Here is a 48,095-nt window from a genome sequence, read left to right as displayed (position 1 = left end):
CGCCGCATGATCGAGATCCGCAAGCAGAATCCTGCCTTCGGACTGGGGTCCTACAGCGAACTGCAGTCCTCCAACCCGGCGGTCCTCGCCTTCCTCCGCGAGTACGAGGACGACCTGGTTCTCTGCGTGCACAACTTCTCCCGCTTCGCGCAGCCCACCGAGCTCGATCTGCGGGCCTACGACGGCCGGCACCCGGTCGAGCTGATCGGCGGGGTGCGGTTCCCCGCCATCGGTGAACTGCCGTACCTGCTCACCCTCGCGGGGCACGGCTTCTACTGGTTCCGGCTCTCCCGAGTCGCCTCCCGCATCGGCCGTCGGCGCTGAGCGTGCGGAGCCGAGGAAAGGACGCGTCAACGATGACGAAGACCGTTGAGCTGCCCCGGAGCACGGCGGCCGGACTCGACCGGCCACTGGTCTCGCTGGGCGGGCTGCTGCGCGACTGGCTGCCGCGGCAGCGCTGGTTCGCGGGCAAGGACCGGCCCGTCACCGAGCTGTCCGTGCTGTCCATGACCGAACTCTTCCCCGGCTGCCTGCACCTGCTGGTCCACGCCGACCACTCCTCCCACGGCGGCACCACCCCGTCCGGTGACTGCTACCAGCTCCTGCTGGGCGTCCGCGAACACCGCGCGCCCGGACTGGAGCGGGCCTACATAGGCCGGGCCGAGGAGGGTCCGCTGGCCGGACTCGCGGTCTACGACGCCCTGCACGACCCGCGCGCGGCCGAACTGCTCCTGGAACGGCTGCGCATACCCGGCACGGCCGGCCCGCTGCGTTTCGAGACCGCCCCTCGGGCCCGGATACCCGGCGGACTCGCGCCGCGGCTGCTGGACGCCGAGCAGTCCAACTCCTCCCTGGTGTACGGCGACTCCTACATCCTCAAGGTGTTCCGGCGGATACAGCCCGGCGTCAACCCGGACCTGGAGGTCCCCGGCGCGCTGGCCGCGCAGGGCTGTGCGCGGGTGCCGGCGCCGGTCGCCTGGTTCCGCACCACCGAGCCGAGCCCGGCGACCCTCGGGGTGCTGCAGCCCTTCCTGCCGGGCGCGGCCGACGGCTGGACCCTGGCCCTGCGCGCGCTCGCGGCCGGGGACGAGTTCACCACCGAGGCGCACGAGCTGGGGCGGGCCACCGCGGACGTGCACCTCGCGCTCGCCGCCGCCTTCCCGGCCGCCGTCCACGACGAACACAGCCACACGGCCGAGGCGATGTCGGCGCGGCTGGCCGAGGCCGCGGACGCGGTGCCGGTCCTGCGGCCCTTCGTCCCCGGGCTGCGCGGCGCCTTCGAGGCGCTCACCACCTGTGACACCGGGCCGCTCGTCCAGCGGATCCACGGCGATCTCCATCTGGGGCAGGTGCTGCGGGCGGACCACGAATGGTTCGTCATCGACTTCGAGGGCGAGCCGTCCCGGCCGCTCGCCGAGCGGCGCAGCACCCAGTCTCCGGTACGGGACGTCGCCGGGATGCTGCGCTCCTTCGACTACGCTGCCCGCCAGCGCCGTCCCTGGCGCCCGGAGTGGGCCCGCCGCTGCCGGGAGGCCTACTGCGCGGGTTACGCTGCCCGGGCCGGCTGGGACCCGCGCAAGAAGCACGCCCTGCTGCGCGCCCACGAGACGGACCGCGCGGTGTACGAGGTGGTGTACGAAGCCCGGCACCGGCCGGCCTGGCTTCCGGTTCCGATGGCCGCGATCGAGCGGCTCGCCCGCTGGAGAGGCTGACGTCATGGCACTGCGCGATTCCTCGCTCCCGGAGCCCTCCGGCCCCTCCCTTCCGACGGCCCCGGCCCTGGACGCCGCGGACCGCGGGCGCCTGCTCGCGGGCGCCCACCACGATCCGCACGCCCTGCTCGGCGCCCACCCGGTGGAGGGCGGCACCCTCTTCCGCGCGCTGCGCCCGCACGCCCGTTCCGTGAGCGTGCTCGTCGACGGGGTGCGCAGCCCCCTGGCATCGGAGGAGGACGGGCTCTTCGCGGCCGTGCTGCCCTACGCCGAGGTCCCGCCGTACACCCTGCTCGTCGAGTACGAGGACGGGGAGCACGAGGTCCACGACCCGTACCGGTTCCTGCCCGCGCTCGGTGAGTTCGACCTGCATCTGATCCGGGAGGGGCGGCACGAGCAGCTGTGGAAGGCGCTCGGGGCCGAGCCGATGACCCATGACGGGGTGGCCGGCACCCGGTTCACGGTGTGGGCGCCCAACGCCCAGGGGGTCCGGGTGGCCGGGGACTTCACGTGCTGGGACGGCACGCAGTTCCCGATGCGTTCGCTGGGCGCGGCCGGGGTGTGGGAGCTGTTCCTGCCGGAGGTGGGCGAGGGCGCCAGGTACAAGTTCGAGATCACCTCCCGGTACGGCGGCCGCTTCCTCAAGGCGGACCCGATGGCCCGGCGGACGGAGGTGCCCCCCGCGACCGCGTCGATCGTGACGGTGTCCCGGCACGAGTGGACCGACGCCGAGTGGATGGCGCACCGGGGCGACGTCCCGGTGCACGAGGCGCCGTTCTCGGTGTACGAGGTGCACCTGCCGTCCTGGCGGCCGGGCCTGAGCTACCGTCAGCTGGCCGAGGAACTACCCGCGTACGTCAGCGACCTGGGCTTCACGCACGTCGAGTTCATGCCGGTCGCCGAGCACCCCTTCGGCGGCTCCTGGGGCTACCAGGTCACGGGCTTCTACGCGCCGACCTCCCGGCTCGGCACCCCCGACGACTTCAGGTACCTGGTCGACGCGCTGCACCGGGCCGGCATCGGCGTGATCATGGACTGGGTGCCGGCCCACTTCCCGAAGGACGACTGGGCGCTGGCCCGCTTCGACGGGGACCCGCTGTACGAGCCCGGGGACGAGCGGCGGGCCGAGCATCCGGACTGGGGGACCTACGAGTTCGATCTCGGCCGGGTGGAGGTGCGCAACTTCCTGGTCGCCAACGCCGTGTACTGGTGCGAGGAGTTCCACGTCGACGGGCTGCGGGTGGACGCGGTCGCCTCGATGCTCTACCTCGACTACTCGCGGGACTCCGGGCAGTGGACGCCGAACGTCTTCGGCGGGCGCGAGGACCTGGACGCGGTGGCGTTCCTCCAGGAGATGAACGCCACCGTCTACCGGCGGGCGCCCGGGGTGGTGACCATCGCCGAGGAGTCCACCGCGTGGGACGGGGTGACCCGGCCGACCGACAGCGGCGGGCTGGGCTTCGGGCTGAAGTGGAACATGGGCTGGATGCACGACTCGCTGGAGTACATCAAGCACGAGCCGGTGCACCGCAAGTACCACCACGACGAGATGACCTTCTCGATGGTCTACGCGTACAGCGAGAACTACGTCCTGCCCATCTCCCACGACGAGGTCGTCCACGGGAAGCGGTCCCTGGTGTCCAAGATGCCCGGCGACTGGTGGCAGCAGCGTGCCAACCACCGCGCGTATCTGGCCTTCATGTGGGCCCATCCGGGCAAGCAACTGCTCTTCATGGGGCAGGAGTTCGCCCAGGGCGGCGAGTGGTCCCACGCCGACGGCCCCGACTGGTGGCTGCTCGATGCGCAGTACGGGGCCGAGGCCGATCACCGGGGTGTCCGGGATCTGGTCCGCGATCTCAACTCCGGGTACCGCGCGCACCCCGCGCTGTGGCAGCGGGACACCGATCCGGCGGGTTTCCAGTGGGTCGTGGGGGACGCGGCCGAGGACAACGTCTTCGCCTTCCTGAGGTTCGATGCCGAGGCCCGGCCGCTGCTGGCGGTCTCCAACCTCTCCCCCGTCGTCCGTCCCGGCTACCGGCTGGGCGTGCCCAAGGGGGCCCCGGTCTGGCAGGAGATCCTCAACACGGACAGTGCCCGGTACGGCGGCGGGGACGTCGTCAGCCGGGGCCCGCTGCTCGCCGACGACGGGGTTCTGCGGCTCACACTGCCCCCGCTCGGCACGGTGTGGCTGGAGCCTGTCGCCCCGTAGCCCGCCGGGGGCCGCGTCACGTGTTTCCGCGGCCGGGTCCGGGCAGTCCGGGATGAAAGACCCCGCCGCGCCCGGTCGCGGCCCGGCCGGAGGGCGGTTGCTCGTGCTGCGTACCGTCGGAGTGGAGGAAGAACTTCTGCTGGTCCACCCGGACAGCGGGGAGCCGGTGCCGCGGTCGGCCGCCGTCGTCGGCCGGGCCGCCCTGGAGGATCCCGGGCAGGCCGTGTTCCAGACCGAACTGTTCGGGCAGATGCTGGAGCTCGCGACCAGTCCGCACCGGGACATGGCGGAGCTCGGCGCCGAGATCGTCGGCTGCCGCAAGGAGGCGGGCCGGCTGGCCGGTGAGTTCGGCTGCGCGGTCGCGGCGCTCGCCACCTGCCCGCTGCCGGTCGACCCGGCGCTCACCCGGCACGAGCGCTACCACTGGATGGCCGGGCGGTACGGCGCCGCCCTGGTGGACTGGTTCGTCTGCGGCTGCCACGTGCACGTGTCGGTGGAGTCCGACGAGGAGGGCGTCGCCGTCCTCGACCGGATCCGGCCCTGGCTCCCGGTGCTGCGCGCGCTCAGCGTCAACTCGCCGTTCTGGCAGGGCCGGGACTCCGGTTACGCCAGCTTCCGCAGCCGGCTGTGGGCGCGCGGCCCGTCGGCGGGGCCGACCGAACTGTTCGGCTCGCCCGAGGGGTACCGGCGGCGGGTCGCGGCCATGGTGGCCAGCGGAGTCATCCTCGACACGGGGATGGTGTACTTCGACGCCCGCTTGTCCACGCGCTACCCGACGGTGGAGATCCGGGTGGCCGACGTGTGCCTGCGGGCGGACACCACCGTCCTCGTCGCCACGCTGATCCGCGCGCTGGTGGAGACGGCCGCGCGCGAGTGGCGGGCCGGGCGGCCGCCGCTCGACCCCAGTGTGAGCATGCTGCGGCTGGCCTCCTGGCAGGCCGCGCGCCTCGGCCTGGAACAGGAGCTCCTCGACCCGGTGGCCATGCGGCCGCGGCCCGCCGTGGAGGTGGTGCGCGCGCTGCTCGCGCACACCGCGGAGGCGCTCGCCGACAGCGGTGACACGGTGGGTGCCGAGGAGGCCGTCGCACAGTTGCTGCGCAGGGGTACCGGCGCCCGCGAGCAGCGGTCGTTCCTGGAGCGCACCGGGAGTCTGCGGGACGTCGTCGTGGAGTGCGTGCGCCGCACCCAGGCCTGACCTCAGGGCTGGGCTTTGTCACCTGGTGGAAACGAGTTGACCGTTCCCGACCCGAGCCGCACTCCCCTGGGCTAGATTCGACCCGCGTCGACAACAGTACCGATCGGGAGGGTAACCCTCCGTACATCCAGGAGCAGCGCATGCGCGACTACGCCCTCGCTCCGACGACCGCTTCGACCCTGACCGGCGGGCTCGCCGACAGCGTCTTCGAGACGGCGGACCGGAACCCCACCCTGCCGGTGCTGGCGCGCCGGCCCGAGGGCGCCGCCGCGGGCTGGCAGGAGGTCACCGCGGTCGAACTGCGGGACGAGGTGGTCGACCTGGCCAAGGGGCTGATCGCGTCGGGGATCTCGCCCGGGCAGCGGGTGGCGGTGATGGCGCGGACGCGCTACGAGTGGACGGTGTTCGGCCTCGCGCTGTGGTCGGTGGGGGCGGAGGTCGTCCCGATCCACCCGACGTCCTCCCGTGACCAGGTCGAGTGGATCCTGCGGGACGCCCGCTGCGTGGCCGTGGTGGTCGAGGACGAGCAGGCGGTGATGACCGTCGGCACCGTGTGCGAGGGGCTGCCGGGGCTCAAGCACGTGTGGCAGCTGGACGCGGGGGCGCTGCCCGAACTGGTGCAGAAGGGCACGTTCGTCCCGCTGACCACGGTGGAGTCGCTGCGCCGGATCGTGATGCCCGACTCGACGGCGGCCATCACCTACACCTCGGGCACCTCGGGCCGTCCGCTGGGCTGCGCGCTGAGCCATCGCGGGCTCGCCTACCCGTGCGACACCCTGCTGGCGGGCTGGGGGCACACCGCGGCACGCCCCGGCGAGCAGGTCTCCGTCCTGGCCTTCCTGCCGTTCTCGCACGTGTACGGCCTGATGATCATGGTGATCTGTCTGCGTGGCGGGATCCTGATGGGCCACGAGCCGGAGATGACCGAGGCCGCGCTGGCCGAGGCGCTGGCCACGTTCCGGCCGACCTATCTGTACGCCGTGCCGTCGGTGCTGGAGAAGCTGTACAAGACTTTCCTGCGCACCTCCCAGCAGCACGGCCGGGGTGCCCTGTTCGAGCGGGCCGCGGAGACCGCACGGGACTTCGCCGCGGCCACGGAGCGGCAGCGGCTGGGCACCGGGGCGGGCCCGGGCTTCGACCTGCGGCTGCAGCACGCCCTGTACGAGCGGACGGTGTACCGCAAGCTGCGCGGCGCACTCGGCGGGCGGGTGGTGCGGGCCACGTCCGGCGGCTCCTCGCTCAGCCGTGAACTCACCCTCTTCTACGAGGGCATCGGCATGTACGTCCATGACGGGTACGGCCTCACCGAGTCCAGCGGCGGGATCACCATGCAGCCGCTGGGCCGGGAGAAGTCGGGCACGGTCGGCCAGGCCCTGCCGGGCACCCAGATCCAGGTGGCCGAGGACGGCGAGATCCTGGTGCGCGGCCCGTCGGTGTTCCAGGGGTACGTCGGCGACGACTACGCGACCCGGGCCGCGCTGCGCGGCGGCTGGCTGGCCACCGGGGACATCGGCCGGCTGGACCCGGAGGGCTATCTGACCATCACGGGCCGCAAGAAGGACATCATCATCACGAGCAGCGGCAAGAGCGTGGCCCCGGCCCCGCTGGAGCAGCGGCTGCGGATGCACCCGCTGGTGCACCAGGCGGTGGTCGTGGGGGACGACCGGCCCTGTGTGGGCGCGCTGATCACCCTGGACCCGGACTTCCTCGCGCACTGGCGGGGGGCGCTGGCGGTGCCGGGCGACTCGCCCGGGCGGGAGGCGCGCGAGGAGAACGCCCTGCGCGAGGAGATCGCCCGCGCCATCGCGTCCGCCAACAGCGTGGTCTCCCGCGCCGAGTCGATCCGGGTCTACCGGGTGCTCCAGGAACCGTTCGCCCCGGGCAACGGCATGCTCACACCGTCGATGAAGCTGCGCCGGGACGCGATAGCACGCCACTACGCGGCCGAGATCGACGCCATGTACCAGGCCCGCTCGCAGGCGGTACGCCGGCCGGGCCGCCCGGGCCAGCCGGAACCGGCCGACTGGGACGATTCGGACAACGTGTTCCGGTGAACGGAACACGCTTATCAGGTGCCATGGTGGGAACTCGCCGCGCAGAAGAAGAGGCCAGCGCGACGAGGGCACCCTTTCGGGACTGAGAGAGACGAGATGGGGACCGGACCACGGCGGGACGACGGACGATCCGCGCAGGAGACCGACGGATACACGGTCCCCTTCCCGGGTCGGCTGAGCGATGTGACCGGTGCGCGGCTCGCCGCCGACGGCTACCTGGCCGGTCTCGCCCGCACCTCGCCGCCCACGCATCCGGACTGCTGGAACGACATCCTGCTGGTCGTGACGGAGCTGGCCGCCAACGTCGTCCAGTACGCGCCGGGCCCCTTCGAGCTGCGGATGCGCCGCACGTACGACGGGGTCCACGTCACGATGCACGACTCCAGCCAGGTCCGGCCCGAGCCGCGGCCCTTCCACCCGGACGGGGGCGGGGGCGGCGTCGGCTGGCACCTGCTGCACACGCTGTGCGACCAGGTCAGCGTGGTCGTCACCGCGGACGGCAAGGACGTCCACGCCTTCCTGCCCTGGTGAGGACGGCCCGGTGCGGGCGGGTGCGGTCACCCGGGCCGGTGCGCTACCACCCCGAACATCGTCACCGACATGTGCACCGCGCCCCGCTCGGCCGCCTCGGCGAGATCGGCGTACAGGGTGTCCCGCTGCTCCACGGTGACGGCGCCGGTGCGCACGGCGGCCTCGGCGAGCATGCGGATCAGCGGCCAGGCGACCGAGTCGTGGTCCTGGAGCAGGGCCTGCGACCCGCGGTCGTCCACCACGAACCCGGCCGCGCTCAGCTGGCCGACCAGACGGCGCCCGGAGTAGGGGTTGGCGCCGTTGAGTGCGGCCCCGGTCAGGGCGCGTACCACCGCCGGTTCGCCGGGGTGCAGGAGGGTGGTCCCCCAGTCGGTGTCGAGCAGGGCCACCCGGCCGCCGGGGCGCAGCACCCTGGCCATCTCGGCGATCGCCCGGTCGGGCTCGTGGAGGTGCTGGAGGACCCGCTCGCACCACACGACGTCCATCGACCCGTCCGGCACGGGCAGCGCCTCCGCCTCGCCCTGCAGGAAGCGGGCCCTGCTGTCGACGGACCGCTCCTCGGCGACCGCGCGCAGACTCGGGTTGACCTCCACGCCGACGGCGACGCCGTCCGGGCCGAGGGCTGCGGCCAGGGCCCGCGTCTGCGAGCCGGTGCCGGATCCGACGTCGAGGAGCCGTTCGCCGGGCCGCACCGCCAGTGCCTCCTCGGCCCACACACGGAGCCGCCGTACCCCCGGGTTGGCGTCCTGGGAGTCCAGGGCGGCCACCAGCGGGGCGACGCGATCGGGGTCGATGTGCCGCTTCTGGAAGCCCGTTCCGGGCTGGGTCTGCGCCATGGCGGGCACTCTACTGGCGTATCTGATCGCCGCGGGACGGCCTTTGACCGGACGGAAGTCCGGCGCATATCTGTGCGACAGCCGGTTTCTCCCTGCGATCCAGGGGCATGCTGGAGCCCACGCGTTCGTCTGCCTGCTCCGCCCGGCTGGCGGAACGGCGTCGGGCACGGTGGGATCGATGTGGTGCGAAGCAAGCGTTCCTGGGCACGCGGACGGCGTCGAGCCGTACGGCCTGGAGCAGCGGAAAGGGAAACACCGTGACACGACCCAGGATCCTGGTGGTGGGCGCAGGCTTCGCCGGAGTGGGGTGCGTGCGCCGCCTGGAGCGGAAACTGTCCCCCGACGAGGCCGACATCACCCTCGTCTCGCCGACCTCCTACCAGCTCTATCTCCCCCTGCTGCCACAGGTCGCCTCGGGGGTGCTGACGCCCCAGTCGATCGCCGTCTCGCTGCGCCGCAGCAAGCGGTACCGCACCCGGATCATCCCGGGCGGCGCCATCGGGGTGGACCTGAAGTCCAAGGTGTGCGTCGTCCGCACCATAACCGACCAGCTCGTCAACGAGCGGTACGACTACATCGTGCTGGCCCCGGGCAGCGTCACCCGCACCTTCGACATCCCCGGCCTGACCGACCACGCGTTCGGGATGAAGACCCTCGCCGAGGCCGCCTACATCCGCGACCACGTCATCGCCCAGCTCGATCTCGCCGACGCCAGCGACGACCCGGCCGAACGCGCCGCGCGGCTGCAGTTCGTGGTGGTCGGCGGCGGCTACGCGGGCACCGAGACCGCGGCCTGTCTGCAGAAGCTCACGCACGCGGCCCTGAACCGCTACCCGAACCTGGACCCGAAGCTGATCAAGTGGCACCTGATCGACATCGCGCCGAAGCTGATGCCGGAGCTCGGCGACAAGCTCGGCCGCAGCGCCCAGGAGGTGCTGCGCCGCCGCGGCGTGGACGTCTCCCTCGGGGTGTCGATCGAGAAGGCCGGTGCCGAGGAGGTCACCTTCACCGACGGGCGGGTGGTGCCCACCCACACGCTGATCTGGACGGCCGGGGTGGTCGCCAGCCCGCTGATCGCCACCATGGGCGCGCAGACGGTACGGGGGCGGCTCGCGGTCACCGCAGAGATGACCCTGCCCGGCCACGACGGGGTGTTCGCGCTCGGCGACGCGGCGGCCGTACCGGACAAGGCGAAGGACGAGCCGGGCGCGGTCTGCCCGCCGACCGCGCAGCACGCCATGCGGCAGGGCAAGGTGGTCGCCGACAACGTCATCGCGGCGCTGCGCGGCCAGGCGCTCCGCCCGTACGTGCACAAGGACCTGGGACTTGTGGTGGACCTCGGCGGCAAGGACGCGGTCTCCAAGCCGCTCGGCATCGAGCTGCGCGGTCTGCCCGCCCAGGCGGTGGCCCGCGGCTACCACTGGTCGGCGCTGCGCACCAACGTGGCCAAGACCCGGGTGGCCACCAACTGGCTGCTGAACGCGCTGGCCGGCGACGATTTCGTGCGCACGGGCTTCCAGTCCCGCAAGCCGGCCCGGCTCAAGGACTTCGAGTACACGGACACCTATCTGACGCCCGAGCAGGTGCGGGCGCGCGCCGAGGGACTCGAGGACCCCGGCAGTTCGCCGGCGTGACGCAGAGCGCGGCGGAGTGAGCACGGCGGGGCGGTCGGCGTGGGCGGAGTTCCGGGGGCGGCTGTCGGCGGCCGACCCCGGCCTGCTCCGGTTCACCGCCGGTCTGCGCACGGTCACGTCGATCGCGCTCACGCTCGCCGTGCTGGCGGCGCTGCGGACCGGCGTGACCCATCTGGTCGCCGGGGCCATCACGGCGATGGTGGCCACCTTCGCGATCCGGGAGAAGGGGCGGCCGGGGCAGGCCGTCACGCTCGCGCTCGGCCTGCCGGTGGCGCTCGCCTCGATGTCGCTGGGCGCGCTGCTCAACGCGCGGGTGGTGGCGGGCGACCTGTTCTTCGTGGCGCTCATCTTCTGCGCGGTCTACAGCCGCCGCTTCGGTGACCGGGGCACGGCGCTGGGACTGATCGGCTTCCAGATCTACTTCGCCTCGCTGTTCGTGCACGCGACCGAGGCCGCGCTGCCCGGCCTGTACCTCACGATCACGGTGGCGTTCGGCTGTGCCGCCGTGGCGCGTTTCGTGCTGGTCCGGGAGACCGCCGCGGGCATTCTGGACCGGCTGCGGCGGGCTTTCCGGGCCCGGCTGGCCCAGCTGGTTTCCGCACAGGCCGAGCTGCTCGACGCCGGACCGGACGAGCTGGACAAGGCGGTGGAGGAGGTCCGGGTCAGGACCGCCCGGCTGCACGAGACGGCGCTGCTGATCCAGGGGCGGCTCACGGACGGCACCTCCGACGAGGCGGTGGCGAGGCTGGTGCAGCGCCGGATCGCGGACGCGGAGATCGCCGCCGAGCGGCTCGGGCTGCTGCTGCTCACCGCGCGCGGCACCGAGCGGGCGGACACGCTCACCCTCCATCTGCCCGGTGCTCCGCTGTCGTCGGCCCTCGGGGAGCCGGTGCGGGACGAGGCGATGGAGCGGCTGCGGCTGGATCTGGAGGCGTTGCGGCTGCTGGTGCTGCGGCCGGGCGGCCCCGGGAGGGGGACCGCGCTGGCCGCGCTCCGCAACCGGCTGCTCGGCTACCGCGAGGGGGAGAACCTGCCGGCCGCCCCTCCCGCCGTCCAGGACGTCTTCCGGGGCATCGGCGAGGCCGGGCGGGCGGTGCTGGGCCTGCGGATCGCCCTGGACGGGCCACAGGACGAGTCGGACGACACCCCGGCCACCTCCCGGTCCCGGGAGGAACTGGACGCCGAGGACGCGGCCATCGAGGGCGTCGGGGAGGCCGACGGGGAGACCGTGGAGGCGACCGGGCTGCGCCGGCCCACCACGCGGGCGGCGGTGCAGGTGGCGGTCGGCTCGTCGCTGGCCGTCGTGGGCGGCGAGTTCCTGTCCGCGCAGCGCTGGTACTGGGCGGTGCTGACCTGCTGGATCGTGTTCCTCAACACCGCGTCCACGGGCGAGATCCTGGTCAAGGGCTACCGCCGGCTGCTCGGCACGGTGCTCGGCGTGGTGGCGGGCATCCTGCTCGCGGGACTGGTCGGGCACCACACCTGGACGGCGTTCGGGCTGGTGCTGCTCTTCATCTTCGCGATGTTCTACTCGGCGCCGGTGTCGTACACCCTCATGTCGTTCTTCGTGACGGCGATGCTGGGTCTGCTGTACACGCTGCTCAACACCTACAGCCTGGACGTCCTGGTGCTGCGGGTGGCGGAGACGGCGCTCGGTGCGGTGTGCGGCGTGATCGCGGCCGCGGTGGTGCTGCCGGTGCACACCGACCGCCGTACCGACGACCTGCTCGTGACGACGCTGGACCGGCTGGCCGACGTGACCCGGGCCGCCGCCGACCAGCTGGCCGGGGCGCCGCCGGTCGACCTGGTGGAGAAGGCCCGTGCCCTGGACCAGGCGCTGGCCGATCTGGCCGGGGCCGTTCAGCCGCTGACCCATCCGATCACCCCGCTGCGCTCCCGCCGGGACACCGCCCGCTATGTGGTGGCGCTCCTGGAGACCTGCGCCTACCACGCCCGGTCGCTGGCGGCCACGGCGGAGCTGCTGCCCACCCATCCGGCCATCGCGGCGGATCCACGGCTGCGCGGGGCGGGACGGCGGATCGTGCGCAACATCGAGGCGATCGCCGCCCATGTCGCCGACGCCGGGTCGGACGCACGCATCGAGACCGGCCCCAGCATCGCCTCGACGCTGGAACCGGGCACGCTCCGCGCCCCGCGCTACGGCAGGGTGACCGACCGCGTGCTGCGCCACCTCCAGCGCCTGGACGAGTCGGTGACGGGCCTGGCCCGTCCCCTGGGTGTCCCCGTCCGGCAGCCCGGCCCCTGACGCGGGGTCACTCCGCCACCGCGAGGGGGACGGACGCGCGGTCGCGCGCGTCCCTCACGACCTCCGCGGCCGGCACCGCGGCAGTGGGCGCGGCGGGGATGGTGACGGGTGGCAGGCCGGCCGTCGCGTCGGCGGCCAGGAGGTGGCGGGCCTTGGCCAGAGCCGCTGCGATGTCGCGGGTTCCGGTGATCACGCAGAGCGTGTAGGCCAGGTCGCCCGCTTCGGGGCCCGGTGCCGTCTCCGCGGTGCGTGCACGCTCGTAGTCGTCCACGAGCCGGCGCAGTGTGGCGGGGTGGGGCGTCAGCACGGCTTCACTCCTCGGTCGGTCGGAAGTGGTTCCACGGCGGCCATGGGGATCGTGGGGGTCATTCGGCGTTCCGGCCCAGCGCCTCGGCGCGGACGCGGGCGCAGCTGCGGCTGATGAGCCGGGAGACGTGCATCTGGGAGATGCCGAGCTTGTCGGCGATCCGGCTCTGGGTCATGTCCTCGAAGAAGCGCATGTAGAGGATGGCCCGCTCCCGTTCGGGCAGCCGGCGCAGTCCTTCCTTGGCCGCCTCGCGGTCCACGACGACGTCGTAGGAGCCGTCGGCCTCGCCGAGGGTGTCGGCGAGGCTGTAGCCGTCCTCGCCGGCGGAGAGTTCGGCGTCCAGCGACAGGGTGCTGAAGCTCTCCAGAGCCTCCATCCCGGCGCTGACCTCGTCCTCGGTCAGCCCGGTGTGGGCGGCGAGTTCGGCGACCGTGGGCTCGGCGGAGCCCGGGTTCTGGGTGAGTTCGCGGCGGGCCACCCGTACCCGGTTGCGCAGTTCCTGCACCCGGCGCGGGACGCGCAGCGCCCACATCCGGTCGCGGAAGTGCCGCTTGACCTCGCCGGTGATGGTGGGCACCGCGTAGCTCTCGAACGCGCCGCGCGAGGGGTCGTAGCGGTCGACGGCCTTGACCAGGCCCAGGGCCGCGACCTGGCGCAGGTCCTCGACGGACTCGCCGCGGTCGCGGAAACGGCCGGCGATACGGTGCGCCATCGGCAGCCAGGCGGCGACCAGCTCGTCGCGCAGGACGTCCCGCTCGGGGCCGTCGTCCAGCAGGGCGAGGCGGGCGAAGAGGGCCGCCGTGTCGGGGGCGTCGTCGTGGGTCCGGCGGGGCGCCGTGCGGGTGGTCTCGGGCGTGCGGGAAGGGCTGGTCGGCAAGTCGGTGGGCATGCGGATTCGCTCCTGAACTGTGGGTTTCAGGGCGTCGCCGGAACGTGGTTCCGGGACTGGGCCCGAACTGCGATGTCAGGGTTGCCGCGGAAGCACCACCGGACCGCTCCACGGGCCCGGGGGCTGTCGTAGGACTGCTCCCGCTGGCGCGCGCCTCCGGTCCGAAGCACGACACTCCGCCTGCCCCTTCGATCCGGACCCAAACAGGGTTGCCGGAACCGGTTCGTCCACGGGGTCAGCTCAGGGGCACGACCGCGGTGATCCGCTTGCCTCCGCAGGGCAGTCCGGCGACCTCGACGTCCCGGGCCAGCCGGCACACGATGGGCCAGCCCCGGCCGCCGGCCCGCCACCGGTGCCGTTCGTCGACGGCCCGTTCGGCCACCGGTACATCGTCGCTGCGGTCGCTGACGGACACCCGTAGCGCGCACCCCTCGACGTCGACGGCGAAGCCGGTGATCCCGCCGCCGTGCAGGATCGCGTTGGTGGTCAGCTCCGAGGTGACGAGCAGGGCGTCGTCGAGGGCTTCGGCGGGGCACGGCACGGCGGCGACCGCGCCGCGTACCGCTCTGCGGGCGTCGGCCGGCCGCAGCGGCGGCCGACGGGGCTCGGGTGGTGCCATGGTCGACTCGGTCCGGTACTTGTCGTACATCCCTTCGCTCCCTGGGTGGTGGACCGGTGGGTTGGCTCGGTCCCGTCCTTACGGGGCTCTTCTTTTCGGCTCACCGGTCCGTGCGCGGTCAAACCCGTTGGGTGGCGACAAGGGGCTCCCCAAAGTGAAACGGGTCACGTACCCTGTTCACGGTTACGCGAAATCGCTCTGGATGGTTTACCGTTCATCCATAAGTGGTCGAGGAGTTGACAGCAGGTCCTCCCGCGCCACCTCTGACGGCCCTGGCTGGCCTCCCCCGTCCAGCCAGGGCTTTTTCATGTCCGCACCGGTCCCCGACGGCGATTCTCACCTTCCTCGAGGTGCCTGGCGGGGCGGCAGCGGCTGAAATGGGCGTAGGGAAAGCACCCCGTACCCTCGCCGGCGAGGAGTCCCGTGCCATGACCAAAGCCATCAAACTGCTCACCGCCCTGCCCCAGGCTCAGCGCGAGCGCCTCATGGAACTGGCTCACGAGGTCTCCTTCCCCGAGGACTCCAGGATCTTCGAGGCCGGCGGCACCGCCGACCGGTTCTGGGTGATCCGCTCGGGCGCGGTCAACCTGGACCAGGAGGTGACGTCGCACAAGCGGGTCACCGTCGCCACCCTGGGCGCCGGCGACCTGCTCGGCTGGTCCTGGCTGTTCCCGCCGTACACCTGGGACTTCGGGGCGGTGGCCTTCAGCCGGGTGCGGGCCTACGAGTACGACGCCTCGGCGGTGCTCGCGGTGTGCGTGGAGGACCCGTTGCTGGGCCTGTCGCTGGTGCGGACCGTCGCCGAGATCCTCGCCGGCCGGCTGGAGGCCACCCGTGGCAAGCTGCTCGACGCCTACGTCGGGCGACGGCCCGCCTAGCCGGTCAGACGCGGTAGCGGCGCAGGGCCGGGACCGCGGCCGCGAGCGCCAGCATCACCGCGACCACCAGCAGCCCGCCGCCCGCGACCGCCGCCCGCGGTCCGAAGACCGAGCCCGCGGTGCCGTGCAGCACGTCGGCCAGGCGCGGGCCGCCCGCGACCACCACGGTGAACACGCCCTGCATCCGGCCCCGCATCTCGTCGGTCGCCGCGGACAGCAGGATCGCGCCGCGGAAGACCATCGAGACCATGTCGGCGACCCCGGCGGCGGCCAGGAAGGCCACGGCGATCCAGAGGTTGCGGCTCAGCCCGAACCCGGCGACGGCGGCTCCCCAGCCGACCACCGCGCCGATCACCATCAGGCCGTGCCGGCGGGCCCGCGAGAAGGTGCCCGAGAAGAGCCCGCCGAGGACCGCGCCGACCGGGATCGCGGCGAACAGCAGGCCGAGCGCGAGCCCCTCGCCGTAGGGGGCGTAGGTCTGCGCGGCGAGCTGCGGGAACAGGGCGCGGGGCATGCCGAAGACCATCGCGATGATGTCCGCGAGGAACGACAGCAGCAGCACCTTGTGCATGGAGATGTACCGGAAGCCCGCCACGATCTCGCGCACCCCGGCCCGGCGCGCCGTCGCACCCGCGAGCGGCGGCAGCGCGGGCAGCCGGTAGACCGCCCACACCGTCACGCACAGCGCCAGCGCGTCGATCAGGTACAGGTCGGGCAGCCCGATGACGGGGATCAGGGCACCCGCGAGCAGCGGACCCACGACCTGCCCGGTCTGCATGACGGTCGACCCGAGGGCGTTCGCCGCGGGCAGCTGGGCCTCGGGGACCAGCCGCGCGATGGACGCGGTACGGGCGGGCGCGTTCAGCCCCCAGAACGCCTGCTGCATCGCGAGCAGCACCATCAGCGCGGCCACGGACTTCATCCCGGTGGCCGCCTGCACGAAGAACAGCAGCGAGGTCACGCCGATACCGATGTTGGTGATCAGCAGGAGCCTGCGGCGGTCCATGGTGTCGGCGACCGCCCCGCCCCACAGCGCGAACACGATCAGCGGCAGCAGGCCGGCGAGGCTGGCCGCGCCGACCCAGGCGGACGACCCGGTGATGTCGAAGATCTGCTTGGGCACGGCGACGGCGGTCAGCTGGCTGCCGACCGAGGTGACGATGGTCGACGTCCACAGCCTGCGGTAGGCCGGGATGCGCAGCGGGCGGGTGTCCATCGCCCAGCGCCGCCAGCCGCTCCGGGGCGGGGCGGCCGTGGTGTCGTGGGGAGTCTGTATGTCGGACTGGGTGCCGCTCTCGCTGGTGTCCACGGAGTTCCTGGTGTCCTGCTCTTCTCGATGCCCGCTACATCTTTTCTGTTGCAGGTTCACTATCGCAGCAACTTCGACGGCTGCCGAACCGGTTGTCTCAGGATGCGGCACCGCGGGGATCCGGGCGCCTCAGGATCCGGCCGCCAGCATCAGGCCGAGCCCGATCATGGTCACCGCCACCAGCCCGTCCAGCACCCGCCAGGCGGCGGGCCCCGCGAGGTACCGGCCGAGCAGCCGGGCACCGAAGCCGAGGGCGGTGAACCAGCAGAGGCTGGCGAGGGCGGCCCCGAGGCCGAAGGTCCAGCGCAGGTCGCCCCGGTCGGCGGCGAGGGAGCCGAGCAGGAACACGGTGTCCAGGTACACGTGCGGGTTGAGCCAGGTCATGGCGAGGCAGGTGAGCACCGCCCGCCGCCGGGACCCGGCCGCCTCGCCGTCGGTGCGCAGGCCGCCGGTGCCGGGACGCAGGACCCGGCGGGCGGCCAGGGCGCCGTAGCAGAGCAGGAAGGCGCCGCCGATCAGCCCGACCGCCCGTACCGCGCCCGGCCAGGCCACGACGATCGCGCCCACCCCGCCGACGCCGAGCGAGATGAGGGCGGCGTCGGAGAGCGCGCAGATACCGACGACCACGAGGACCGCGTCACGGCGGATGCCCTGACGCAGTACGAAGGCGTTCTGGGCACCGATGGCGACGATGAGCGAGAGGCCGCTGCCGAAACCGGCGGCAGCGGCTGCGAGAGAGCTGGACATGCCCTCGACGCTACGGAAGCGATCACTGCGCGTACAGCTAAAGATTTTTACGTACCATTAACACAGCTGAAGGTGGGAGAAGACGGGAGTAGGACGGTGGAGCTTCCGCTCGACCAGGTGCGGACACTGCTGGCGGTGGTGGACGAGGGCACGTTCGACGCGGCGGCCGCGGCCCTGCATGTGACGCCGTCGGCGGTCAGCCAGCGGGTGAAGGCGCTGGAGCAGCGCACCGGGCGGGTGCTGCTGCAACGGTCCAAGCCGGTGCGGCCGACGGAGTCGGGTGAGGTGCTGGTCCGGTTCGCCCGGCAGCTGGCGCGGCTGGAGCGGGACGCGCGCGGCGAGCTGGGCATGAGCGGCGCCGGGGAGCCGACCCGGGTGTCGGTCGCGGTGAACGCGGACTCGCTGGCGACGTGGTTCCTGCCGGCGCTGACCGGGTTGCCGGGCGTCTACGTCGAGCTGCGGCGGGAGGACGAGGACCATACGGCCGCGCTGCTGCGGGAGGGGCTGGTGATGGCGGCGGTGACCTCGTCGGCGGATGCCGTGCCCGGGTGTTCGGTGCGGGCGCTGGGGCGGATGCGGTACCTGCCCGTGGCGGCGCCGGAGTTCGCGGCGATGCGTCTGGCGGGGGCGCCGGCGGAGGCGCTGGCCGGGGCGCCGGTGGTCGTGTTCGACCGGGTCGACGACTTCCAGGACGGGTTCGTACGGGGGCTGGGCGGTGCGGGGGCGAGTGCGCTGCGGCACTACGTGCCGACGTCCGAGGGGTTCGTGGACGCGGTGACGGAAGGGCTGGGGTGGGGGATGGTGCCGGAGCCGCAGGCAGTGCCGCGGTTGCGGGAGGGACGGTTGGTGCGGCTGGGTGAGCGGCGGGAGCTGTGGGTCGACGTGCCGTTGTTCTGGCAGCAGTGGAAGCTGGACTCGCCGGCCCTGGGGGCGGTGGCGGAGGCGGTTCTGCGGACGGCGCGGGGTGTGTTGCGCCAGCCGTGAGGGGCGGGCCGGGGTAGTGCGGGTGCATGGGGGCTTGTCGCGCAGTTCCTCCCCAGGGGGCGGTCACAAGGACCGTTCGGCGCTGTCCAGGAGCATGTCCAGGGCCGTTGGGTATGCGCTCGTCACCATGCGTTTCGCCAGCAGCCGGGACGCCTCCGCGATGCGTGGGTGGGTCGTGTCCGGGAGGTGGGCGTAGGTGGAGTGCCATTTGTCCTCGTCGGCGCGCTGGGAGTCCTTCGGGAGGGTGAGGGAGGCCGCGTCGAGGGCGGCGAAGGCGAGGGTCTGGTCGATGAAGGCGTGGTAGATGCGGACGGTGTCGGGCAGTGAGAAGCCTGCCGTGCGCAGGATGTCCAGGACGGCCTCGTCGGCGGCCAGTTCGTGGGCCCGGCCGGTCACGCGGTTCGTCGTCAGCAGGGCGGCCTGCGGGTGGGCGACGTACTGCGCGTGGATGCGCAGGCCGATGGTCCGCAGATCCCTCCGCCACTCCCCCGTCGGGGTCCAGCCGGCCAGCGCCTCGCCGATGAGGGCGTCACCGATCGCCAGGGTCAGGTCGTCCATGCCCCGGAAGTAGCGGTACAGGGTGCTGGGGTCGCAGTCGAGGGCCAGCCCGAGGCGGCGGGCGGTCAGGCCGGCGCTGCCGTGCTCACGCAGCAGCCGCAGCGCGGTCTGCACGATCAGCCGCTCGGAGAGCACCGTGCCGCCGCGGGTGGGACGGCGCCTGCGCCGCTTGTCCTCCGGTACGACCGTTTTGGGCATCGCCCACTCCCTTGCGTTCTTATGCCAACGCCATTGACCTTACGCGACGGCCGGGCGTTTGATTCCGGCCAAGGCGCCCCGTACCCGACGAAGCTCTCTGTCCGAGAAGGAGATTCCGGCATGCGTGTACTGCTCGTGGGAGCCGGTGGTGTGGGCACCGCCGTCACCCGGATCGCGGCCCGGCGGCCGTTCTTCGACCTGATGGTGGTCGCCGACTACGACCGGGCCCGCGCCGAGGCGGCGGTGGCGGCCGTCGGCGACGACCGGTTCCGCGCCGAACGCGTCGACGCCGGTGACGAGGCGGCCGTGGCCGCCCTGCTGGCCCGGTACGGCTGCGACGTGCTGCTCAACGCCACCGACCCGCGCTTCGTCATGCCCCTGTTCCGGGCCGCCCGCAAGGCCGGCACGGACTACCTCGACATGGCGATGTCCCTGTCCCGGCCCCATCCCGAACTGCCGTACGAGGAGTGCGGGGTCAAGCTGGGCGACGAGCAGTTCGCGCTGGCCGGGGAGTGGGAGCAGGCGGGAGCCCTGGCGCTGGTCGGGATGGGGGTGGAGCCCGGTCTTTCGGACGTGTTCGCCCGGTACGCGGCCGACGAGCTCTTCGACCGGATCGAGGAGATCGGCATCCGCGACGGCGCGAACCTGACCGTGGACGGCTACGACTTCGCGCCCTCCTTCAGCATCTGGACCACCATCGAGGAGTGCCTCAACCCGCCCGTCGTGTACGAGCGGGAGCGCGGCTGGTTCACCACCGCGCCGTTCAGCGAGCCCGAGGTGTTCGACTTCCCGGACGGGATCGGGCCGGTCGAGTGCGTGAACGTCGAACACGAGGAGGTGCTGCTGGTGCCGCGCTGGGTGGACGCGCGGCGGGTCACCTTCAAGTACGGGCTGGGAAACCAGTTCATCGAGACGCTGAAGACGCTGCACCTGCTGGGCCTGGACCGTACCGAGCCGGTGACCGTGCCCGGCGCGGACGGGCCGGTCGCGGTCTCGCCCCGCGACGTGGTCGCCGCGTCGCTGCCGGATCCTGCGACGCTCGGCGAGCGCATGCGCGGCAGGACCTGCGCGGGCACCTGGGTGCGCGGGGTGAAGGACGGACAGCCGCGGGAGGTGTATCTCTACCACGTTGTCGACAACGAGTGGTCCATGGCGGAGTACGGTTGTCAGGCCGTGGTGTGGCAGACGGCCCTCAACCCGGTCGTCGCCCTCGAACTCCTGGCCACCGGCGCGTGGTCGGGCTCGGGCGTCCTCGGCCCGGAGGCGTTCCCGGCCCGCCCGTTCCTCGACCTGCTGACCGAATACGGCTCCCCCTGGGGCCTGCGCGAGCAGTGACCGCCCGCGAATCCTGCGGGACTTGGCCGTTTCAGCCGCGCCCGGACCGGTGACCCGGACCCGAGCAACCCACACGAACGGCAGAATCGACTTGGATCGCAGGTGACATCGATGGACGACTGGCGAGACCACGCCGAGTGCCGGAACGAGGACCCCGACCTCTTCTTCCCGATCGGCACCACCGGCCCGTCCTTGCATCAGACCCGGCGCGCGAAAGCGGTCTGCGAGCGCTGCCCGGTGCAGGAATCCTGTCTGAACTGGGCGATGGAGTCCGGGCAGGCGATCGGTATCTGGGGCGGTACCACCGAGGCGGAACGCCGGCTGCTGGCCCGCCGCCGGCAGCGGGCGGAGCGCCGGTTCAGCTGACGTCGGCCGGGGCCGGTGCGGCCGGCAGCCGCAGGGTGAACTCGGCGCCCTTGCCGGGTTCGCTGCGCGCCTCGGCGGTGCCGTCGTGGGCGGCGAGCAGATGGCGCACGATCGGCAGGCCGAGGCCGCTGCCTCCGGTGCGGCGGCTGCGGGACTTCTCCGCACGCCAGAACCGCTCGAAGACGTGCGGGAGATCGTCGGCGGCGATGCCCGGCCCCGTGTCGGTGACGGTGAGGACGACGTCGTCGCCGGCCCGGCGGGCGGACAGGGTCACCGTGCCGTCGGCGGGGGTGTGCCGGATCGCGTTGGAGACCAGGTTGCCGAGGGCCTGCCGCATCCGCACCGGGTCGGCGTCGAGCCAGGCGGTGGCGTCGGTGTCGGTCAGCAGGGTGACCCCGGCTCCGTCGGCGGCGACGCGGTGGGCGGCGGCGGCCTGGTCGACCAGGTCGGCGGCGCGCACCGGTTCGCGGTGCACGCGCAGGGTGCCGGCGTCGGCGGCGGCCAGGTCCTGGAGGTCGTCGATGATCCGCTGCAGGACCAGCGCCTCCTCGTGCAGGGAGCCGAGCAGGGCCGGGTCGGGGTCGACGAGGCCGTCCCGGGTGACCTCCAGCCAGCCGCGGATGTTGGTGAGGGGGCTGCGCAGTTCGTGGGCGATGTCGCTGACCATCGCTCTGCGCTGTTCCTCCAGGCGTTCCCGGCGTTCGGTGAGGTCGTTGAACGCCTGGGCCAGCAGCCCGGTCTCGTCCCGGGTGCGCACCGGTGCCCGGGCGTGCAGTTCGGGCGGCTGCTGCGCGGCGGCGGTCAGCGCGCGCAGCGGCCGTACCAGGCGCGTGGCGACGACGGCGGTGACGGCGACCGTGACGGCGAGGACCAGACCGGCCGCGCCGACGATCTTCGCCTTGTTGGTCCGGGACATGTCGAATCGGGGTGCGGTCTGGTCGCCGATGCCGAGGAAGAGTTCGGCGGCCGGGGCGACGTACGGTTCGAGCTGGGTGCGCCGGGCGTTGAGGACGCAGTTCTTCGCGATCTGGTCCATCTGTCGTCGTCCGGGATCCTTCTTGGTGATGAGGAAGGGGCCGGAGACCGGGTTGCGCCCGGTGCTGTCGTAGGTGAGGGAGAGCTTGCCGCCCAGGTCCATGTCCTTGGCCTGGAGGCAGGCGCGGGCCAGGCCGGTCAGCGCGGTGAGGGCCTTCGTCTCGGTGGCGGTCGGGTAGTCGAGCGCCGAGTCGCGGCCGGTGCCCGCGGTCATGCCGAAGCCGCCGCAGTCGAACTTGTAGTAGGAGGAGGTGTCCGTGCCGTCCTCGACGACCAGGTAGGGCCGCCCGCTCGGGGTGTGCTGGACGCTGGTGCCGGAGCTGAACCGGTCGAAGCAGGACTTCTGCTTCTCCGCGACCAGGTCCATCTTCTCGCGCTCGCTCGCGGTGAGCCGGAACGGGCCGACCGCGCGCGGGTCGATGCCGCTGAGCTGGGCGCCGAACTCGGTGTATGTGTCGGTGTGCAGCGGGTCCACGGCGGCCGCGGGCCGAGGGGGCAGCGGGGTGTCGTGGGACGCCGAGTCGGCGATCAGCGTGCGGTCGGCGGTGGTCAGCGCGATCCGGCGGCCGGTCTTCGCGGCCAGCGCCCGCACGGTGCCCTGGACTCCGCTCCAGTCGGGGTGGTCCGCCGCGTACCCGCTGAGCTCGGCGAGGATCTTGTTGTCGGCGGCCAGGTCCTGCCCCTGTTCCTCCTCCAGCGCGCTGGTGGTGGTCGTCACGGCGAGCCAGGCGGTGGCGGCAACGGAGCAGACGGCGATCAGCACCGAGGTGAACAGCAGCCGGACCAGCAGCCGTTTGCGCCACGGTATCCGGGGCGGCTTCACGGCCGCCTGCCGCTCAGCTTGTAGCCGACGCCGAACACGGTCACCAGCCGTACCGGCCGCCGGGGATCGGCCTCGATCTTCCGGCGCAGGTTCATCACGTGGACGTCGACGGCCCGTTCGGTGGAGGACCGGTCGAAGCCCCGGGTGCACTGCAGCAACTGCCGTCGGGTGAAGACCCGGTCGGGTTCCCCGGCCATGGCGAGCAGGATCTGGAACTCGGCCGGGGTCACCTCCACCGGCTCCCCGTCGCAGCGCACCGCGTGCCGCACGGGATCGACGCTGATCCCGGCGGCGGTCACCGCGGGTTCCTCCTCCCGGACGGGGGCGGCCCGTCCGCTGCGCCGCAGGATCGTCCGGATCCGGGCCATCAGCTCGCGCGGGCTGTACGGCTTGGTCATGTAGTCGTCGGCACCCAGTTCCAGGCCGAGCAGCACGTCGTCCTCGTCGGAGCGGGCCGTGAGCATCAGCACCGGGATCTCCGGGTCGCCGCCGCGCAGCACCCGGCAGACGCCGAAGCCGTCGATGACCGGGAGCATCAGGTCGAGGACGACCAGGTCGGGGCCGAGCCGCCGGGCCGCGTCCAGCGCGGCGGCCCCGTCGTGGACCACGGTCGCGCTGTGCCCCTCGGCGAGCAGCGATCTCCGGATCAGCTCGGCCTGCATCTCGTCGTCCTCGGCGACCAGCACATGCGCACACACGAGTTCGAACCCTAGCCCTCTACCGGGCGAGCCAGGCGGCGTGCCCCATGACGACCACCGGATGCCGTGCCGGGTCGAGGGTGCGCAGCAACTCCTTCATGTGCGCCTTGGCGACACTGACACAGGCGTGCGTGGGGCCGCCGTGGTCGACGTGCAGCCAGACGCCACCGCCCCGCTTCGCACCCATCGGCCGGGTCCAGTCGAGCGGTGAAGTGCCCGGCTCGCGGTTGTAGTTGATGGCGATCACATAGTCGAAGGAGCCTTCCAGCGGCTCGCCCTCGAACCCGGTACCGGGCGAGGTGAAGCCGTAGGACTGGTGGTACGGCAGCCTGCTCCCCGGGTCGGCGAGCAGGCCCCCGGCGTCGGTGAGCCCGTACACGCCGACGGGCGAGCGCAGGTCCCCCGCCATGTGGTGCTCGCTCCAGCCGTCCCTGCCGTTGTGCGCGGGCCAGGAGGCGCCGGGCTGCCAGACGTCGTCGTCACGTTCGTACAGGACGACGGTGGAGAGCGGGGAGTCCTCGCCGCGCCCGGACGCGACCACGACCTGCTCCGCCCGCCCGGGTATCGCGGCCATGGTCCTCGGCCCGAGTCCGGATATGCCGCTCGGCCGCGGGCTGTTGCTCTCGGGTGTGGGGGAAGCCGTCCCCGTCGCCGGCCGGTCGTCGCCCGACCGGCTCGGCGCGGCCTCGGCGCCGCCCCCGCACCCGGAGAGCAGGAGGGGGGAGGCGGAGAGGAGGGCGACAGCTGTTCTGCGATGGATCATGAGACCGACCTTGGCCGACGAATGTAAGAAACTCGTCAGCTTTCAGTGCCCCTTCAGGGGCGGGGGGAACTCCGCGACAAGCTCCCACCGGCCGTCACCCGAACGACTGCTACGGCTTGCCCTTCTTGTACAGCCACGTCCGGAACAGGGAACCGAGGTCCTTCCCCGCCTCCGCCTCGGCGAGCTTCACGAACTCCGCGGTGGTCCCGTGCCCGTACCGGTGCTCCGCGGCCCACGCCCGCAGAATCCGGAAGAACACCGGGTCCCCGACCGCCTTCCGCAGCTCGTGCAGAGCCATCGCGCCCCGGGCGTACACCGGCTCGCCGAAGATGTTCTTCCCGCTCCCCGGATCCCCCGGCGGATACGCCCACAGCTCGTCGTTCGCCGGCTTCGCGTACAGCGCGTCGAAGCTCTTCTGCGCGCTGTCGCCCCCGTGCTGCTCGCTGTACAGCCACTCGGCGTACGTGGCGAAGCCCTCGTTGAGCCAGATGTCCTTCCAGGCGGTGAGGGAGACGGAGTCGCCGAACCACTGGTGGGCGTTCTCGTGCACGAGCGTGCTCAGGTCCGGCGCCGAGTCGTAGACCGGCCGCCCCTGCGTCTCCAGCGCGTACCCGACGTCCGGCGCGTGGTCGACTATCGACCCGGCGGACCGGAACGGGTAGGGCCCGAACAGCTTGCTCTCCCACTCCAGCACCGACGGCAGCTTCTTCAGCACGGCCGCCGACGCGCTCGCCTCGCGCGGGTCGACCGCGTTGTACACCTTGATCCCGTCCCGGGTGGTGTACTGCTGCACCTTGAACTTGCCGACGGTGGCGGTCGCGAGGTACGCGGCCATCGGCTCGGTCTGCCGCCACCGGAAGGTCGTGCGGCCGCCGGAGGTGTGCTGTCCGAGGAGGACGCCGTTGGCGACGGCGGTGCGCCCCTTGGGGACGGTGATCGTGAAGTCGTACGACGACTTGTCCTTCGGGTGGCTGTTGGCCGGGAACCAGGTCATCGCGCCCTGCGGCTCCCCGGCGACGAACGCGCCGTCGTCGGTGCGGATCCAGCCGTCGGCCGAGCCGTCGGGGTCGGTGACCTGCTTGGGCGTGCCGTTGTACGCCACGGTGACCCGGAAGCCGCACCCCTTCGCCAGCGCACGCGCCGGTGTGACGACGAGTTCCTGTCCGCTGCGGCTGAAACGGGCGGTCCGGCCGTCGACGGTCACCCGGGTCACCTTCAGGCCGCTGAGGTCGAGGTCGAAGCGGGTCAGCTTCTCGGTGGCGCGGGCGGTGAGCACCGCCTTGCCGTCGAGGTGCCGGGAGGAGGTGTCGTAGCGGAGCGTCAGGTCGTAGTGGCTGACGTGGTAGCCGCCGTTGCCGCTGAGCGGGAAGTAGGGGTCGCCCGCGCCCGCCGCGCCGACCGTGCTCGCCGAGGCCGTTCCGGCGGCGGCGAGCAGGGCCGCCACGGCGATCGGGACGGTGCCGAGGACGGCCTCGCGGCGGAGGACTGCGGTACGTCTGCTTGCGCCCTGCACATGGACTCCTTGGGGGGTGGCCGATGATCAATGGCCCACAGACTAGGCGCGCGGGGGTCCGCCTTTCCCCCTCATTCTGGTCAAGCTGCGCCGCGTCGGCAGCCCGTGGGCCGGGGCCGCCGTCTACGCTCACGGCACCGTCAGCGAGCCGAAGGGTGCATCGACCGTGAGCGTGCGCGTGCGCAGGATCTATGAGTCGCCCGAGCCGGCGGACGGGGTGCGCGTCCTGGTGGACCGGCTCTGGCCGCGCGGGCTGTCCAAGGAGGTCGCGCACGTGGACGAGTGGCCCAAGGGGCTGACACCGTCGGACGAACTGCGCCGCTGGTTCCACGCGGGCGGTTCGTACGAGGAGTTCGTGCACCGTTACGAGGCGGAGCTGGCCGCTCCCGAGGCCGCCGAACTCCTCGACGGCCTGCGGAAGTCGGTGCACGAGGGGCCGGTGACCCTGCTCACCGCGTCCAAGACCCCGGCCGAGAGCCACGCCACCGTGCTGGCGCGGCTCCTGGCCGACTGAGCCGGTGTCGAATCCGCTGCGGTTCGGCAGCGCCCCGAGGGGCGCTGGGGGCCCCCGGCCGAAGGCTGGGGGAGGAACTGCGCGACCAGCCACAACGGCGCCGCAGACGCAAGACAGCAGACGGCACCCCACGGCACTTCCGACACACCGCTCACGCAGTCTGCTTCGCCGCCGCGCGCCCCGCCGCCCGCCCCGAGAACAGGCAGCCGCCGAGGAACGTGCCCTCCAGCGCGTTGTAGCCGTGCACGCCGCCGCCGCCGAAGCCGGCCACCTCGCCGGCCGCGTAGAGCCCGCCGATCGGCTGCCCGTCGGTGCCGAGGGCTCGGGAGTCCAGGTCGGTCTGGATGCCGCCGAGGGTCTTGCGGGTGAGGACGTGCAGTTTGACGCCGATCAGCGGTCCTGCGGCGGGGTCGAGGATGCGGTGCGGGGCGGCGACGCGGCCGAGGCGGTCGCCGATGTAGCGGCGGGCGTTGTGGATGCCCTGGACCTGGGAGTCCTTGCTGTAGGAGTTGCCGATCTGCAGGTCGCGGGCGACGATCTGGCGCCGCACCTCTGCCGCGTCGAGGAGGGCCTTGCCGGTGAGGCCGTTCATCTTCTCGACCAGCTGCTCCAGGGAGGTCGCGGTGACGAAGTCGGCGCCGTGGTCGAGGAAGGCCTGCACCGGGCCGGGGGCGCCCTTGCCGAGCAGCCGGTCGCGCAGCACGGCCTTGCGGTCCTTGGCGGTGATGTCGGGGTTCTGCTCGGAGCCGGAGAGCGCGAACTCCTTCTCGACGATCTTGCGGGTGAGGACGAACCAGGAGTGGTCGTACCCGGCGATGTCCTCGGTGGTCCGCAGGTGCCGGAGGGTGCTGAGGGTGTCGTAGCCCGGCAGGCAGGGATCGGGCAGGCGGCGGCCGAGGGCGTCGAGCCAGAGGGAGGAGGGGCCGGGCAGGATGCGGATGCCGTGGCCGGGCCAGATGGAGTTCCAGTTCTGGATGCCCTCGGTGTAGTGCCACATGCGGTCGCGGTTGACCAGGCGGACGCCGGCCTCGGCACTGATGTCGAGCATGCGGCCGTCCACGTAGGCGGGGACGCCGGTGACCATCTCGGCGGGGGGCGTGCCGAGGCGCTCGGGCCAGTAGCGGCGGACGATGTCGTGGTTGGCGCCGATGCCGCCGGTGGTGACGACGACGGCCTGCGCGGTGAGTTCGAAGTCGCCGGTACGGTCGCGGTTGGAGGCGACGCCGCGCGCCGAGTCGTCGGGGGCGAGGACGGTGCCGCGGACGCCGCGCGCCTCGCCGTCCTCGATGACGAGTTCGTCGACCTGGTGACGGTGGTGGAAGGTGAGCAGTCCGTCGCGGGCGGCCTGCCTGGCGTACCGGACGAAGGGTTCGACCACGCCGGTGCCGGTGCCCCAGGCCACGTGGAAGCGGGGCACGGAGTTGCCGTGGCCGTCGGCGCGCAGGTCGCCGCGCTCGGCCCAGCCGACGGTCGGCAGCAGGCCGATGCCGTGGCTCTGCAGCCAGGGACGCTTCTCCCCCGCCGCGAACTCGACGTAGGCCCGGGCCCAGCGCACCGCCCAGGAGTCCTCGTCGTCCTTGCGGTCGAACTGGGCGCTGCCCTGCCAGTCGTTCCAGGCCAGGTCGAGGGAGTCCTTGATGCCGAGGCGGCGCTGTTCGGGCGAGTCGACGAGGAAGAGCCCGCCGAAGGACCAGAACGCCTGGCCGCCGAGGTTCGCGGCGTTCTCCTGGTCGACCAGGGCGACGCGCCTGCCCCTGCTGGTGAGTTCGTGCGCCGCGACCAGGCCGGCCAGGCCGGCTCCGACGACGATGACGTCCGCGTCCATGGCGACGCCTTTCTGATCCGAGTGTTGTCCGGGTGGTGTGCGGTGTCTTATCCGAGTCGGGTGCTGCCGTCGGTCAGCAGCGCGGTGAGCAGTTGCCCCAGCCAGGCACGGGCCCGGTCCACGTCCTTGTCGAGCAGCAGCTGGACCGTGACCCCGTCGTAGGCGGCGACCACGGCCTGGGCCGCGCCCTCGACGTCGCCGAGCACGGCGGGGATCGGCGTGTGGCCGCGGGCCCGCAGCAGCCGGTCGGCGACGGCCTCGCGCAGCCGGGCGCGGTGGTCGAGGAGGAGTCCGGCGACGGCCGGGTCCCGGGCGGCGTGCACCAGGAAGTCGGTCTTGACCAGCAGCCAGTCCACGTCGAGGAGCAGTACGTCGGTGACCCGGTCCACCGAGGCCGGTACGTCCAGGTCGGGTCCGTCGCCGGCGAGGGCGTCGGCGACCTGCTGGGCGATGAGGTCGGCGCGCTCCCGGTAGAGGGCGAAGAACAGCTCGTCGAGGGTGGCGAAGTTGGAGTAGAAGGCGCCCCGGCTGAACCCGGCGGCCTCGCAGACCTCCTCGATGGAGACCCGCCCGAAGCCCTTGGCCGCGAACACGGTGAACGCGGCGTCGAGCAGCCGGGCGCGGGTCTGCACCCGCCGCCGGGTCACGCGCCGGTGCGTGCCGCCGTCCACTGTCATGGGCCGACCTCCTTTCGATACGCCAATGTATCGAATACATCGCTGTATCGAAAGAGGCCGGCGCACGTCCGTGCCGCGAACCCGCCGGTGATCAAATAGGAACAGACTTTCGATTACGGAGTACGCTTGCCTCATGGCCACGCACCTCCAGGGCTCCCTGTTCGACCAGACCGACGAACTGCGGCTCGGCACCCTCGACGGCATCGGCCGGACCGTGCTCGGTTCCGGCGCCTGGATCGACGTGCTGCCCGGCTGGCTGAGCGGCGCCGACGCGCTGTTCGAACAGCTGGCGGCGGACGTCCCCTGGCACGCCGAGCGCCGGCAGATGTACGACAACGTCGTGGACGTACCGCGGCTGCTCGCCTACTACGGCGCCGGCGACCCGCTGCCCCACCCCGTCCTCACCGAGGCCCGCGAGGCGCTCACCCGGCACTACGCCGGGGAGCTGGGCGAGCCGTTCACCACGGCCGGGCTCTGCTACTACCGCGACGGCCGGGACAGCGTGGCCTGGCACGGCGACCGGATCGGCCGGGGTGCACGGGAGGACACCATGGTCGCGATCCTCTCCGTGGGCGCGCCCCGCGATCTGCTGCTGCGCCCGCTGCGCGGCGGCCCCTCGGTACGGCGCCCGCTCGGGCACGGCGACCTGATCGTGATGGGCGGCTCCTGCCAGCGGACCTGGGAGCACTGCGTGCCGAAGACGGCCCGGGCCGCCGGGCCGCGGATCAGCATCCAGTTCCGGCCGCAGGGCGTGCGGTGACCCGGACCTCGGCAGTGGGCCGCCCGGCGCATGTGGTTGGCTGTCCTCCGTTTCGATCGGCACGAACGGGCAAGCCGGAGTGATCATGCGGGCAGAGGTACACGAAGTCGGCAAGGGCGCCTATCTGGTGCACGGCCAGCACACCAACTGGGTGATCCTCAAGGACGGCGACGCCGTCACGCTGGTGGACACCGGCTACCCCGGGGACCGGCAGGGGCTGCTCGAATCCCTCGCGGAGGTGGGCAGTTCACCGGAGGCGGTCGCGGCCGTGCTGATCACGCACGCGCACAACGACCACCTCGGCTCGGCCGAGTACCTGCGCGACGCCCACGGCACGCCGGTCTATCTGCACGAGGCCGAAGTCCCGCACGCCCGGCGGGAGTTCCTCCAGCAGGTGTCGGTGGGCGAGGTGGTGAAGAACGCCTGGCGGCCGGGTGTGGTGCCGTGGCTGGTCCACGTGCTGCGGGTCGGCGGCACCGAGCAGCACCCGGTCAAGGCGCCCGAGGCGTTCCCGGTCGCCGACGGCCCCCTCGACCTGCCGGGGCGGCCGGTCCCGGTGCACACCCCCGGCCACACCGACGGGCACACCGTCTACCACCTGCCCGAGGCCGGTCTGGTGCTGTCCGGGGACGCGCTGGTCAGCGGCCACCGCACCTCGCGGATCGAGGGCCCGCAGCTGCTGCCCGACATGTTCCACCACGAGCGGGCCCGGGCCGTCGCCTCGCTGGAGCTGATCGGCGCCCTCGACGCCGACGCGCTGCTGCCGGGACACGGCCCGCTGCACCGCGGCTCGGTGCGGGCGGCCGCCGACCGGGCCCGGGAGCTGGCATCGTGACGCACCGGCCTTAAGGTTCGTCCCATGGCCTTGCAGATCAACGCCACCAACCCGGAGCACCCCGCGCTCCTGCTCGAACTCCCCTGGGACGTCCCGCTGGAGGAGTGGCCCGAGGACTACCTCGTGCCGCTCCCCCGCGGCATCTCGCGGCACGTGGTGCGCTACGCGCGGGCCGGCGACGAGGTCCTGGCGGTGAAGGAGCTGGCGGAGCGCCCGGCGCTGCGCGAGTACGAGCTGCTGCGCGACCTGGACCGGCTCGCCATCCCCGCGGTCGACCCGCTCGCGGTGATCACCGGCCGCACCGACACCGAAGGCGAGCCGCTGGAGTCGGTGCTGGTCACCCGGCACCTGGGCGGCTCCATGCCGTACCGCTCGATGTTCGAGACGACGATGCGCCCGGCCACCATGCACCGCCTCATGGACGCCCTGGCGGTGCTGCTGGTCCGCCTGCACCTGGCCGGGTTCGCGTGGGGCGACTGCTCGCTGTCCAACACCCTCTTCCGGCGGGACGCGGGCGCCTACGCGGCGTACCTGGTGGACGCCGAGACCGGCGACCTGCACCCGCAGCTGAGCAACGGGCAGCGGGAGTACGACCTCGACCTGGCCCGGGTGAACATCAGCGGGGAGCTGCTCGACCTGGAGGCGTCGGGGGCGCTGCACCCGTCGCTTGACCCGATCGAGTTCGGGTTCGAGATCTGCACCCGGTACGGCGAGCTGTGGGAGGAGCTGACCCGGACCTCGGTTTATCCGGCGGGCAAGTACCACTACATCGAGCGCCGGATCCGGCGGCTCAACGACCTCGGTTTCGACGTCGCGGAGATGCAGATCCAGCACTCCTCCAACGGCGACACGGTCACCTTCGTGCCGAAGGTCGTCGACGCCGGCCACCACCAGCGCCAGCTGCTGCGGCTGACCGGCCTGGACGCCGAGGAGAACCAGGCGCGGCGGCTGCTCAACGACCTGGAGAGCTGGATGGCCACCCAGGACGACTACGCCCCGGGCGACCCCCTCGCCGCCCGCCCCGAGGTGCTGGCCCACCGGTGGGTGCGGGACGTCTTCCGCCCCACCGTGCGGGCCGTGCCGCTGGAGCTGCGCGGTTCCATGGACCCGGCCGAGATCTACCACGAGCTGCTGGAACACCGCTGGTACCTGTCCGAGCGGGCGCAGCACGACATAGGCCTGGACAACGCGGTCGAGGACTACATCGAGAACGTGCTGCCCAAGGCACGGGAGACGCTGGAGCCGGTCACTCCGGAGTGAGGCCCTCGCGGAGTTGCTCGTGCGGTACGACCGCCACCGGGCAGTCGGCGTGGTGCAGCACCCCGTGCGCGACCGAGCCGATGCGGGCGCCGGCCGCGGTGCGGTGGGCGCGCCGCCCGACGACCATCAGCTGGGCGCGTCCGGCCACCGAGAGCAGCACCTGCCCGGCGCTGCCCAGCTCCACGTGCTCGGCGACCGGCACGTCCGGGAACCGCTCGCGCAGCGGCCGTACCGCCTCGGACAGCGCCTTCTTCTCGTAGGGCTCCATGCCTCCGGACTCGTCCAGCAGTTTCAGCGAGCCGGGGCTGTAGGCGAAGACCGGCGGCAGGGTCCAGGCCCGCACCACCCGGACCGTCGCACCGCGGGCCGCGGCCGTCTCGAACGCGAACTCCAGCACGGCCGAGCTGTCCTCCGGGCCGCCCTGCTGGCCCACGACGACCTCCCGCCCGGCGGCCTCGGCGGTGGGCCGGTCGCCGGCGCGCACCAGGACGACCGGGCGGGCGGCCTCGGCGATCACCTGCTGCCCGACGGAGCCCAGCAGGAACCCGACGACCCTGCCGTGCCCGCGCGAACCCAGCGCCAGCAGCTCGGCCCCGGCCGCCGCGTCGACCAGCACCTCGACCGGGCCGCCCGCCACCACGTCGACGGCCACCGCGAGCTCCGGGTACCGCCCGGTGACGGTCCGCACCGACTCGGCGACCCCGTCGGACACCCACCCGAGCTGGGCCTCCCGGTCACCGGCGAGCGCCTCGTGCTCCTCGTACCGCCAGGCGTGCACCACCCGCAACGGCAGCCCCCGGCGCACCGCTTCGCGGGCCGCCCAGTCGAGAGCGGCGAGGCTCTCCTCCGTACCGTCGACCCCTGCCGTGATCGGGCGTGTCATGCGCCGGCCTCCTCGTCCGTTCCGCTTTCGCGTGATCAGTCTTCCGCACGGGCGGGTGCCCGCTGTGCACCGTCGTACAAGAGCGAAGGGCGGCGATCGAACATACGATGGGCGGGAACCGGTACGGCGGTCGCGCTCCTCGCGGAGGGTGCGCCGTGCCGTGGAACCAACGGCTCGGGGTGGGAGACGTATGGCACAGGCTGCCGACGCAGCACGGACCGTCATCATGACCGTGGACGACGACCCGGGGGTCTCCCGTGCCGTCGCCCGGGACCTGCGGCGCCGGTACGGCGCGTCGTACCGGATCGTGCGCGCGGAGTCCGGTGACTCGGCGCTGGAGGCGCTGCGGGAGCTGAAGCTGCGCGGCGACCTGGTGGCGGTGATCCTGGCCGACTACCGGATGCCGCAGATGAACGGCATCGAGTTCCTGGAACAGGCGCTGGACGTGTACCCGGGCGCGCGACGGGTGCTGCTGACCGCGTACGCGGACACCAACGCGGCGATCGACGCGATCAACGTCGTCGATCTGGACCACTATCTGCTCAAGCCCTGGGATCCCCCGGAGGAGAAGCTCTACCCGGTCCTCGACGACCTGCTGGACGCCTGGCGGGCCAGCGACTACAAGCCGGTGCCGGCCACCAAGGTGGTCGGTCACCGCTGGTCGGCGCGCTCCTCGGACGTGCGGGAGTTCCTGGCCCGCAACCAGGTGCCGTACCGCTGGTACTCGGTGGAGGAGCCGGAGGGGCAGCGGCTGCTGGCCGCGGCCGAGGCCGACGGGACGCGGCTGCCCCTGGTGATCACGCCGGACGGCACGCCCCTGGTCGAGCCGGAGGCACCCGAGCTGGCCGCGCACGTGGGCCTGGCGACGACCCCGACGGCGGACTTCTACGACCTGGTGGTGATCGGCGGTGGCCCGGCCGGGCTCGGCTCGGCCGTGTACGGGGCGTCGGAGGGGCTGCGGACCGTGCTCGTGGAGCGGTCCGCGACCGGCGGCCAGGCCGGGCAGAGCTCGCGGATCGAGAACTACCTGGGCTTCCCGGACGGCGTGTCGGGTGCCCAGCTCACCGACCGGGCCCGGCGGCAGGCCGCCAAGTTCGGCGCGGAGATCCTGACCGCCCGCGAGGTCACGGGCCTCGAGATCAACGGTGCCGCGCGGGTGGTGCGGTTCGCGGACGGCTCGGCGGTGGCGGCGCACAGCGTGATCCTGGCGACCGGCGTGCAGTACCGGCAGCTGGAGGCCGAGGGCTGCATCGACCTGACCGGCTGCGGGGTGTTCTACGGCTCCGCGCTCACCGAGGCGACCTCCTGCCAGGGACAGGACGTGTACATCGTCGGCGGCGCCAACTCGGCCGGCCAGGCGGCGATGTACCTGTCCCGGTTCGCCAAGTCGGTGACCCTGCTGGTCCGGGGTGCCGACCTGTCGGCGTCGATGTCGTACTACCTGATCCAGCAGATCAACGAGGCCCCCAACATCGCCGTGCGCAGCCACACCGTGGTGGACGCCGCGCACGGCGCCGAACGGCTGGAGCAGCTCACCCTCCGCCACGTGCAGAGCGGGGACCGGGAACAGGTCGACGCCCAGTGGATGTTCGTCTTCATCGGGGCGGCACCGCTCACCGACTGGCTCGGCGACACGGTGCTGCGGGACGAACGCGGGTTCATCCTGGCAGGGCCGGACCTGACCGTCGACGGACGGGCGCCGGCGGGCTGGGAGCTGGACCGGCCGCCGTACCACCTGGAGACCAGCATTCCCGGCGTGTTCGTGGCGGGCGACGCACGCGCCGAGTCCGCCAAGCGTGTCGCGTCCGCCGTCGGAGAAGGAGCCATGGCAGTGATGCTCGTCCACCGGTACCTGGAGCAGTCATGAGCGGGCAGCCGATGCCGTGCAGCCCGCAGGAGATCGGCGCGCTGTTCCTGTTCGAGAAGCTGGAGCCGGAACAGCTCGGGCGGCTGTGCGCGGCGGGCCGGGTGGAACTGTTCCAGCCTGGCCCGGTCTACACCGAGGGTGAGCCTGCCACCTGCTTCTACGTGATGATCGAGGGCACGGTGGTGCTCTCCCGGCAGGTCGGCGGGGACGACGTCGAGGTGACCCGGACCTCGCAGTCCGGCGTGTACGCGGGCGCCATGCAGGCCTACCTCGGGGACCGGGTGCGGCAGGCGTACAACAACTCGATGCGGGTGACCGAGCCGACCCGGTTCTTCGTGCTGCCGGCCGACACGTTCGCGGACATCATGCGCGAGTGGTTCCCGATGGCCGTACACCTGCTGGAAGGCCTGTTCTTCGGTTCGAAGAACACCCAGGCGGCGATCGGGCAGCGCGAACGGCTGCTCGCGCTCGGCTCGTTGTCCGCCGGGCTCACCCACGAGCTCAACAACCCGGCCGCGGCGGCCGTGCGCGCCACGTCCACGCTGCGCGAGCGGGTGGCGAAGATGCGGCACAAGCTCGCGATCATCGCCGGGAGCCCCTTCTCGCGGGAACAGCTGGCCGGGCTGATCGAGATCCAGGAGCGCACCGCCGAGCGGGTCGCCAAGGCGCCGGCGCTCAGTCCGCTGGAGGCCGCCGACCGCGAGGACCTGCTCACCGACTGGCTGGAGGACCACGGCTGCGACAACGCCTGGCAGATCGCGCCGACCTTCGTGCAGGCCGGTCTCGACGTCGACTGGCTGGACCAGGTCGCGGTGGCCGTGGACGAGGAGATCCTGCCGAACTCGATCGGCTGGCTCAACTACACCGTCGAGACCGAGCTGTTGATGAACGAGATCGAGGACTCGACCACCCGGATCTCGAACCTCGTCGACGCGGCCAAGCAGTACAGCCAGCTGGACCGGGCGCCGTTCCGGGAGGTGGACGTGCACGAACTCCTCGACAGCACCCTGCTGATGCTGTCCGGGAAGATCGGGCAGGGCATCCGGGTGGTCAAGGAGTACGACCGTACGGTCCCGCCGGTCCCCGCCTATCCCGCCGAGCTCAACCAGGTGTGGACCAACCTCATCGACAACGCGGTCTCCGCGATGAGGGACGGCGAAGGCTCGGGCGACGGACACGGCACGCTGACCGTGCGGACCGCGCTCGACCACGAGCAGCTGCTGGTCGAGTTCCGGGACACCGGGACCGGGATCGCGCCGGAGATCAAGGACCGGATCTTCGACCCCTTCTTCACGACCAAGCCCGTGGGGCAGGGCACGGGGCTCGGTCTGGACATCTCCTGGCGGATCGTCGTGAACAAGCACCACGGCAGCATGCGGGTGGAGTCGGAGCCCGGCGACACCCGGTTCCAGGTGCTGCTTCCGCTGACCGCCGAGACGCCCGAGGAATCCGAGACACCTGTGGAGGCACAATGAGCGGCGACACCGCGATCGACCCGAATGTTCCGCCGAGCGGCGCCGGGTGCGTGGAGTGCGACGCGGCGGGGGGCTGGTGGTTCCATCTGCGGCGGTGCGCCCAGTGCGGGCACATCGGGTGCTGCGACGACTCGCCCGCGAAGCACGCGACGGCGCACTTCCACGAGTCCGGGCATCCGGTGATCCGTAGTTACGAGCCGGGCGAGGGCTGGTTCTGGAACTACGAGACGGAGGAATTGTTCGACGCCGGGCCGGAGTTGGCGCCGCCGGTGAGTCATCCTGCGGAGCAGTCCGTGCCGGGGCCTGCGGAGCGGGTGCCGGCGGACTGGGCCCGGGTGCTGCGGGGTTGAGCTGAGTGCCTGCGGGGGTGGGGGGTTCTGTGGTGACGGCGGCAGCGGGTTCGTCGTGGCCGGTCGCGCAGTTCCCCGCGCCCCTGGCGGGCCTCGCATGGCGCTTCTTGCGAGGATGAGGGCGTGTCGCAGAGATCTTTTGGCAGCCCTCTGATCGGGCGGGACGACGAACTGGGCCGCCTTGCCTCGGTGCTGGAGCGAGCTCGGAACGGCAGTGGGCAGGCCGTGTTGATCGCCGGGGACGCGGGGGTCGGGAAGACCCGGCTGCTGGACGAGGTCGCGGCTCGGGCCGCAGGCGCGGGGGCCACCGTCGTCACCGGGCACTGTGTCGATCTCGGGGACGTGGGGCTGCCGTATCTGCCGTTCACCGAGGTTCTCGGGGCGCTGGCGGGGGACGAGCGGTTCAAGGACGTTCTCGCCGCGCATCCCGTCGTGGAGCGGTTGCTCGGGGCCGGGCCGGACTCCTCGCGCGATGCCGACGCGCGGCTCAGGCTCTTCGAGGGCGTCGCCGGGCTGCTGGGCGAGCTGGCGGCCACCGCACCGCTGCTGCTGGTCCTGGAGGATCTGCACTGGGCCGACCAGTCGTCGCGCGACCTGCTGCGGTTCCTGCTGAGCCGGGGGGTGCTCCCCCGGCGGTTCGCACTGCTGGCCTCCTATCGGGCCGACGATCTGCACCGGCGGCATCCGCTGCGTCCGCTGCTCGCCGAGCTGGTGCGGCTGCCGGGTGTGGAGCGGCTCGAGGTGCGGCGGCTGGCCGATGCCGAGGTGACCCGGCTGGTGCGGTCGCTGGAGGAGCGGCCGCTGTCCGAGGCGACGGTGCGGGACATCGTCGAGCGGGCGGAGGGCAACGCCTTCTACACGGAGGAGCTGGTGGCCGCCGCCGACACGGACGGGATGCCCACCGGGCTCGCCGATCTGCTGCTCATCCGGGTCGAGCAGCTGTCGGAGACGGCCCAGCAGGTGCTGCGGACGGCCGCGGTCGCCGGGCGCCGGGTGGGGCACGATCTGCTGCGGGACGCGGTCGGGCTTCCGGAGGAGGAGCTGGAGTCGGCGTTGCGGGAGGCCGTGGGGCGGCAGTTGCTCGTCGCCGGGGACGGGGACACGTACGCCTTCCGGCACGCCCTCGCGCGCGAGGCCGTGTACGGCGACCTGCTGCCCGGGCAGCGGGCGCGGCTGCACGGCACGTACGCGAGGCTGCTCACCGCGCGCGGGGGCGGGGCGGAGACGGCGGCCGAGCGGGCGCACCACTACCGGGAGAGCCACGACCTGCCCGAGGCACTGGCCGCGTCGCTCGAGGCAGCGGACCACGCCCGGCGCATGGGTGCCCCGGCGGAGGAACTGCGGCGCCTGGAGACGGCCCTGGACCTGTGGACGGCCGTGCCCTGCGCGGCGCGGCCCTCGGGTGAGGGGCTGGACCCGGTGTCCTTGACCCTGCGGGCGTCGGCGGCGGCAGCGCACTCCGGCGACGCGCACCGGGCGGTGTCCCTGACCCGGGCCGCGCTGGCCGGCACCGGGCAGGACGCGGATCCCGAACTCGCCGCCCGCGTGCGGTACACCCTCGCGGGGAACCTGATGACCGTCGACAACCTCGCCGCAGCGTTCGCCTACAGCAGCGAGGCGCTGGCGATGATCCCCGCCGAACCGCCGTCCAGGACCTGGGTGTGGGCGGCTGCCACGCATGTCCTGGCGGCCCGGCAGGTCGGGGACGACGCGACCGCGTTGCGGGTGGCACGGCAGGCCCTGGAGGTCGCCGAGCGGATCGGCGCCACCGCCGCCCGGGCCGATCTGCTGATCTCCCTGGCCCGGCTGGAGGACGGCGGGCGCCGCAGCCGGGAGGGGCGGGAGCGGCTCCGGGAGGCGCGGGAGCTGGCCCGGTCCGCCGGGGACACGCCGGTGGAGATGCGGGCGCTGTTCAGCCTGGCCATCGGCTGCTTCGAGTCGGGCGAGCTGCGGGAGTGCCTGCCGTGGATCACCGAGGGGCTCGACCGGGCCCGGCGTGCGGGGCTGCTGTCCTCGCCGTACGCCCTGGAGATGCGGTATCTGCGGCTGCTGGTGCTCTACACGCTGGGCCGGTGGGACGAGTGCGTGCGGGTGGCCGGCGCGGAGGGACCGGCGCCCGGTTTCACCACGGGGCCCGTCCTGTACGTCGCCCTGGCCCGGGGCGAGCCGGATGCCGTGGCCCGCGCCGGGGCGCTGCTCGGGGAGCCCTTCGACTGGATGGGCCGGCTCGTCGGGGGAATCGTGCTGACCGACGCGGCCGCGTTGCGGGGTGATCCCGAGGAGGCCGTGGCCCGGGCGCGGGAGGCGGTCGCCGCGCTCACCGACGAGTCGGGGCGGGCGCCGGACGTGACGGTCCGGCTCGCCGCGCTCGCGCTGGCGGCGGTCGCGGACCGGACGGTCCCGTCGCGCGGCGACGGGAGTGCGGACGGCTGGACCGGCGTCGCCGGTGACCTGGTGGAGCTGGCCCGGGCCACGGCCGCGCGGCAGGGCCCTGAGGGCCAGGCCTGGCTGGCGCGGGCCGAGGCGGAGTGGGCCCGTGCCGTGTCCGGTCCCGAGGTGGCGGCCTGGGAGCGGGCGGTGGCCGCGTTCGCGTACGGCGATGTCTACGAGGCGGCCCGGGTGCGGCTGCGGTACGCCGAGGCCCTGGCGGCCGCCGGGCGGCCCGCGGAGGCCGCGGAGCAGGCGCGGGCCGCCCGGGAGACGGCGGTGGCGCTGGGGGCCGGGCCGTTGCTGGCGCGCTCGGACGCACTGCTGCGCCGGTCCGCGCCGGCGGAGCACCCGGTCTCGCCGCTGACCGCTCGCGAGCGGGACGTGCTGCGGCTGCTGGCACTGGGCCGCAGCAACCGGCAGATCGGCGAGGAACTGTTCATCACCGGCAAGACGGCGAGCGTCCATGTCTCCAACATCCTCGCCAAGCTGGGCGCGGCGAGCCGTACGGAGGCGGTGGCGATCGCCTACCGGGAACGCCTGATCACCCCCGAGCCGACGGCCCAGGGATGATCGGACGGGGGTGGCCCAGGGGTTTCAGTGGTCGCAGTCGAGGCTCGCCAGGTCGACGGAGTCGGCCATGGCCTGCATGCCCTTGTCGTTGGGGTGAAGGTGGTCGCCGCTGTCCAGGAACGGCAGCAGCCGCGCCTGGTCGTAGGGACTGCGCAGGATCCGGTCGAAGTCGGCGATCCCGTCGAACTCGCCGCTGGTGCGGATGTACTGGTTGACCTGCCGGCGTACCGCCTCGCCCGCCTGGTCCCACTCGGGCCAGCCCTCGAACGGCCCGACGGTCGAGGCGACCACGCACTTCCCGGCCGCGTGCGCCCGCCGGACGACCTCCTGGTAGCCGGCGATCAGGTCGGCCGCGGTGACCCCGGTGTGGGCCTTGATGTCGTTGATTCCCTCGAAGAGGAAGACAGTACGGAGCCCGGGCTGGGTGAGGACGTCGCGGTCGATGCGGTTCAGGGCCGCCTGTCCGGCACCGTCGGTGAGGACCTGGTTGCCGGAGATCCCCTCGTCGGCCACGCCCTTGACCTCGGTGTCCGCCTTCTGGAGCCGGCGGGCGAGGTAGTCGGGCCAGCGCCGGTTCTGGCCGCTGGTGGACGCCCAGCCGTCGGTGATGGAGTCGCCGAGCGCCGCCACCGCTCCGGTGTTCCGGTTCTTCGGCCGTACCGAGACCGAGTCCAGGTACCACCAGGAGCCGGTGGTGCCGGTCCAGTTGGCGGCGCTCTCCTCGGCGGTGTGGTCGCCCTGGGTGACGTAGGAGGTCTGCATGGCCATGCCGTGGCCGGTGGCGGGGCCGGCCGCGTCCGGGCTGTGCAGGCTGACGACCAGGTCGCTGCCGGCGGGCAGGGTGCCGGGCAGCGGGTCGCTCCACGCGGTGGCGCCGGCCGGCACGGTGACCGTGCCGGAGCCGCCGAAGGTCAGCCGCCTGTTGCTGCCCGGCACGAGGGCGGCACCCGCGCGCTGGATTCCGGCGTAGACGCTGTCCAGGGTCAGGGTCCGGTCGCCGAAGGCGTTGGAGAGGCGGACCCGCAGGCCGGTGCCGGCGGCGCTGGTGTGCACGACCAGCCGGTAGCCGCGGTCGGGGGTGCCGTCTCCCGTCCTGTCGGCGCTGGCGCCCCAGGTGACGACGTCCGGCCGGGCGGAGGCCGCCTGGACGGCGGCCTCCCGGGCGGGCACGGCCGGCTCGGGGCCGGTGCCGGTGGCTCCGGCGGACCCGGTCTGGCAGACCACCCCGACCATCAGTAAGGCGGCCAGGCGGCCGCCGGCCCGTGCGAGCCCGCCGGTCACCGCACCAGGTCCCTCAGCGTGACGGACTGGCCGGGCTTCAGCGTCACCGTCCGGGACGTCCCGCCGTAGGCGACCGTCGTGGTCCGGCCGCCCACGCTGCGGATCCGGGCCCGGGTCGGCTTGCCGTCCCGCCAGTCCAGGTCCACCACGAAGCCGCCGCGGGCGCCGGCTCCGGTGATCGAACCGGCGGCGGCCCAGGCGTCGGGCAGGGCGGGCAGCAGTTCCAGGTGGCCCGGCCGCGAGTAGAGCAGCATCTCGGCGATGGCGGCCGGCGTGCCGAAGTTGGCGTCGATCTGGAAGATGCCCCGGCCCTCCTCGACCTGGTAGATGTCGAAGAGGTTGGGTGACGTGCCGTTGCTGCCGTTGCCGGACGGCCGGAGGTTGCGGACGACGAGCTGGTAGGCCTTGTCGGCGTCCTTCAGCCGGGACCAGCACAGCGAGCGCCAGGCGTTGGCCCAGCCGAAGCTGTCCATGCCGCGTGCGGTGAGCAGTGCGGTGGCGCCCTTGACGATGTCGGCGGGGGTCGAGCCGTCGGGGCGGATCCGGTCGCCGGGGAAGAGGTTGATCAGCGGCGAGAGGTGGCGGTGGGTGGTCTCGCCGAGGTTGTCCGGGGACATCCACTCCTCCAGCCAGCCGGTCTTCGGGCTCACCACCGGCAGGTAGAGGCGGTCGCGGAGCTTGCCGATGGTGCCCGCGTATCCAGCATCCCTCTTCAGCTCGGCGGCCGCAGTCCGGAAGTTCCCGAACAGCATCCACACCTGTTCCTGGGAGTAGGTGTTGCCCTTGGCGTCCTGTGGCCCCTGCTCGGGTGACCAGTCGCTGTCCGCGATCAGCACCTCCTTCCCGTCCTCCAGGGTAGTGGTCACCAGCCGTTGCTCCCAGAACTGGCAGGCGCCCTTGAGCAGGGGGTAGATCTTCTCCAGGTGGGAGCGGGAGAGCGTGAACTCGTAGTGCTCCCAGAGGCTGTTGCACAGCCAGGCGTTGCCCGTGGGATGCCACCACCAGCCGAGTCCGCCGTAGGGGTTGGTGGAGTAGGCGACGGTCCAGCCGGCCACCTTCCCGCTGGAGTTGCGGTAGCGGTTGCGGGAGTCCTGGAACAGCCGCTGTGTGACGTCCGTCCAGGACGGGAGCTGGCTGACGCAGTAGTCGGTGAAGGCGTCGAAGCACTGCGACAGGCCGAGCCGGTCGGACATCCAGTAGTTCATCTGGATGTTGATGTCGGTGTGGTAGTCGCCCATCCAGTCCGGGTCGTTGCCGTCCAGCCAGTTGCCCTGCAGGCCCATCGGAAGGCTGTCGCGCGATCCGGCGATCATCAGATAGCGGCCGAACTGGGCGTAGGCGGCCTCCAGTTCCGGGTCGGGGTCGCCGGTGTCGGCGCGGGCCTGGATGCGCGCCCAGGTGTCGAGTTCGCGCTGCTCGGCCGTCGAGGTGCCCAGCGAGAGGTCGAACTGCCCGAACAGCGCCCGGTGATCGGCGGCGTGGGTGAGCAGCAGCGAGTCCGCCGAGTGCCGGGCGGCCGCCGTGACCTTGGTACGGGCGAGCGCCACCGGGTTCACGGAGGGGTCGCGGTAGTGGGCGGTGGCGTCCGGTGCGTAGTCCGTGCCGCCGCTGAGGACGACGGTCAGCTCACGGCAGTCGGTGAAGGTGATGTGCGGGCCGCTCACCCGCACGCTGCCGCCGCTGCCGTACGCCTTGACGGCGGCCCCGTACTTCAGTCCGTTGGCGAAGGACCCGGCGAACGACTCGGCCGTGCCGCCGGTCTCCCCGTGGGTGCCTTCCAGCGTGATGGTGCCGGTGTAGCGGCCGCCGCCGTCCTGGCCGAAGTGCAGCACGATCACGTCGTCCGGGCGGCTGGCGAAGATCTGCCGCCGGTACGTCACTCCGGAGCGGACGTAGGAGGCCGTCACCACGCCGTTGTCGAGGTCGAGGGTGCGGCGGTAGCCGGAGACGGCGCCCAGGTCGTGGTCGGGTATCTCGACGGTGAGCCGGGCGAGGAGGGTGAGGGAGCCGAAGTCGGCACGGCCGTAGGGGAACTGGCCGTCGGAGTCGAGGGTGTCGTTGAGCCCGCCGGTCCACAGCGTGGCGTCGGTGACCAAGAGGAGCTCACGGCCGGAGTCGTTGCTCGCGAGCGCACCGAGCCGGCCGTTTCCGACGGGAAGGCCCTGCGTGATCATCGAACTGTCGTCGGCGGGCGCCTGCCACCAGAGCTGGTGCCGCGCCGCGGCGAGCGGCGCGGTGGACCGCACCGGGGCGGCGGAGGCGGTGAAGGCGGGGAGCCCGGCGAGGGCTCCGGTGGCGGCGGCGAGGGTGAGGAAGCTGCGTCTGCTGGGGTGATTCTGCATGACGGTCCTTTTGCAGTATGGGGGGATACGACGCGCCCCTTGGGGGCGCGGGGAACTGCGCGACCGGCCCCCACCGGCCGGCAGTTCCCGACGACGCACGTAGCGAGGCGACCTGCCGACGCGGCTTACCGGGGCGACTTGGGCACGTCGATGCGGTCGATGTCCGGCGCGTACCCCGAGCCGCTGTCGAAGCTGATCGTGTTCGCCCCGGCCTTCAGCGTCACCGGCACGCTCACGCTCGCCACCGTCCCCCAGTCCCCGGTGGACGGGAACTTGTGGCTCGTGCCGCTCCCGGCGTTCGCCGAGACGGTGGCCGGCCGGGAGTCACCGCTGACGTAGGCGACCTTGACCAGGTAGGTGCCGGCCTTGTCGACGACGACGTTGTTGAAGGTCAGCTTGCCGCCGAGGTAGAGGTTGCCGACCTTCTTCGCACCGGAGCACGCGTCGCAGCCTGCGACGGACGCGTTGCCGCTGAGTGTGTTGCCGCTTGCCTCGGCCTCGTAGCCGGTGGAGGCGAGCGCGCCGCCCTTCGGCGTCACGGTGAACAGGCGCGAGCCGTGCGCGGGCAGCGCCTCGGTGATCTTGTTCTGGAAGCTGCCGAGGTCCTCGTGGTTCCACAGGTCCCGCACCGACGCCTTGCCGGTGAAGCCGAGCGCCGTCCAGTCGGCCGTGACCGCGGCGGGCGAGGACCCGAGGTTGAAGAGGGCGACGGTGTACGTGCCGTCGGCGTTCTTCGCGGCCCAGACCTGCTGCGGGTCGGAAGCGGTGACCGGGCGGGCCGGCGGGTTGTCGCTCTGGTCGACGCCGATGACCTCGCTGTTGGTCAGCAGGGAGAGGCCGTAGTCGTCGAGCTTGGTGATGTCGTCGCCGGTGAACAGGGGCGACTTGGCGATGGCCCACAGGGTGGCGTAGCTCTGCCGTTCGGCCTTGGTGAGGCCGTCCATCGCGCCGTTGCCGACGTCGAGGGAGTCGAGGTCGTTCCAGCCGCCGGGGCCCGCCTTGCCGGTCCAGGCCGGGGTGTCGTCCCAGCGGTCGTTGACCGAGTTCTCCCAGCTGACCAGGGTGTTGCAGTAGCACTCGACGTCGGTGTCGATGCGCCAGCCGTTGGTGTACTTCTGCCAGTCGGCGGCGTGGCCGTAGTCCAGGGACCAGGAGACCTCGAGGTGGACGGGGCGGCCGGTGGCGGCGATCGCCTGGTGCCAGGCGGCGACGTCGGCGACGTTGTCGTACTGGTCGCCGCTCTTGCCGGAGCCGGGGCCGACACCGTCGAGCTTGAGGAAGTCGTAGCCCCAGCCGGCGATCAACTGGGCCTGGGAGTCTATGTACTTCTGCGCGCAGGGCCGGTCGAAGTCGATCTTGTACGAGCTGTCCCAGCCGTTGGTGGTGCGCAGGTCGGGATAGACGATGTCGGCGGTGGTGCAGCCCTCGGCGTTCCAGATCGGCGTCTTGCCGTCGCCGTACGCGCCCTTCTCCAGGCCGACCGGGAGGTAGATGCCGGCCTTGAGGCCCTTGGCGTGGATGTGGTCGGCGACGGCCTTCATGCCGCTGGGGAAACGGGCCGGGTCGGCCTTCTGGCGGCCGTACTGGTCGTAGCCCTGCTTCCAGTTCCAGTCCATCCACCAGCCGGCGTCGATGTTGACGTAGTCGTAGCCGTACTTCTTCAGCTTGCTCGCGAGGGCGTCGGTCTGCTTGAGGACGTTGGCCTCGGTGAGGTAGCTGTAGTCGCCCTGGTCGTTGAGGCCGGGGTACTTGGACGACTGCATGCTCCAACTGGACCAGCCCATGTAGGGCTTGGCGGCGATCAGGGCGGGTGTCTGGGCCTCGGCGGCGGGCACGGCGGCGGCGAAGGCCGCGGTGAGCGCCAGTACGAGGACGGCTCTCAGCCCGCGAGCGGGCAGGTGGGGGTGCGACGGTGACCTCATGGGCCCTGCTTCCTGGGTTCGGGATCGTGGGCGGCTCAGCCCTGGGGAGTGGGGGTGATGAAGGAGTGGATCGCGGTGGCCGCGGCTCCGCGCGCCCACTCCTCGAACGGGAGCGGGCGGGTCTGGACGTCGCACCGCGCGGCGGAGTCGAAGGCGGCCGCGGTGAAGGCGTCACGGATGTGCCCGGCGAACAGGTCGTGGGCGGCCAGGCCCTCGCCGGAGATGATCACGCGCTCGGGGCCGAACAGGTTGGCCACGGTCGCGATGCCCCGGCCGATGGCCTCGCCGGCCCTGGCGTACGCCTCCCGTGCCCCTGCCTCGCCCGCGTGGGCGAGGGCCGCGGCCTCGGCCGGGCCTGCCACCTGGCGTCCCGTCACCTGCCGGACGCGGGCGACGATCGCGGCGTCCCCCGCGATCGCCTCCACGCAGCCGCGGTTGCCGCAGTGGCAGAGCGGTCCGGCCGGGTCGACGGCCACGTGCCCGATCTCGCCGGCCACGCCGTGGGCACCGGCCACCAGCCGGCCGTGGACCACCAGTCCGCAGCCGATGCCCGCCCCGACGGTGACCACGGCGAAGTCCGAGAGCCCGACGCCGGCGCCGAACCACTGCTCGGCGACGGTGAGCGCCCGCACGTCGTTCTCGACGACGGCCGGCAACCCCGTGGTCAGGGCCGCGAGTTCGGCGAGGGGAACGCCGTGCCAGTCCAGGAACGGCGAGTAGCGGGCCACCCCTTCGGCGCGGTCCACGTCTCCGGAGACCGCGATTCCGAGGCCGAGGACCGGGGCGCCGAAGTCCTCGGCCTCGACGCGCAGTCCGTCGGTGAGTTCGGCGATCGAGGTGAGGACGGCCCGCACCGCGCGGTCGGTGACCGGCAGCCGCCGGGACAGCCGGATCCGGCAGCACAGGTCGGTGAGGACGGCGATGACCGCGTCACCGGTCACCTTGACGCCGATGAACAGGGCGCGCCCGCCGTCGACCCGCACCAGGTTCGCGGGCCGTCCGAGAGCGGGCCTGCCCCCGTCGTCGGCGTCCTCGGCCAGGTATCCGGCCGCGAGCAGCGGCCGGACCGCCTTGGTCACGGCGGCCGGGGACAGCCCGGCCCGGCGGGCCGCCTCCAGCCGGGTGAGGGGGCCGTGGGACAGGACCGTGGTGAAGATCTGGGAGGCGGCCGGCGTGGACACCGGAAACGTTTCGCCACGGGTGGTCGAGCGCATGGCCGGGAACCTATGGCCCTTAATTTCCGGTGTCAATAAAAGAAACAGGAATCACCTGAAGATTCTCTGTGAGGCTCTGGGGACCTTCGAATGACCGGCGGGGCACGGCCGTTGCCCGCCGGATCATGCGGGCGTCACCCTCGCGAGGTCGAGCAGCAGGGCCTGACCGGGGTTGAGGTTCGGCAGCGGCAGTCCCGCGACCGTGAGGACGGAACCGGGCAGGGTCAGCCTGCCGTCGAGGGCCGCGGCCAGCCAGGCGGGCCCCGCCACCTGGTGGAAGGACGGCAGGCCCAGCTCGGTGCGCACCCGCACCCGGTAGGTCTCACCCGGAGCGAGGCCGGGCAGCCGTACGCGCCCGTACTGGCCCTCGGGAGAGGTCGCGAGCCGCGCCCAGCAGTAGAGGGCGGCGGCACCGTCGTACGCCACGACCCCGTGCAGCAGTGTCGAGTCGTCGGCGAGGTCGGCGCGGACCGTGCGGCCGCCGTGCAGCAGCGGGCGCAGCTCGCGGTGGAGCGCGGTCCAGGCGGTGAGGCGGGCGAGTTCCTTCGGTGAGCAGCGGGTGAGGTCCTGCTCGATGCCGGCGTGCCCGAACAGCGCGGTGGCCAGCCGCAGCGGGTCGGAGCCGACCCGCTCGGTGGTGTGGCTGGTGCGCGGGCCGACGTGGGTGCCGACCAGTTCGGGGGGCAGCAGCTGCCCGGTCCAGCGCTGGATGGCCTGGCGTTCCACGGGGTCGTTGCAGTCCGAGGCCCAGACCCGGTCGGTGCGCTCCAGGATGCCGAGGTCGACCCGGCCGCCGCCGGCCGCGCAGCTCTCGATCTCCAGGGCGGGGTGCCGCTCCCGGAGGGCGTCGATGAGCCGGTAGAGGGCCACCACCTGGGCGTGCGCCACGGGACGGTCGGCGGTGCCGTGCACGCTCTCGTGGAGTTCGCGGTTGTGGTCCCACTTGAGGTAGGCGATCCCGTACTTCTCCACCAGGGCGTCCAGCGAGTCGAGGAGGTACTGCCAGGCGTCGGGGTTGGCCAGGTCCAGTACGTGCTGGTGGCGGGCGGCCGGGCCGACCCCGCGGGCCGGGCCGAGCACCCAGCCGGGGTGCTCGCGGGCCAGGTCGGAGTCCAGGTTGACCATCTCGGGTTCCACCCACAGCCCGAACTCCATGCCGAGCGAGCGCACATGGTCCACCAGCGGGGTCAGCCCCTCCGGCCACACCACGGGGTCGACGGTCCAGTCGCCGAGCCCGGCGTCGTCCGAACGGCGGCCCCGGAACCAGCCGTCGTCCAGCACGAACCGCTCGACGCCGACCTCGGCGGCCCTGTCGGCCAGCCGCAGCAGCCGGTCCAGGTCGTGGTCGAAGTACACCGCCTCCCAGCTGTTGAGGATCACCGGGCGGGGACGGCGCGGATGGCCGGGGCGGGCCCGCAGCAGGGTGTGGAAGCGGTCCGCGAGACCGTCCAGGCCCTGCTCGGACCAGGCGAAGTGACAGACCGGGGTGGTGTACGACTCGCCGGGCGCGAGCCTGATCTCCCCCGCCCGCAGGAGTTCGCCCCCGCCGAGCACCCCGGCATGGGTGCCCGCGCCCTCCGGCAACTGCTCGGCCAGATACCGCTGGTCGCCGCTCCAGGCCACGTGCACGGCCCAGACCTCCCCGGCACCGAAGCCGAACCCGGGCACGCCGGCCGCCATGAGGTACGGCGAGTCCAGGCCGGGCTTGCCGCGCCGGACCTCCCGGCTGTGCGTGCCGAAGCCCAGCGGCCGCCGCTGGGGGGACCGCTCCCGGCTCCACTTGCCGGTGAAGTCGAGGATCTCCGCGGCCCGCCGGGGCAGCGGCAGCAGGGTGGTGACCTGCGCCAGGTCGTACGGCTCCGGGTCGGCGTCCGGGCGGCGGGCGAGCGTGGCGCGCACCCCGAGCACGCCCGAGGGTTCCAGCCGGTAGGTGACGGTGGCGTCGAGTCCGGCGCCGGGGTCGGTGAGGTGCAGGGACAGCTCCCCGCCCGCCGCCCCGGGGCGGTACGAGCTGCGGGCCAGGGTGAGCCGGGGCGCGGCGAAGGCGCCGGCGACATGGCCCTCGTGGGCCGGGGTGCCGGACCAGCCGTCGGCCTCGGTGGGCCAGACGGTGAACCGGCGGGGGATGTCGATGGAGTTGTTGAGCACGGCGGGTTCACCGGTCAGGGCGAGCGCGGCCAGGGCGTCCTGCGACAGGTCGCCGAGGTCGGCGCCCCAGTGCAGGACCCTGGGCACCGGTTCCGTGAGCTCCACGACGAGGGCGGTGCCCGCCGCGCGCAGGATGTGGATCCGCGCCGTGCTGTCCGACATGCAGAGTCCTTTCGGATCGTCCGGCCCTGGGGGGGGGGGGGGGGGGGGGGGGGGGGGGGGGGGGGGGGGGGGGGGGGGGGGGGGGGGGGGGGGGGGGGGGGGGGGGGGGGGGGGGGGGGGG

At 72.7% G+C, this 48,095-nt stretch carries 39 protein-coding genes; 20 read left to right on the top strand and 19 right to left on the bottom strand.

Annotation, left to right across the window (positions count from 1 at the left end):
• From ACZ63F_RS42060 to ACZ63F_RS42035, 6 genes are all read left to right on the top strand, one after another.
• Positions 1-324: alpha-glucosidase C-terminal domain-containing protein (locus ACZ63F_RS42060; RefSeq protein WP_469719257.1), on the top strand; the 324-nt coding region annotated here is incomplete at its 5' end.
• Between the two features lie 32 nt (positions 325-356).
• A complete protein-coding gene (locus ACZ63F_RS42055; protein ID WP_469719255.1) occupies positions 357-1,712 on the top strand; it encodes a maltokinase N-terminal cap-like domain-containing protein in 1,356 nt (451 codons plus the stop codon).
• A 4-nt stretch (positions 1,713-1,716) separates the two neighbouring features.
• Positions 1,717-3,921 (top strand): 1,4-alpha-glucan branching enzyme, encoded by a 2,205-nt coding sequence (glgB, locus tag ACZ63F_RS42050; protein WP_469719253.1) that lies wholly within the window; start codon positions 1,717-1,719, stop codon positions 3,919-3,921.
• 106 nt (positions 3,922-4,027) lie between these two features.
• Positions 4,028-5,116, top strand: a complete 1,089-nt coding sequence (locus tag ACZ63F_RS42045) for a glutamate--cysteine ligase 2 (RefSeq protein ID WP_469719261.1) — start codon at positions 4,028-4,030, stop codon at positions 5,114-5,116.
• Positions 5,117-5,256: 140 nt separating this feature from the next.
• Positions 5,257-7,170 (top strand): AMP-dependent synthetase/ligase, encoded by a 1,914-nt coding sequence (locus ACZ63F_RS42040; protein ID WP_469719251.1) that lies wholly within the window; start codon positions 5,257-5,259, stop codon positions 7,168-7,170.
• 96 nt (positions 7,171-7,266) lie between these two features.
• On the top strand, positions 7,267-7,701 hold the full coding sequence (locus tag ACZ63F_RS42035) for an ATP-binding protein (protein ID WP_469719249.1): 435 nt from the start codon (positions 7,267-7,269) through the stop codon (positions 7,699-7,701).
• Positions 7,702-7,727: 26 nt separating this feature from the next.
• On the opposite strand, the gene ACZ63F_RS42030 is transcribed toward ACZ63F_RS42035, so the two are convergent.
• Entirely contained in the window at positions 7,728-8,537 is an 810-nt protein-coding gene (locus tag ACZ63F_RS42030; RefSeq protein ID WP_469719247.1) for a methyltransferase domain-containing protein, read from the bottom strand.
• Positions 8,538-8,794: 257 nt separating this feature from the next.
• Between ACZ63F_RS42030 and ACZ63F_RS42025 the strand changes: the two genes are divergently transcribed.
• Entirely contained in the window at positions 8,795-10,171 is a 1,377-nt protein-coding gene (locus ACZ63F_RS42025) for an NAD(P)/FAD-dependent oxidoreductase (protein WP_469719245.1), read from the top strand.
• A gap of 16 nt (positions 10,172-10,187) precedes the next feature.
• Positions 10,188-12,437 (top strand): FUSC family protein, encoded by a 2,250-nt coding sequence (locus tag ACZ63F_RS42020; RefSeq protein ID WP_469719243.1) that lies wholly within the window; start codon positions 10,188-10,190, stop codon positions 12,435-12,437.
• A gap of 7 nt (positions 12,438-12,444) precedes the next feature.
• On the opposite strand, the gene ACZ63F_RS42015 is transcribed toward ACZ63F_RS42020, so the two are convergent.
• The 3 genes from ACZ63F_RS42015 to ACZ63F_RS42005 all read right to left on the bottom strand — a co-directional run bounded on the left by ACZ63F_RS42015 (position 12,445) and on the right by ACZ63F_RS42005 (position 14,282).
• Positions 12,445-12,744 carry a DUF5133 domain-containing protein gene (locus ACZ63F_RS42015; RefSeq protein ID WP_469719241.1) on the bottom strand — a complete coding sequence of 100 codons (300 nt, stop codon included), beginning with the start codon at positions 12,742-12,744 and terminating at the stop codon, positions 12,445-12,447.
• Between the two features lie 58 nt (positions 12,745-12,802).
• Entirely contained in the window at positions 12,803-13,633 is an 831-nt protein-coding gene (locus ACZ63F_RS42010; protein WP_469719240.1) for a SigB/SigF/SigG family RNA polymerase sigma factor, read from the bottom strand.
• A gap of 235 nt (positions 13,634-13,868) precedes the next feature.
• Positions 13,869-14,282, bottom strand: a complete 414-nt coding sequence (locus ACZ63F_RS42005) for an ATP-binding protein (protein ID WP_469719239.1) — start codon at positions 14,280-14,282, stop codon at positions 13,869-13,871.
• 398 nt (positions 14,283-14,680) lie between these two features.
• Here ACZ63F_RS42005 and ACZ63F_RS42000 point away from each other — a divergent pair, with 398 nt between their 5' ends.
• Positions 14,681-15,130, top strand: a complete 450-nt coding sequence (locus tag ACZ63F_RS42000; protein ID WP_469719237.1) for a cyclic nucleotide-binding domain-containing protein — start codon at positions 14,681-14,683, stop codon at positions 15,128-15,130.
• 4 nt (positions 15,131-15,134) lie between these two features.
• Here the strand turns inward: ACZ63F_RS42000 and ACZ63F_RS41995 are convergent, their stop codons facing one another.
• The gene (locus ACZ63F_RS41995; RefSeq protein WP_469719236.1) at positions 15,135-16,439 is read right to left on the bottom strand and encodes an MFS transporter; all 1,305 of its coding nucleotides are present in this window, start codon (positions 16,437-16,439) and stop codon (positions 15,135-15,137) included.
• 129 nt (positions 16,440-16,568) lie between these two features.
• Positions 16,569-17,186: a LysE/ArgO family amino acid transporter gene (locus ACZ63F_RS41990; protein WP_469719234.1), complete on the bottom strand. Its 618-nt coding sequence runs from the start codon at positions 17,184-17,186 to the stop codon at positions 16,569-16,571.
• A gap of 96 nt (positions 17,187-17,282) precedes the next feature.
• Between ACZ63F_RS41990 and ACZ63F_RS41985 the strand changes: the two genes are divergently transcribed.
• Positions 17,283-18,170, top strand: coding sequence for a LysR family transcriptional regulator ArgP (locus ACZ63F_RS41985; protein WP_469719232.1), 888 nt, complete (start codon positions 17,283-17,285; stop codon positions 18,168-18,170).
• Positions 18,171-18,233: 63 nt separating this feature from the next.
• On the opposite strand, the gene ACZ63F_RS41980 is transcribed toward ACZ63F_RS41985, so the two are convergent.
• Positions 18,234-18,926, bottom strand: a complete 693-nt coding sequence (locus ACZ63F_RS41980) for a TetR/AcrR family transcriptional regulator (RefSeq protein WP_469719230.1) — start codon at positions 18,924-18,926, stop codon at positions 18,234-18,236.
• A gap of 120 nt (positions 18,927-19,046) precedes the next feature.
• Here ACZ63F_RS41980 and ACZ63F_RS41975 point away from each other — a divergent pair, with 120 nt between their 5' ends.
• A complete protein-coding gene (locus ACZ63F_RS41975; RefSeq protein ID WP_469719228.1) occupies positions 19,047-20,261 on the top strand; it encodes a saccharopine dehydrogenase family protein in 1,215 nt (404 codons plus the stop codon).
• Positions 20,262-20,372: 111 nt separating this feature from the next.
• Positions 20,373-20,627, top strand: coding sequence for a WhiB family transcriptional regulator (locus ACZ63F_RS41970; RefSeq protein ID WP_469719226.1), 255 nt, complete (start codon positions 20,373-20,375; stop codon positions 20,625-20,627).
• On the opposite strand, the gene ACZ63F_RS41965 is transcribed toward ACZ63F_RS41970, so the two are convergent.
• From ACZ63F_RS41965 to ACZ63F_RS41950, 4 genes are all read right to left on the bottom strand, one after another.
• A complete protein-coding gene (locus tag ACZ63F_RS41965; protein ID WP_469719224.1) occupies positions 20,620-22,485 on the bottom strand; it encodes a HAMP domain-containing sensor histidine kinase in 1,866 nt (621 codons plus the stop codon). The two genes, ACZ63F_RS41970 and ACZ63F_RS41965, sit on opposite strands and share 8 nt — an antisense overlap.
• Positions 22,482-23,183, bottom strand: a complete 702-nt coding sequence (locus tag ACZ63F_RS41960; protein WP_352364709.1) for a response regulator transcription factor — start codon at positions 23,181-23,183, stop codon at positions 22,482-22,484. The genes ACZ63F_RS41965 and ACZ63F_RS41960 overlap by 4 nt, the downstream gene beginning before the upstream one ends.
• Positions 23,184-23,202: 19 nt before the next feature.
• On the bottom strand, positions 23,203-23,946 hold the full coding sequence (locus ACZ63F_RS41955) for a hypothetical protein (RefSeq protein ID WP_469719222.1): 744 nt from the start codon (positions 23,944-23,946) through the stop codon (positions 23,203-23,205).
• 109 nt (positions 23,947-24,055) lie between these two features.
• Positions 24,056-25,459 (bottom strand): M1 family metallopeptidase, encoded by a 1,404-nt coding sequence (locus ACZ63F_RS41950; protein ID WP_469719220.1) that lies wholly within the window; start codon positions 25,457-25,459, stop codon positions 24,056-24,058.
• 166 nt (positions 25,460-25,625) lie between these two features.
• Between ACZ63F_RS41950 and ACZ63F_RS41945 the strand changes: the two genes are divergently transcribed.
• On the top strand, positions 25,626-25,973 hold the full coding sequence (locus ACZ63F_RS41945; protein WP_382724575.1) for a DUF488 domain-containing protein: 348 nt from the start codon (positions 25,626-25,628) through the stop codon (positions 25,971-25,973).
• A gap of 151 nt (positions 25,974-26,124) precedes the next feature.
• Here the strand turns inward: ACZ63F_RS41945 and ACZ63F_RS41940 are convergent, their stop codons facing one another.
• Entirely contained in the window at positions 26,125-27,798 is a 1,674-nt protein-coding gene (locus ACZ63F_RS41940; protein ID WP_469719218.1) for an FAD-binding dehydrogenase, read from the bottom strand.
• A gap of 47 nt (positions 27,799-27,845) precedes the next feature.
• Positions 27,846-28,475 carry a TetR/AcrR family transcriptional regulator gene (locus tag ACZ63F_RS41935; protein WP_469719216.1) on the bottom strand — a complete coding sequence of 210 codons (630 nt, stop codon included), beginning with the start codon at positions 28,473-28,475 and terminating at the stop codon, positions 27,846-27,848.
• A gap of 133 nt (positions 28,476-28,608) precedes the next feature.
• On the opposite strand from ACZ63F_RS41935, the gene ACZ63F_RS41930 reads away from it, so the two are divergent.
• The 3 genes from ACZ63F_RS41930 (at position 28,609) to ACZ63F_RS41920 (ending at position 31,330) form a co-directional block, all read left to right on the top strand.
• The gene (locus ACZ63F_RS41930; protein ID WP_469719214.1) at positions 28,609-29,235 is read left to right on the top strand and encodes an alpha-ketoglutarate-dependent dioxygenase AlkB; all 627 of its coding nucleotides are present in this window, start codon (positions 28,609-28,611) and stop codon (positions 29,233-29,235) included.
• Between the two features lie 85 nt (positions 29,236-29,320).
• On the top strand, positions 29,321-30,070 hold the full coding sequence (locus ACZ63F_RS41925) for an MBL fold metallo-hydrolase (protein ID WP_469719212.1): 750 nt from the start codon (positions 29,321-29,323) through the stop codon (positions 30,068-30,070).
• A 24-nt stretch (positions 30,071-30,094) separates the two neighbouring features.
• A complete protein-coding gene (locus ACZ63F_RS41920; protein ID WP_351962100.1) occupies positions 30,095-31,330 on the top strand; it encodes a DUF4032 domain-containing protein in 1,236 nt (411 codons plus the stop codon).
• On the opposite strand, the gene ACZ63F_RS41915 is transcribed toward ACZ63F_RS41920, so the two are convergent.
• On the bottom strand, positions 31,317-32,213 hold the full coding sequence (locus ACZ63F_RS41915; protein ID WP_469719210.1) for a universal stress protein: 897 nt from the start codon (positions 32,211-32,213) through the stop codon (positions 31,317-31,319). The two genes, ACZ63F_RS41920 and ACZ63F_RS41915, sit on opposite strands and share 14 nt — an antisense overlap.
• Before the next feature lie 190 nt (positions 32,214-32,403).
• On the opposite strand from ACZ63F_RS41915, the gene ACZ63F_RS41910 reads away from it, so the two are divergent.
• From ACZ63F_RS41910 to ACZ63F_RS41895, 4 genes are all read left to right on the top strand, one after another.
• The gene (locus tag ACZ63F_RS41910) at positions 32,404-34,080 is read left to right on the top strand and encodes an NAD(P)/FAD-dependent oxidoreductase (protein WP_352364729.1); all 1,677 of its coding nucleotides are present in this window, start codon (positions 32,404-32,406) and stop codon (positions 34,078-34,080) included.
• Complete coding sequence (locus ACZ63F_RS41905) at positions 34,077-35,555, top strand: ATP-binding protein (protein ID WP_469719207.1); 1,479 nt, start codon at positions 34,077-34,079, stop codon at positions 35,553-35,555. The genes ACZ63F_RS41910 and ACZ63F_RS41905 overlap by 4 nt, the downstream gene beginning before the upstream one ends.
• Entirely contained in the window at positions 35,552-35,905 is a 354-nt protein-coding gene (locus tag ACZ63F_RS41900) for a UBP-type zinc finger domain-containing protein (protein ID WP_352364733.1), read from the top strand. The genes ACZ63F_RS41905 and ACZ63F_RS41900 overlap by 4 nt, the downstream gene beginning before the upstream one ends.
• Before the next feature lie 123 nt (positions 35,906-36,028).
• On the top strand, positions 36,029-38,905 hold the full coding sequence (locus ACZ63F_RS41895) for a helix-turn-helix transcriptional regulator (RefSeq protein ID WP_469719206.1): 2,877 nt from the start codon (positions 36,029-36,031) through the stop codon (positions 38,903-38,905).
• A gap of 24 nt (positions 38,906-38,929) precedes the next feature.
• Here the strand turns inward: ACZ63F_RS41895 and ACZ63F_RS41890 are convergent, their stop codons facing one another.
• From ACZ63F_RS41890 to ACZ63F_RS41870, 5 genes are all read right to left on the bottom strand, one after another.
• Positions 38,930-40,138, bottom strand: coding sequence for an SGNH/GDSL hydrolase family protein (locus ACZ63F_RS41890; protein ID WP_469719259.1), 1,209 nt, complete (start codon positions 40,136-40,138; stop codon positions 38,930-38,932).
• Positions 40,139-40,182: 44 nt separating this feature from the next.
• Positions 40,183-42,528 carry a glycosyl hydrolase family 95 catalytic domain-containing protein gene (locus ACZ63F_RS41885; RefSeq protein WP_469719204.1) on the bottom strand — a complete coding sequence of 782 codons (2,346 nt, stop codon included), beginning with the start codon at positions 42,526-42,528 and terminating at the stop codon, positions 40,183-40,185.
• 125 nt (positions 42,529-42,653) lie between these two features.
• On the bottom strand, positions 42,654-44,450 hold the full coding sequence (locus ACZ63F_RS41880) for an alpha-galactosidase D (protein WP_469719202.1): 1,797 nt from the start codon (positions 44,448-44,450) through the stop codon (positions 42,654-42,656).
• Positions 44,451-44,485: 35 nt separating this feature from the next.
• The gene (locus ACZ63F_RS41875; protein ID WP_469719200.1) at positions 44,486-45,664 is read right to left on the bottom strand and encodes an ROK family transcriptional regulator; all 1,179 of its coding nucleotides are present in this window, start codon (positions 45,662-45,664) and stop codon (positions 44,486-44,488) included.
• A 123-nt stretch (positions 45,665-45,787) separates the two neighbouring features.
• Positions 45,788-47,974 (bottom strand): alpha-galactosidase, encoded by a 2,187-nt coding sequence (locus ACZ63F_RS41870; protein WP_469719198.1) that lies wholly within the window; start codon positions 47,972-47,974, stop codon positions 45,788-45,790.
• Positions 47,975-48,095: the final 121 nt, after the last annotated feature.

The organism is Streptomyces sp. NPDC104761, from assembly GCF_055583445.1.
Note: the sequence above shows the minus strand (reverse complement) of the source record. Positions and strands in the feature narration are given on the sequence as shown.

Bases quoted from the DNA above. Each gene is read 5' to 3' on its own strand.
- ACZ63F_RS41980 (WP_469719230.1), bottom strand. From the start codon at position 18,926: ATGCCCAAAACGGTCGTACCGGAGGACAAGCGGCGCAGGCGCCGTCCC.
- ACZ63F_RS41935 (WP_469719216.1), bottom strand. From the start codon at position 28,475: ATGACAGTGGACGGCGGCACGCACCGGCGCGTGACCCGGCGGCGGGTG.
- ACZ63F_RS42010 (WP_469719240.1), bottom strand. From the start codon at position 13,633: ATGCCCACCGACTTGCCGACCAGCCCTTCCCGCACGCCCGAGACCACC.
- ACZ63F_RS42000 (WP_469719237.1), top strand. From the start codon at position 14,681: ATGACCAAAGCCATCAAACTGCTCACCGCCCTGCCCCAGGCTCAGCGC.
- ACZ63F_RS41925 (WP_469719212.1), top strand. From the start codon at position 29,321: ATGCGGGCAGAGGTACACGAAGTCGGCAAGGGCGCCTATCTGGTGCAC.
- ACZ63F_RS41910 (WP_352364729.1), top strand. From the start codon at position 32,404: ATGGCACAGGCTGCCGACGCAGCACGGACCGTCATCATGACCGTGGAC.
- glgB (WP_469719253.1), top strand. From the start codon at position 1,717: ATGGCACTGCGCGATTCCTCGCTCCCGGAGCCCTCCGGCCCCTCCCTT.
- ACZ63F_RS41870 (WP_469719198.1), bottom strand. From the start codon at position 47,974: ATGTCGGACAGCACGGCGCGGATCCACATCCTGCGCGCGGCGGGCACC.
- ACZ63F_RS41885 (WP_469719204.1), bottom strand. From the start codon at position 42,528: ATGCAGAATCACCCCAGCAGACGCAGCTTCCTCACCCTCGCCGCCGCC.
- ACZ63F_RS42055 (WP_469719255.1), top strand. From the start codon at position 357: ATGACGAAGACCGTTGAGCTGCCCCGGAGCACGGCGGCCGGACTCGAC.
- ACZ63F_RS41955 (WP_469719222.1), bottom strand. From the start codon at position 23,946: ATGATCCATCGCAGAACAGCTGTCGCCCTCCTCTCCGCCTCCCCCCTC.
- ACZ63F_RS41880 (WP_469719202.1), bottom strand. From the start codon at position 44,450: ATGAGGTCACCGTCGCACCCCCACCTGCCCGCTCGCGGGCTGAGAGCC.
- ACZ63F_RS42005 (WP_469719239.1), bottom strand. From the start codon at position 14,282: ATGTACGACAAGTACCGGACCGAGTCGACCATGGCACCACCCGAGCCC.
- ACZ63F_RS41875 (WP_469719200.1), bottom strand. From the start codon at position 45,664: ATGCGCTCGACCACCCGTGGCGAAACGTTTCCGGTGTCCACGCCGGCC.
- ACZ63F_RS42035 (WP_469719249.1), top strand. From the start codon at position 7,267: ATGGGGACCGGACCACGGCGGGACGACGGACGATCCGCGCAGGAGACC.
- ACZ63F_RS41990 (WP_469719234.1), bottom strand. From the start codon at position 17,186: ATGTCCAGCTCTCTCGCAGCCGCTGCCGCCGGTTTCGGCAGCGGCCTC.
- ACZ63F_RS41940 (WP_469719218.1), bottom strand. From the start codon at position 27,798: ATGGACGCGGACGTCATCGTCGTCGGAGCCGGCCTGGCCGGCCTGGTC.
- ACZ63F_RS41920 (WP_351962100.1), top strand. From the start codon at position 30,095: ATGGCCTTGCAGATCAACGCCACCAACCCGGAGCACCCCGCGCTCCTG.
- ACZ63F_RS41905 (WP_469719207.1), top strand. From the start codon at position 34,077: ATGAGCGGGCAGCCGATGCCGTGCAGCCCGCAGGAGATCGGCGCGCTG.
- ACZ63F_RS41930 (WP_469719214.1), top strand. From the start codon at position 28,609: ATGGCCACGCACCTCCAGGGCTCCCTGTTCGACCAGACCGACGAACTG.
- ACZ63F_RS41890 (WP_469719259.1), bottom strand. From the start codon at position 40,138: ATGGTCGGGGTGGTCTGCCAGACCGGGTCCGCCGGAGCCACCGGCACC.
- ACZ63F_RS41975 (WP_469719228.1), top strand. From the start codon at position 19,047: ATGCGTGTACTGCTCGTGGGAGCCGGTGGTGTGGGCACCGCCGTCACC.
- ACZ63F_RS41970 (WP_469719226.1), top strand. From the start codon at position 20,373: ATGGACGACTGGCGAGACCACGCCGAGTGCCGGAACGAGGACCCCGAC.
- ACZ63F_RS42040 (WP_469719251.1), top strand. From the start codon at position 5,257: ATGCGCGACTACGCCCTCGCTCCGACGACCGCTTCGACCCTGACCGGC.
- ACZ63F_RS42030 (WP_469719247.1), bottom strand. From the start codon at position 8,537: ATGGCGCAGACCCAGCCCGGAACGGGCTTCCAGAAGCGGCACATCGAC.
- ACZ63F_RS41915 (WP_469719210.1), bottom strand. From the start codon at position 32,213: ATGACACGCCCGATCACGGCAGGGGTCGACGGTACGGAGGAGAGCCTC.
- ACZ63F_RS41900 (WP_352364733.1), top strand. From the start codon at position 35,552: ATGAGCGGCGACACCGCGATCGACCCGAATGTTCCGCCGAGCGGCGCC.